The organism is Archangium violaceum Cb vi76, from assembly GCF_000733295.1.
GTDB classification, from domain to species: domain Bacteria; phylum Myxococcota; class Myxococcia; order Myxococcales; family Myxococcaceae; genus Archangium; species Archangium violaceum.
This window is the reverse complement of record NZ_JPMI01000011.1, coordinates 55062-100556: the sequence shown is the minus strand read 5'-3', so window position 1 is coordinate 100556 and position 45495 is coordinate 55062. Positions and strand designations below refer to the sequence as shown.

The following is a 45495-nucleotide window of genomic DNA, read 5'->3' as shown; positions in this document are numbered from 1 at the left end:
GGCGTCCGCCTCGCGCCCCATCTCCTGGAGCAGGTCCGCCGCCTGGCGGGTGATGCCCAGGTCATCCGGCACCGCGGCACGCGCGGCGAGCAGCGCGACGATGGCGGCCTCCGGACGGCCCGCGCGCTCCCGGTACAGGGTGGCGGCGCGCAGCAGCAGCAGCGCACGGCGGTCGGCGTCCTGCTCGAAGGAGGAGGACTCCTCGAACCAGGCGGCCAGCTCGGCCACGCGGCCCTCGCGCTCCAGCAGCTCGCACAGGAGCGACTCGGCCTCCTGGAGGGAGCGGTCCAGCAGGAGCGCCTCGCGCAGGAAGCCCTCGGCCTTCCCGGAGTCACCCAGGACGCCGAGGTACAGCTTCGCCAGCCGCAGCAGCCACGGGGCCTTCTCCCCCTGCGCACGCGTGCCGGACAGCAGCGGCAGGGCGCGCTCCAGCCAGCGGGCCTCGGCGGCGGTGTCGTCCCGGCGCACGGCCAGCTCGATGCCCATGCGCGCCGTGTCCAGCTGCTCGGACAGCGTGAAGGCCCGCTCCAGCGCCACCTCGGCGGCGGGCAGGTCCAGCTTCGCGTCGCGCAGCATCTCCGCGCGGTGACGCTCGCAGTCGGCGGCCTCGTCCCTCCGGTCCTCCTTCTCCAGGAGGAAGCGCAGCGCCTCCAGCGAGCGCAGGGACTCGTCCACCCGGCCCGCCTCCTCGGCCAGGAGCGCGTGCTCCGAGCAGGCCGAGATGGCACCGTCCAGGTCTCCCTCTTCCTGGCTGAGCGAGGCCACCAACTGGAGCTGGGCCATCAGCTCGGGGACGCGGCCCGCGTTGCGGTAGAGGGTGGAGAGCGACTGGTGCAGCGGCAGCGGCTCCTCCGCCATCTCCGCCGCGCGCACCAGCAGCGAGGCGGCGAGGGTGGAGTCGGCCAGCGAGTCCCGGGCGCGCTCGGACAGCGACACGAGGCGCTGCGCGGTCTCCTCGGAAGGAGGCAGGGCACGCGCGTGGGCGACGAGCACGTCGAAGGCGGCGCGGGGCTCGTCCTTCTCCAGCAGCGCGGCGAGCCGGTGCACCGCCACTTCATTCAGCGGAATCTCGGCGAGCAGGCGCTTGTACGCGGACGCCGCGCGCCGCGAATCCCCGAGCTTCTCGGCGAGCGCGCCCAGGCGCAGCCAGGCCTTCTCGGCACGCTCGGGCTCGGCGGAGAAGTCCGCGGCGGCGGCGAGCTGCTCCTGCAGGGGCAGCGCTTCCTTCACATCGCCTTGCAGGAAGAGGAGCTCGGCCAGCTCGGCGAGCTGCGCGTCGCGCGCGGGCACGAGCGCATGGGCACGGCGGGCGAAGTCCAGGGCCCGGGCCATGTCCCCCGCGGTACGCGCATGCGCGGCGCCCTCGCGCAGGAGGTCGGCGGCCTCGGCCGCGGGCAGGTGGCTGGTGCCGACATCGAGCAGCTTCGCGGCCTCGGCGGAGTCACCCCGGCCGGCGACGAGGGCCACCAACCGGCGGCGCACGTCGATGTTCTCGGGAGCCAGGCGCACCGCCTGCCGCAGCGCGGCCTCGGCGGCCTCGGGCTGCTCCAGGCGCTCCAGGTGGAGGGAGCCCAGCTCGGCGTAGAGGGCGGCGGCATCCGCGGGAGGCGCGTGCGAGGCCTCGGCGGCGAGCAGGCCCGCGAGGCGCTCCCAGTCCTCCTGGTCCCGCAGCACGCGCCGGAGCGCGGAGGTGGCACCGGCATGGCGCGGGGCGAGGGCGAGCGCCGCCTCCAGGCTGTCCGCGGCCTCGGCCAGCTTGCCCGTCTTCTCCAGCAGGCTCGCGCGCGCCAGCTGCGCCTCCACGCGGCGAGGCAGGGGACCCTGGCGCGCGGCCTCGGCGAGCGCTTCCGCCTCGGCGTCCGGCATCCCATCGCGGCGCGCGAGCGTGGCGAGGGCGAAGAAGGCATCACTGCGCTCGGCCGGAGGCAGCGGCAGCGCCACGGCGGCGAGCAGGGCCTCGCGGGCCGGGGCGCGCGCGTCCTTCTCCACCAGCACGGAGGCGATGGAGAGCAGCCGCGTGCGGGCGCGCTCGGCGAGCTCCGGCTCGGAGGCCACCACCTGACGCCAGGCCTCCAGCTCGTCCACGTCGTCACCGGCCTCACGGGCGAGCGCGGCGATGGCGAGCCACAGGGGCGCGGGCCGGTGGGAGAGCTTCGTGGCGGCGAGGAAGTCGTCGCGCGCGGACTGGGAGCGGCCGGCGTTGCGGTGGAGGGCGGCGCGGCGGGCGAGCAGCTCGGCGCGGGCATCCCCCGAGGCGGAAGTAATGAGGGTGCCCAGCAGGGCGAGGCGCTCGGCCTCCTCCTGGGCGGTGCCGGCACCCGGCGGGGGCAGCAGCTCCAGCAGGGACTGCGTGGCCCAGGTGTCGTGGGGCTCCTCGGCGAGCAGGCTGCGCAGGGCGTCGGCGGCCTCGGCGGGGCGGCCCAGGGCGAGGCACAGCTCGGCCAGCTCGCGGCGCGCGGAGCGGCGGGCGTCTCCGGAGAGGCGCGGCCACAACGTGGCGAGCAGGTCCGCGAGCGCCTCGCGCGCACCGGCCTTGCGGTGCAGGCCGGCGAGCTCCACCTGGGCCTCGAGGTCCTCGGGGGCCAGGGTGCAGTACTGCGCGAGCAGGCGGCGGGCGGAGTCCGGGCGGCCCGCGCGCACGGCGGCGGCGGAGGCACGGCGGGTGAGCTCCAGCAGCTCCTCCTCGCGGGGCGCGTCCGGGTCCACCGCGGGCACGGCCAGCACCACCTCGAAGTCCTCCAGGGCGGCGCGGGGGTCGGCCTGCATGCGCAGCTCGCCCCGGCGGATGCGCGCGGGAGCGAAGGAGGCCTCGCGCTCCAGGGCCTCGGCGAGGAAGGCCTCCTCGCGGCTGGTGCCCATGGCGAGCACGGAGGCGCGGTAGAGGAGCTTCGCGCCGGCACGGGCGTCCGTGACGAGCGCGGCCTTGCGAGCGAAGAGGCGGGCGGCCTCCAGCTTCTCACCGCGCTCCAGCTCCAACTCGGCGAGGGCGTCCAGGGCCTCGGCGGCCAGCGGGCCGGAGGGGCTCGCGTCGAGGGCCGCGGACAGGCGCAGGAGGGCGGGGCCCTTCTCCCCGCGCTCCAGGAGGACGCGGGCGCTCTGAAGGAAGAGCGGAGCGGCCTCGGCGGAGCGCTCGGCGGCGACGAGGGACTGGGCACGCGTGGCCCACAGCTCGGCCAGCTCACGCGTCTCCCCGGCCTCGGTGTAGAGGGCCTCCAGCCGCGAGGCGAGCGCGTCATCCAGGCGGCGCAGCGGGAAGGCCTGGGCGTAGGCGGCGATGGCGGCCTCGCGGTCTCCCATCAGCTCGCACGCACGGCCCAGGCGCGCGCGGACGTCCGCGAGGCGCTCGGGGGCGGTGGTGCGCGGCAGCGTGGACAGCAGCGTCTCCAGCGCGCGCCGGGCGTGCTCGGGGCGCTCGCAGCGCAGCGAGAGGTCCGCCAGCTCCAGCAGCACGGACTGTTCCGGAGACAGGCGCGCGGCCTTCTCCAGGGCCACCAGCGCTTCGCCGAGCCGGCCCAGCCGGGCCTCCAGCACGTTGGCCAGCTCGCGCAGCGCCGCCGCGGCGAGCCGCTTGTCACCCTGCGCCTCGGCCACGCGCGCCCGCTCATCCAGGGCGGTGGCCAGGCCCGCCATGTCCGAGCGCTTGCGCTGGAGGGCGCACAGCTCGCCCAGGGTGGGCAGGTCATCCGGCTCCGCCTTCAGCACCTCCTGGAGGGCGGTGGCGGCGAGGTCCAGGTCGAAGGCCAGGTCGCGCGCGGCGACGGAGAGGCGGCGGTACTTCTGCGCACGCTCCTTGGGCTCGGGAGTGAGGCGCGCGAGGGCGGAGAGGCAGCGGGTGAGCAGCCCGCCATCGCGGCGCGCCTCGGCGAGCGCCAGCATGGACTCCAGCGCGGGCTTGTGGTCGGGGTCGGCCTCCAGCGCGGAGGTGAGGAGGCGCTCGGCCTTCTCGGGCTGCTGCAGGCGGCCGCGGTACAGCTCTCCGGCCTCGGCCCAGAGGGCGGCGCGGCGGCCGGGTTCCTCGTGGACGGCGGCGGCCTTCTCCAACGCCTCGGCGAGCTCCTGGGTGCGGCCGGTGGCGCGGAAGTAGGGAATCAGCTCGTCGAGCGCGGCGGTGTCGCGCGGGTCCAGCGTGAGCGCGGCCTCCAGGTGCTCGCGGGCGCGGGCGGGGTCGCCGAGCTTCGTGCGGTACAGGCGCGCCAGGGCGTGGTGGCTCTGGTGAGCGGCCTGGCGGATGGACTCGGAGCGCGGCGCGGGGCCGGCCAGCTCCAGCGCCTGCTGGTAACCGGCCAGTGCCTCCTGCAACTTGCCCAGCTTCTCGGCCACGCGGGCGGTGGAGAAGAGGGGCTCGGGCTCGCCGGGCAGCAGCGACGTGGCCTCGCGGAAGCGCAGCAGCGCGTTGTCCGGCTGCTGGAGGCCCTCTTCCCAGATGCGGCCGGCGAGGAGGTTGGCGCGGCCCACGCGGTCCAGCTCGTGGCGGGCCATGGCCACCTCGCGCAGGCGGTCCAGGGCCTTGAGGGCGCGCAGGTGCTCGCCGCCGCGGTGGCACAGCTCGCCGAGCAGCAGCAGGGCATCCGGCTGGTCCGGCGCGAGGCGCAGCGCGGCCTCGCAGTGCAGCCGGGCGCCGGCGATGTCGTCCTCCGTCTGGGCGCACAGCCGCGCGAGGTGCACGTGGGCATCCGCGGCCTCGGCCGGGTCTCTCGCGAGCGCGGCGATGCGGCGGTAGGCGCGCACGGCACCGGCGCGGTCACGGCTCTGGTCCGAGGCGCGCGCGAGGGCCTTGAGGGAAGGCAGGTGGTCCGGCTTGAGGCCGAGCACCTCGTGCAGGGCCTTCACCGCCACCTGGGGCGCGTGGTCCCGGGCGGCGCGGGCGGCGGCCTCGGCGGAGAAGAAGGCGGCGGCCTCCTCGGAGGCGCGGCGCGAGAGGCCGCACAGGGCGAGGTAGCGCTCGGCGGCGCGGGCGTGCTCGTTGCGGCGCTCGCGCACCACGGCCTCGCCCCAGAGGGCGGCGGGGCTCTTCTCGCGGCGGCGCAGCAGCGTGGCGGCCACGTCCAGGGCCAGGTCGTGCGCCTGGGGATCCGCCACGAGGAGCGACAGCAGCCGCTCGGCGGCGAAGGGGTGGGCGTCCTGGGCGTCACCGGCCTGCAGGTACGCGTCGCGGGCCTCGGCGAGCTTGCCCTGGGCGAGCAGGGCCTCGGCGTCGGTGAAGGCGCGGGCGCCCTCGAGGGCCAGCAGCAGCTCCTCGTCGGGCGGGGCCGGAGGCGGCAGGCCGCCGGAGGAGAAGCGCAGACGCAGGCCCGCGCTGCTCACCTCGGCGGAGGACAGGCGCGCGGTGTCCAGCACGGGCATCTTGAAGCCCCGGCTGACGGCGGCCTTCTGGCAGAGCGCGGGCAGCACGCGGGTGGAGAAGCCGGTGGCGCCGCGCACCTCCACCTCGGGCAGCAGGCCCAGCCCGGCCACGGTGGCGGCGATGAGGCCGGGCACCTGCACCGACGGCGTGGAGGCGAAGCCGTACAGGCGCACATCGTAGAGGTAGAGGGCGAGCCGCTCGCCGTCCGCGTCGAAGGCCACCTTGAAGGTGAGCGGGGTGCGCTCCGGGGCCTGGAGGAAGGCCTGGCCCTCGAGGTAGCCGGGGCGGAAGTGCAGCTTGAGGCCCTCGAGGCCGGCCACGCGTCCGGCCAGCTCCGTCACCTTGCGCGCCACCAGCTCCGCGTCGACGTGCAGCTCCAGGAAGCCGAAGAGGAGCTTCTTGCGCTGGTAGCGCGAGGGGCCCGCGCTGACGTTGAAGGGGAAGGTGACGTCGGGAATCTGCAGCGCGAAGTCCGCGATGGACAGGCCGGGCGCCAGCTCGAGGGGCGGAAACCCCACGAAGGCGCGCCTGTCCAACAGGCGCAGCTCGGGAGCGGCGGCTTGCGCTTCGGACGCGGGCTTGGGGGAGTCGCTGTCGGTGGCCATCGGGGGGCTGCTGTCGAGCCCGGGAAGGTACCACGTGGTCCAACCCCCCGGAATTTTTGCTGATCCCCCGGCCGGAGGGCAGGCGGGGGGCCCCTCCCGGTCCACTCGCGAGCTGTGTCAGAGTCCCGCCTCCTCAGGAGGCCGTTCCCATGGAGTCGCTGTCCCCCGCCCAGCCGCCCGCCGCCAGCGAGGCCCGCTGCCCCGCCCACCCCCAGAAGCCCGTGCTCGGCGCCTGTGCCCGCTGCGGCACCTTCTTCTGCGAGTACGACCGGGAGACCGTCAACGGCAAGGACTACTGCGACACCTGCGCCGAGCATCCCGACGTGGACTACCTGGAGGCCTTCCGCCTCAAGTACTGGGGCAAGCGCGACGCGTGGACGTGGCTGGTGGGCTTCGGCGCCGTCTTCAATTTCTTCGCTGGGGCCATCATCCTGGCGAATGAACTGGTGAACAAGGACACGGGCAACACCGGGTTGCTGCTCGGGTTGATCGCCCTCGTGGGGAGTGGCGTGGGCGTGTGCTTCTGGATGGGAATGCCGTTCGCCCGTCTGGCGCTGTGCTTCGTGCCCATCGCCTCCCTGTTCGTCTCGGGCTTCGTCGCGGGAGCGGAGGCCGTGGGCCGTGGCATCTGGCCCGTCATCATCACCTTCGTCATGTACAACAACACGCGCAACAAGCTCTTCTTCAAGGAGGAGGTGTCGCGCGAGGCGCTCCAGAAGGCGTGGCACCTCTACTCCAACAACACGGTGGCGCGTGCCGGCTTCATGCTCAGCTTCCTCTCGCTGCTCATCGGTGTGTTGGCGCCCATCTCGCTGCTGTGCTCCATCATCGGCCTGCGGCGCGTGAACCCCACGGCGACCCCGCCCGTCGGGCGCAAGGGACAGGCCATCGCCGGCATCGTGATCAGCTCGGTGAGCCTCGTGGGATGGGGCACCTTCTTTGGGGCCACCCTGCTCAAAATGCTCCTCCGCTGAACCCACCCGCCCCAACCCACTCGCAAGGAGTCTCCACACGATGAGCTCGACTGTTTCGACGTTCCTGATGTTCGAGGGCAAGAAGGCGGAGGAGGCGATGACGTTCTACGTGTCGCTCTTCAAGGACGCGAGCGTCACCCACATCCAGCGCTATGGCCCGGGCGAGCCCGGCGCCGAGGGCTCGGTGATGCAGGCGGCGTTCACGCTCAACGGCCAGCGCTTCATGTGCATCGACAGCAGCGTGAAGCACGGATTCACCTTCACGCCCGCCACGTCCATCTTCGTCACGAGTGATTCGGAGGCGGAGATCGACATGCTGGCCGCGAAGCTGGGCGAGGGAGGACAGGTGATGATGCCGCTGGGCGAGTACCCGTTCAGCCGGAAGTTCACCTGGCTCGCCGACCGGTACGGCGTGTCGTGGCAGCTCAGCCTGAAGACGGCGTGAGCGGACCCGGCTTCAGCCCTGGCCCGGCCTGGTGGGGCCGCGGGTAGGTGGAGACGCGGCCTCTCGGCCGCCCCGCCGCGCATGCAGCGACACATAGTGGCGGGTCAGGAAATCGTAGAGCACCAGTTCCTGGGCTCGCTGGCTGGCATGGAGCAACCGGTTGATGTGCATGTGCGCGAAGCTCCAGGCCATGTCCCGGATTCGCAGGGTCAGCAAGCCCGAGCGCTCACGCGCGGCCAATTCGGCCACCACGGGGCGCAGTCGCTGAGAGCGCCTCTCCAGCGCGTCCAGTCCCGGCGCCAGCGCGTGGACCCGTCCTGGCGGGAATTGCCGTGTGAGCAATCCAGAAAGCGCCTGTCGCTCGAGCCGGAAGCGGGCGCCCACCTGCTCATACATGGCTGTGTTCGCATGAAACTCGCGGCGCAGGCCGTCACGCGCCTGTAGCGCCACGGCGGCACGCGCCTGCTCATCCAGACCGAGGTCGGCGAACAGCATGTCCGCGCCCAGGAGCGCCAGGCGCCAGCGCGCATCCGCGCCCCAGTCGCCCTGGAGCCACTGGACGATGTCGAGCACGGCCTCACTGTCGTGGAAGAAGAGCTCCTCGGCGAGCTCGATGCCGCGCGGCCCCCCATAGCGCTCGACCTCACGCTCATAGGTGCCCAGATTCATGCGCCAGATGCTGCCCTCCGCGAGAAGCGGCGCGGCGGCCGCGTGCAACGAGGGCAGCACCTCGCGCAGCAGACGCTCCGGCTCACCGGAGAACCTCACGCGAACATGGTCCGCGGAGTCGCGGTAGCGCACGAAGAACCATCGCGTCGCGGCACCAGAAGCCAGCGCGTGTGCGCGCACCGGCGCGATGACCTGGCGCAACACCTCATCGGCGGTGGAGGGCCCGGTGTACAGACTGGCGTATAGCCAGCCACTCCCAGGCGAGAATCGGCGGTGGACGAGGGCCATCCCGGCCGGCCGCTCCGACCGGACCGGGTCGCCCTTGCGCGTCATGCACAGCACCAACTGATGCACGAAGCGTCCCTCGGGCGCTCGCGCCGGCAGCCGCTCCGGCTCGGGGTAGAGCTCGCACAGAACGGCGGCCTTGCGCTGATACAGCAACCATGCGGCGGCATCCACCGAGAGGGGGTTGTCGAGGTCGACGGGAAGCTCGTTGTCTCCATCCGCCACGACGACGTAGCGAGGCAGGCCCAGCCGGTGGCGAAGCGCCTGCATGCACGCGTAGACGTCCGCTCTCCGGGCGCGGATGGCCTGGGGCGTCCCCTCCCCCCCGGCCGCATTCACCGCCTGGGCGAGGGGCTCGAGCTCCTGCTCTTCCAGCAGCCACCGGGCGCGAGCCAGAACCAGCTTCCCATAGCGGACCCGGGGAAGGAAACGCGCCGCCTCCATGGCCCCGAAGCTCCACTGGAAGCTCATGCCATCCTGCCACTGAAGCGCACAGAGGAACCGGTACACCACCATGCTCTGCTGGCGGAAGTTGTGCGCGGTACTCATGCGCGGGATGACCTCGCGGCCCAGGCGCCGGGAGCGCAGCACCACCCGCTCACCGCGAACCGACACGAGGAGATCCTGAACGGCGACCCGCTGCTCTTCCGGCGCACCGGAGACGCCCAGGAAGGGAATCTCGTACTCCCGCAGCACCGGGCGGCACAGGATGTTGCCGGCCCGTCCCTGGTTGAGGTGTACGATTTCGGCGAAGACCGCATCGGGCCTGAGCGCCTCCTCGGCGCGCAGGTGGGCCCTGAGCAGGTCATGCACCTCGCTCGAGGCATGGCAGAAACGCCCGAGCATCTGTGCGCCCGAGGGTCCCCCCGCGTTGGAGAGAAACACCTCGAAGTCACCTCGCGACACGGCCTCGGAGGACTCCGCGGCAAGCGTGGCCAGCACGGCGAGCGCATCCGGCATCGGGGGCGGAGGGTCGCGCAGCAGGGGCGCGAGCTCCGCATCCGAAATGACGAGCTCATGCGAACCGCGCGCCCACGTCTCCTGGAGCTTGCGCAGGATGAATCGCTCCAGCGCTCCCCAATGGGTCTTCGTGGACGTCTGTTGGGAGGGGAAGGCGATGTTCGCCAGCAGGGGTGCCCCCACAGCGGCCGGAGCCCCACTGCTCTCGAAGCCAAGACCCGACTCTTCGTCCAGGACCTCGAGGAGCGGCACCTCCCGGTCCTCGTACCGTTCCACGAAGGAGCGCGCGAACTGCCTCAAGGACTCCTGCTGCTCCGATGGAGGCGACAGGTGGCGCAGCAGTTGGAGCCCACGCTCGACCTCGGCCAGCACCTCGGGCCCGAGCAGGGCTGTAGGGGCGGGCTTGACCAGATCCACCTGGAACAAGCGCGCCAGGTCCACCCCGGTGGGGAGCGCACGGAGGCTCTCGGCGAGCTCGTGGTACACGCGCTCCGGCTGACCGAGACCTCGTGCGTCCACGCCTGCCAGCGCCGTCACGGCCGCGCCGATGCGCGCCGCGGCCTCTGACCCGGGTGCGGCCGCGTCCAGGAGCGAGATGACGTGCTGGACAGGCTCGAGGCCCGTCACGGCGGGCTCCAGTGCGCTGCTCAGCACCTGGCTGTCGATGAGCTCGTTGACAAACCCCTCCGCCTCCTCGGCCTGGAGCTCGGCATCCATGTCGAGGAGTGCCCTGGTCAGCTCCTCGATGGTCGCGCCGCCCTCGGCTCGCAGAAGGACGGCCTCGACGTGGGGGCCGGTGTCCACCGCCACCAGATGATAGGAGCGCCGCCTGCCCTGAAGGCGTGCCTCGGCATAACGCCACTGCCCGGCGAACCGGTAGCCGCTCGAGTTCGGCCACCACCGAAGCGCCCGGCGAATGGTGGGCTCCTCGCGAAGCACATGGGTGAGCGCGAACAGATAGTCATTGTCCAGGCGGGTCCTGCGCGCATATCCCTCCTGGGCCACGGTCTCCAGGACGGTGCGCTCGCCCAGCCGCCCGACGGAGATGCCCGAGAAGAGGCCGAAGGGCGTGGCCCTTCCCGTCATGCGCGAGAAGTAACGGACCAGTGCGCGCTCGACCTTCAACCCGCCCTCGGTGTCCGGCTGGCTCAGCCAGTGGCCCAGCCTTTCATGAAGGCCGGGCGAGGCCAGGAACAGCGCCTCACGCACCATGGGCCGTTCGAACGCGCGGACCAACCGTGCACGCGCCTGGGAGTACGCTTCGTCCGAGGCCTCATGGAGGTCCTTCCCCCAGGCGATGAACTCGTCGAAGGGGAGCAGCGGTGTCCGCAAGACGAACCGAGCGGACGGGTTCAGCTCGGACCGCGATGGCAGTTTCTTCATGAGAGGAGAAACACCCTGTCCCAGCGGGGCGCCACATCACTCACGGTGGCGAGAAGGGCCAGGGCCACGCCCGCCGCACCGCCCAGGAGCCCACGATCGGCGAGCCAGACGGGTTGACCGCCCTCGTAGTTGAGCGCTTGAAAACCGGCCACACTGTTCTCATGGCCGTGCACGCGGGAGGCCAGCGTCCAGGAAATCCAGTCATGGACCGCCTCGCGCAATGCCGGCTCTCCCGTGGCCTGATAGAGACGATTGAGGATCTGAATCAAGCCCGCGCTGCCGTGGCAGATTCCGACGTCCTTGACCCCCGTCTCGCCTCGAGGCCGCCGCGCGACCCCGAGAGCCAATGCACGCGCGTGCTCGGCCCAGACAGGGTTGTGGGTACATGCGGCCGCATGCTGGAGCGCCGCCGCGATGCCAGCATCCCCATAACACCAGGCGGCCCGCGCGGGATGAGGCTCGAATCCCGGGGCGTGGGCCCAGGGAAAACCGCCATGGCCCCCTGGCCCCAGGGAGTGGGCGAGCAGCCAGGACACCGCCCCCTCGAGCAGACCTGAGGCCTGCTCCCGGGCGACTCCCGCCGCGTGGGTCCCGGCCAACAAGGCGATGACACCCGCGAGCCCATGGGCCATGCCCAGATCGTAGATGCCCTCGGGCCCGGCCTCCTGCCGCCGGCCCACGAGCCGTGCCGCGGAGGTATGCCAGGCCACGCCGTTCGCGTCATGCTGAGCGAGCTCCCCCAGGCGGCCAATCACCTCGCGCAGACACCGCTCGGCCACGGGCTCGGGCATGCGCTCCAACGCATACACGCCAATGCCCACGAGGCCGGAGATCAAATCGAAGTCACCCCGCCAGGGGCGCTTGAGCACCACCTCGAGGAGGACCTCGTCGATTTCGCCGGTGGTGTCTGGCTCCGTGTCGAGCATGCGCCCCACATGCACCACCGCCCACCCCACCCCGGGAAAACCGCCGAAGAGGCCAGCCGACATGGAGACGTCGGCAACACCCTGGCAAGCATGGTCCAGATGGCTCAGGGCCACCTGGCGCCAGTCGTCGGGATGACCCAACACAGGCTCCCGGAGAGCAGCCCGCGCCAGATAGGCGAAGAGAAGCGCTGTTCCCGCACTGCCGTCGGGAAGATTGAATGCCTGGAACGGCGCGTGACCGGGTCCGCTCTGATTGACTGGCACCCTCAAGCACCGTGCAATGGCGAGGATTGCCTCGACAGACCTCGTACGCAGAGTGAGGAGCTCACCTGTACCGCGGCTGTCGACGATGGGTTGCCATCGGGAGTCTGTCATTGGCATCGGGAGTTGCTCGGCCCAACCCGCCACCCATGGTTTGTCCGGTGCTGGGGCCACATGAACCTGGACACCAGACCCAGCACCGGACAGACCCCACCTCTCAGCAGAAGCAGGTGGGACCAGTACCGCTCATATCCGCCGACTTCCGGCACTTCGCCGACCACGTGAGGTGGGGAAGCTCCAGCGCGAGGCCACCATTCACCTCGGTGAGCTCATCATCGGCGAGCACGCGAAGCGTCTGCTTGTTGAGGCTCAACTTCTTCCGGTTCGGCTTGTCGTGATTGTCCATGGTGTCACGCACTGTACGTGAACATCATTGGAGCGTCAACGACGTCTGTCTGATTTCAGAGGACACGATGTGCGACGGATTGAGCCTGTCTTTGTTTGTATTCATGGAAAGACCCTCGATTCGAGACAGAATCCCGCTCCTGCCTCGGCCCTGGCCCAGCCAGGGGTGCGGCGGGGAATCGGCCCGTGCCCTGTCGGTGAACAGCGGCGCCAGCCCCACCACCTCCTCCCAGCCCGCCTGGGGCGGAAACACCTGGACCATGCTCAGCGACAAACACACCTCCCCATCCTGAGTGACGGCGGCCGACGGTAGAAACCCGATGACTCCGGAGGTGTTCGGATGGACGGATGAGGACGACGGATGCCCAGGTGAGGAAGCTGATGGAAGAGATGGCGAAGCAGGGGTTCAGCTTCACGCCCGCCACGTCCATCTTCGCCACGAGTGATTCGGAGGCGGAACTCGACATGCTGGCCGCGAAGCTGGGCGAGAGAGGACAGGTGATGATGCCGCTGGGCGAGCACCCGTTCAGCCGGAAGTTCACCTGGCTCGCCGACCGGTACGGCGTGTCGTGGCAGCTCAGCCTGAAGACGGCGTGAGCGGCTCTCCTGCCTTTCATGGTATTTCGCGCATTTCGTGGGAAAACATGATAGGGGTAGATGATGAGCCTCCGGCCCCCGCCGAGGCCCATCCCCCCGCTTGGAGGTCCCCGTGATGCCGCGTCATCTCTCCCCGATCTGTGTCCTGTTGTCCGGCCTGCTGCTGACAGCGTGCGGCGGTGTCGTCGATGCTCCCGAGGAGATGGAGCTGACAGGCACCACCGGGTTGGCCCTGTGCTCCAACGCGGCCGTCACCAGCCTGACCATCAACGGCATCAGCACCTACCAGGGAGAGATGGCGGGCAGTGGAAACTGGGCGGTGTCCTACCCGGCCAACGCGGTGCGGCTGGAGTTCCGCATCAACAACGTCCTGCAGTCGTCCTCCGAGCTCTCCGGCACCTCGGGCGGCTGGTACTTCAGCAGGGCGGGCCTGTCCTGTGGCTCGTACCTCTTCAACGTGAAGGCCGTGCCCATGGTCATCGACAGCGGCGGGGGGCGCACCACCTGCTGGGCCAACACCTCCAGGTCGGCCTCGAGCTACGCCGATGAGCCCTGCCCGAACTACTGCGGTGACGGCGAGTGCTCGCTGAACGAAGACGCCTTCAGCTGCGCCATCGATTGCTGCCAGGGCCGTTGCAACAATGGCGCGTGCTGCTCGTCGTCGAACTACTGCTCCGACGGCAGCTACTGCATACTCTACTGAGGCGCGTATTCCGGCGAAGTGGAACACTCGTTCCGGGCGAAGTGGAACACCCGTTCCGGCCATGTGGAACAGTCGGAGCGTCAGCGACGCTGGGGTGGTCACGTCGCCCGCGTGCGGCCCTTGTTCAAATCCACGCCCACCTTGCGGATGGAGCCGCCCGCCAGCTTCACCCGAAAGTGTTTGCCAACGGGCCCACTACACCACTGCTTGCCGATTGGCGCGCGCGAGGTGCTCCTCCCCGTTTCCAGCGAAGCGCTGCGCCAGTTCGGCCGCGCCCTGCGTGCCACGCTTCGAGGCGTACTCCAACTCGGCGGGCAGCAGGGCCTTGACGGTGACGAGCCGCACGTCGCCGAAGGGCGAGGGGAACAGCCGGGGCAGTGAGCGCGACTCCTGGCCGAGCAGCACCCCCACGCGTCCCTCAGCGCTCACGAGGGTGGCGGGCAGGCCCATTGCCCGCCACCTCCAGCACGAGCAGGCCCGCCTTGGCCCGCTCTCTCTCGTGCTCCTGGGCCACCACCTCCTTTGAGACTCGCTCGAGCAGCACGTAGGGCCAGCTTCCCTCGATGGCATCGAGGGGCAGCTCCGCCAGTTCCGTCTCCAGGGCGAGCTCCAAGCCGAAACCCACGGAGGGCTCCAAGCGAGCGATGAACGGGTCCGAGAGGCCCTCGGAGACGAGGAGGATGCGCCCTGGCTCCCGATGGATGATGGCCCAGTCTTGCCGGTGGCCCGGCCATTCGTAGCAGATGGCCCGAGGAGCAACGGCCATCTCGTCCAGCCTGCCGAGCGACTTCCACGCGGCACGTCTGGCGGCAGGGGGAGGCTCCAGCAGCTCACGACACCTGCGCTTGTAGACGCGCTCCTCCTCGCTGATGGGGCTGGGGCCAGTGACTTCTCTGAACTCCATGCCCGAGGCTCCGGTGCGCTCCAGGGCCTCCTTCACGTCTTCAGAAATGAGGAGGGCTTTTGGATAGCCCCGGGGCCGAAAGACCTTGGCATCACCCACTTTCGAGGGGTCGATACGCATGCCGCCCACGGACCGATACTGGCCGAGCAGGTCAGGTCGGTTGTCTTCCGGTTTCCAGTAGAGCACTTCCTCGGAGGTCTCGTCGTCGATGCACTTCACCTGGCGCGCGACGTTGACGAGGACGTAGGGCTCTGGCCGCGAGTCCACCACGGCGGGGTAGAGCTGCACATCGCCAGGGGCCAGTTCGGCGAGGGTGCTGGCGACCTTTTCGGTGACCACGGGAAAATCCCCCGAGTCTGCGAACGAGAAATCCAGTGGGCTGCCTGGATGGAGGATGGGAACGCGAAGGCGACCGTCAAAACGAACAGGCATCAGCCTGAAGTATTTCTTCGGCATGCCATTCTCCTGAGCTCACTGCGTGCGGGTGACGCGCTTGTTGAGTCTGGAGCCTACCGTTCGGATCTGCTCAGCAAGCAGCTTCAATTCCTGGGTGAGGGCCTCCTGACATTGAACCGTGGTTTCGCAGTTCCTGACTGCCTTCCCGAGCCGCTCGAAGACCTCCTCGTGGTACTCCCTGGGGTGAGGTCCCTTGTGGCCCGGGATGCGGACCTTGTTGGCTGGGTCCTCCGCCGTGAGCAGCCAGTAGAGGATGACGCCCAGCGCCCACAGCTCGTCCCCCGCGTCCGCCACGTAGCGCGCCTGCCCGCCGGTGTGCGCGCGCGCGAAGCGCAGCGCCTCGGGGCTGCGGTACTCGGCGGTGCACGGCGGCAGCGGGCCATGGGTGAGCGGGGGCTCTTCCGCCAGCCAGCCGATTCCGAAGTCCACCAGCACCGGCACCCCGTCCGAGGCGCGCAGCAGGTGTTCTCCAGCTTGAGGTCGCGGTGCAGCACGCCCCGGGCGTGGATGTGCGCCAGCGCCCGCGCCAGCTCCAGCAGCACGCGCGCCACGCAGCGCGCGCACGGGTTGTCCTCCAGGGCCCACTGTTCCGGCGTCCGGCCCTCCACGAAGTCCATGACGAAGTAGAGCGGGCCGTGCACCGGGTGCGGCCACCTGCCACAGCCGTGGAAGCCCACCACGTTGGGGTGCTCGAGGCGCCGCAGGATGTTGATTTCCCGCTGCCCCCGGGCCTCCAGGCTCCGGCCGCGCAGCAGCTTGAGGGCGAAGGGCAACCCGGCGCGCCGCACCTTGAAGACGAGGCCATGGCCCCCCCCCGGAGCCCAGCGGGGCCTCCACCTCGTACTCCCCCCCGTGTCTCCGCGGGCGAGGGGCTGGAAGGACACTGTCTCCGTGAGTCGGGCCGACTTCATGACCTCCAAGGTCTAGCACGGCTTTCGCCGCCACGGCGCCCGTGGGCCCGCGGCACGTGTTTCACAATCGGAGCGCCAGGCGGGTGCTGCCTCGGCCCAGGTGTAGATATCTACACCTGAAGCCCGCTTGGACCTGTCTTGGAGGATATTGGCCGCGAAGGCAGACATGTTCGAAGCAGTCACTCGCCCCGGCCGCCTCACGTGTGGCCCAACCAGGGGCGCAACAGGGACTCGGCCCGCGTCCTGTCGGTGAACAGCAGCGCCAGCCCCACCACCGCCCCCGAGCCCTCCTGGGGCGGAAACACCTGGACCACCTGCGCCTCCAGCTCCACCACCTGCCCGGAGAACTCCAGCACCAGGCTCAGCACGACCTGCGCGTCCCGGGGCGAGAGCAGACACACCCCGAAGCCACCCCGCTCGAGGGTGCGCAGCTCGGCGGGCACCCGCTTGTGCTGGCGCACCTCGCCCTCGAAGAACACGCAGCGCTCCGGCTCCACGAAGAGCTCCTACCACGGCCCCCGCCGCGCCCCCGGACCGTGGGAGAGGCGCTCGCCCGCCTGGACCCCACCGCCCGCCCCACCGCACCGCGGCATGCGATGTTCACCGGAAGTCCACCACAGGACCTTCCAGGACAGGTCCACGCGAGTTTTCCTGTTCCGCTGCTCGGGGGGCAGGTAGATGAGCGTGCTCGCTTCACGCGAAGCCACTGCCCGCGACACCCGTTTCCGGCGAAGATGCAGCGCCCGTGATCGATACCGGTACCCTTGTCCTCGATGGCCGCTTCCGTGTGCTCCAGCTCCTCGGCGCAGGCGGCATGGGCGAGGTGTATCTCGGTGAGCAGGTGTCGCTGGGGCGCAAGGTGGCCATCAAGATCCTGCACGCGGATCTGATGGTGCACCCGAGCATGATCGAGCGCTTCAAGCGCGAGGCGCGCCTGCTGTCCGCGGTGGAGCACCCGGCCGTGGTGCACGTCATCGACTATGGCCAGGCGGAAGTGGGCGCGTGCCTGGTGATGGAGTACGTGGAGGGCGAGAACCTCTATGACGTGCTGCAGCTGGGGGCCATGGCGCCGTCGCGCGCGCTGCCCCTGCTGTACCAGCTCGCCGAGGGCCTGGCGGCCATCCACGACAAGGGCATCATCCACCGCGACCTCAAGCCGGAGAACGTGCTGCTCACCAAGGGGCTGCGCGGGGAGCAGGCGCGGTTGCTGGACTTCGGCATCGCCCGGTTGGTGGAGCCGGACGCCTCCAGCAGCAACCTCAGCCAGGTGGGGCTGGTGGTGGGCACGCCGGAGTACCTCTCGCCGGAGCAGGCGGTGGGAGCGCCGGTGGACCCGCGCAGCGACCTCTACTCCTTCGGGGTGCTCGCCTACCGGATGCTGTCGGGCCAGCTGCCCTTCCCCGGGCCCGGGCCCACGCAGTACGTGGCCCAGCACGCCGCCGCGACGCCCATGCCCCTCCTCGAGGCGGCGCCCACGCTCGCCGGGCACCCCGCGCTCGTCGCGTTGGTGATGCAGTTGCTGCAGAAGGCGCCCGCCCACCGCATGCCACACGCCAACGCGCTGGTGGACGCGCTGGGCGCCCTGGCCGCGGCCGGAGCCCAGCTCGCGGTGGGCATGCCCCTGGCGATGGCGGCGGGCACGGCCTCGCCGAGCATCTCCGCCTTCCTCGTCCCCGACGCCTCCGCCGCGGGTGGCACCGGAACGGCCGCCTTCGCCGCGCCCCCGCCCGTGTCCCCGTCCCCGGCTCCGGAGAAGCCCGCCGGGTCCCCGGCCTCGGGCACCGCCGCCTTCGGCCCTTCCGCACCGGTGGCCGCGCCCGCGAGCAGTGGCCGCTCGCCCTCCCAGGCGCCCACCCGCGCCGATCGGAGCATGCCGCTGCCCGAGGGGGCGTCCTCGCCCTCGCGCGCCCCCACCCGCCCCTCCCAGTCCGCCCTGGCGGCCGTGGTGTACGAGAAGCACGTGGTGCGCGCCGGCACCGTCGTCCCCGCCCCGAAGCCCGCGGGCCCGGTGGCCCCCATTGGCAGCGGCACCCTCTCGGGGAGCAAGCCGCAGAACCTCACGGTGATGCTCACCGACCTGGAGGGCTTCACCGAGCGCACCTCGCGGCAGACGCACGAGCAGAACGCGCGGATGCTGGAGACGCACGACGGGCTGCTGCTGCCGCTGGTGCGCCAGTACGGCGGGCGCCTGGTGCAGAAGCGGGGAGACTCGCTGCTGGTCACCTTCTCCTCGCCCACCCACGCGGTGCTGTGCGGCATGGCCATGCAGGACCGGCTGTGGCGGCACAACCAGACGTGCGGCCCGGACGAGCACCTGCCCGTGCGCATCTGCCTCCACACGGGCGAGGTGCTCGTCACGCGTGACGCGGTGCTCGGCGAGCCGGCGGAGGTGGTGAAGGCCGTGGAGCAGGTGGCCCAGGCCGGCGAGGTCATCTTCACCGAGTCGGTGAACCTGGCGCGCAACCGGGTGGAGGGAGACGCCGAGCCCTGTGGCAGCGTGCCCATGCCGGGCAATGGCGAGCCGCTGCGCATCCACCGCTGCCGCCGCGCTCCGGAGGGCCTGCCCTTCGGTGGCCAGGACGAGGTGTCCCTCTCCCCGCCCATCGAGGAGCAGCTCGGCCCGGTGATGAAGCCGGTGCGGGCGGTGGTGGAGCTGGCGCGCACGGCGGCCGAGCGCACGGTGGCGCTCGTTCGGGCCTGGCCGCTCCATGCGGCGGGCGTGGGCCTGGGGCTCGTGCTGGGACTGGGCCTGGGCGCGTACGAGGTGTCGCGCCGCAATGATCCGGTGTACCAGGCCCGCGAGCTGATGGAGGCGGGCCAACTGGAGGACGCGCTCGAGCGCCTGACGGACCTGCCGGCGGAGACGAAGAAGGACGCGGGGGTGCTTCAAATGCGCGCGCGGGCGCTGCACGGCCTGGAGCGGCACGAGGAGGAGCACTCGGTGCTCGCCGGCCTGGAAGCCCCGGCGCGTGAGGCCCTCGAGACGGCGGTGCTGGACGGGCTGGCCGAGGACTTCGGCGCGGACGAGGCGGACAAGGGGCTGCTCACGCTGATGCGCACGCTCTCCGAGGAGCAGGTGAAGAAGCACTTCGAGGAGCTGGCGGACGAGGAGCCCACCTCGCCGAGGCAGTGGGGCGCGCTGCGCTACCTGGAGGCGGTGCACTCCACCGACGCGCTGGACCTGGTGAAGCTGTACACGCGCTCGCTCGAGTCGAAGAACTGCGGCGTGCGCGCGCGCTCGGCGCGGCGGCTGGCGGGCCTGGGAGATCCAAAGGCCGTGCCCGCCCTGGAGGAGCTGAGCAAGCTGCCCAGGGAGAAGGCCGTGACCGGCCCGAAGAACTGCGGCCAGCAAGAGGCGAAGGACGCCCTCGTGACGCTCTCGAAGAAGTGAGCGGGCCTACAGCGTCGTGGGCGAGGCGAAGCCGACGAAGAGCTCTCCCGTGAGCCAGGCACGCTGTCCCTTGGACGCGGCGCGCAGGAAGTCATTGAGGACGGCCCCGCTCTGGCCGGCGCGATGGGTGCGCGGGAAGAGGAGGTTCATGCGCGAGCGGGCGATGCCCTTGCTGCCCCGGTGGATGAAGGTGACGGTGCCGTCCAGCTCGACGGTCTCCACGACGGCGATGTGGGTCATCCCATCGTTGCGCTTGCCGTCGCGGTTGCGGTCGTAGGTCTCCTGGAAGAAGACGAGGTCCCCGGGACGGGGACGGCGCTGGTGGAGGGCACCCCGCTCCTTCGCGCGGCGGTAGATGGCGGAGACGGCGTTCTCGCCGTTGAGGAAGCCATGGTTGACCAGGTCGATGCCGCCCTTCATGTAGGCGAGCCGCACCAGGCCGGAGCAGTCGTCCGGGACGCCGCGGTCCACGCGGCCGAGCTGCTTCACCCCCACGAGCTGCACCGCGCGCTCGACGATGAGGGCCGCGGCACGCGAGGGCGCCCCGAGGAAACCCAGGTGCGAAGCGCGCAGGCTGGAGCCTCCGGACACGAGCCGGGCGACCTCCACCGTGGTGCTCAGCGCCCGCGCCACCTCTTCCGCCGACGCGGCCCCGGAGGACTCCACCGCTTCGCCCCGGGAAACCTGCTCGGGGACTCCCGGCGCGGAGGGAGCCGGAGCCGGAGCGGCCGGGCGGAGCGCGGGCACGGAGCCGGCGCAGGCGGCGAGGAGACACACCGGAACGAGGAGCACACAGCGCATACGGAGTTCCCTGGCTGACGAAGGGGGGGCGACATTATCCACCTCCGCCCCCGCCTGCATCCTCTCCGTCCAGGCGTGTGTGCCTCCCGGCCGGCCCTCAGCCAGGCTGGAGCCGCGAGGGCAGCCGGAAGGTGAAAGCACTTCCCTTCCCCCACTCACTCTCCACCGAGAGGTCTCCTCCGGCCTCCTGGAGGATGTTGCGCACCACCGGCAGGCCCAGGCCCGTTCCCCGGCCCGGAGGCTTGGTGGTGAACCACGGCTCGAAGATGGCGGCGAGCTTCTCCGGGGGAATGCCCACCCCGGTGTCCTCCACGCGGCAACAGACGAAGCCCGCCGCGCGGTCCTCGAAGAGCCGCACCCGCACCTCCGAGGGCCGATCGCGCACCGCCTCCACCGCGTCGGCGGCGTTGCTCACCAGGTTGAGCAACACCTGCTCCACCCGCGTCCGGCTCGCGTCGATCCACAGGGGGCCCTCGGGCACCGCCGCCGATACCTTCACGTGCTTGGTGATGCCCGCCGTGCGCAGCATGGCCAGCGTGCCCGCCACCAGCTCCCGCAAATCCATCCGCTCCACCGTCGAGCGCCCCGGCCGGCCCAGGTCCATCAGGTGCCGTCCATGCGTGGCCACGTGCTCGCACGCCCAGCCCAGCTCCTCGAGCTCCTCGGCATCGGGCGCCTGGCCCCGCTGTGCCAGGTCGCGAAAGGAGCTCCTCAGGCTGTTGAGCACGGTGGAGATGTTCCGCAGCTCGTGCCCCACCCCGGCCGCCAGCGTGCCCAGCGTCGCCAGCCGCTCCACCTGCAACAACTGCTTGCGCGTCCGCTCCAGCTCCGCTTCCAGCATCTCGTGGTAGCGCACACGCTCGGTCACATCCAGCGCCAGGCCGGTGACGCCCGTGAGCGCGCCCGTCTCGTCGAACATCGGCGCGTAGCGCGTCTCGTAGTGGATGCCCTCGACCGTGATGTAGCCGGTGAAGGACTCACCCGCCAGCGCCCGCCGGGCCTGCGCGAGGATTTCCCGGTGGCCGGCGTAGACGTCGAAGACGGAGTGACCCACCAGCCACCCCGGCTCGAGGCCCAGCGTGACCAGCGCCCCACCATCCGAGAAGGTGAAGACGCCCTTCGCATCCCACCCCCAGATGGTCATCTGCGCGCCACGGACGGCCGTGCGCAGCCGCATCTCGCTGAGCTCCAGGGCGCGCTGCATGAGCTCGCGCTCGGCCACCTGCGCCTTCAGCATGCGATTGGCCGCCTCGCCCGCGGTGAGCGCCACCTGGAGGCGATCCTGCGCCTCGTGCCGCTCGGTGACGTCGACGAGGATGCCGAGCACGCCGAAGACGAAGCCCCGCTCGTCCCTCAGGGGCACCTTGCTCGTCTGCGTCCACCGCGCCACCCCATCACAGCCCCGCACCGTCTCCTCGCAATCGGACAACGGCTGTCCCGACTCCATCACCTGCTGGTCGCAGGCGCGGTAGAGGTCCGCGTCCTCCTTCCGCCAGGGCAGCTCGTGGTCGGAGAGCCCCACCACCGCGTCGGGGTCCACGCGCCCGGTGATCCTCGCGAACGCGGCGTTGCACCCGAGGTAGCGCAGGTCTCGCCCCTTCCAGAAAATGGGGTACGGCAGTGCGTCGAGGATGTTCCGGAACAGCTCGGCATCCTGCTGCACGGGTGCATGGATGATGGCTTCGAGCGCCCGCATGGGTCCTCCCCCCTGTGCCCACGAAGAGCAGGGTCTTCTCGAAGATACCGCTCCGCTGGAAATCGTCGGCGGGACGCGAGCAGAGGTGTTCGCCGCTGGACGTCCGGGAGCTGAACCATGCAAGAACCCTGAACGGGTCCAGCGTCCCCGGGTAGGACTCACGGGGCCTGCTGCGGTGGCACGCCATGGGCGCGCAGCACGCGCACCACCTCGTCGGACATGACGCCATGGCCGGCCGCGCTCGGGTGGATGCCGTCCACGTCCAGCCCGTCGAGGAAGTGGTGCACGTTGTCCGGCGCGTGCGTCACCGCCTCGAAGTCGATGACGTCTGGCCACCGGTGCTCGCGAATCCAGGCATTCATCACCAGACGGCTCGCCTTCACCTGCTCGTACTTGCCGTTGTTGGCGTGCTCCTTGGGCAGCAGGGTGCCCGTCCAGGTGCGGCAGAAGGGCTTCAGCCGCTCCGTGAGCCGCTCCATGTCCGCCAGCAGTTTGCTGTCCGGGACGCCACTCAGGTCATTGGTGCCCAACAGGACGATGCAGTCGGTGATGCCCGACAGGACGAGCGCCTCCCCGTCCAGCAGCCGCAGCCCATCGTAGAAGCCCTGGCCGGAGACTCCGGCGTTGACGATGGGCACACCCAGTTGGGCGCCGGCCCGGAAGGCCCAGGTGTCACGGATGTCGTCGTGGCCGTCGATGTAGCCCTCGGTGATGCTGTCCCCCAGGGCGACGAAGGCCCGCGCGGGAGGGCCCTCGACCTCCACGGTGGCCAGCCCCACGGGAATGGCCCAGGCCGTGCCCCCCAGCGGACCTTCCACGTTGGCCCAGGCGCCCGAGCGCATGGCGCTGCCGGGGAGCAGCTCGATGGCACTCGCCGCCAACGAGCCCTCCACCTCGAAGGACACGGCCAGCTCGTCACCGAAGTGGATGGGAAGGGACACAGCATCGGACACCACGCGCGTCCGCGTCGCCACGGAGAGGCCGGGCGCGCCAGAGAACGTCACGGGCACCGGCGCGGAGGCCAGGGAGCCCTCGTCGCCAACATGGGCGACGGTGACCCGCCGCAACACGAGGGGCCCGTCTCCCGAGCGGAAGGCGAGCCGCAACCGCTGCCCCGCCCGATTCACCGGCACGCGAAGCCGGAACGTGGTGAGGCCGCCCACGGAGTGGGACCAGCGCAAGGCCAGATGGAAGCCGGGTTGGAACATGGGAGGCAGCGGCCGGGGCTGGCCCGGGTCGTGCCCGCCGCGCACGGGAGCCACCTCGAGCCCACCGGACGGCAAGGCCTCGCAGGAGGACGCCGGAGCGGAGTCCTCTGGTGGGAAGAAGGTTTCCTCCTCGTACCCGGAGGGTCCACACCGGAGCAGCAGAAGTGCTCCCAGACCCACCCGCAGTGCCACGCCTCGCCCGCTTCCCATCACTCCTCCCCCTCTCGGGGGAGGTATTGCACCTCACGGACCAGCGCACCGCGCGGGCCGGGCGCTACGGGATGATGACGCGGATGGCGTGGTTGAACGAATCGCTCACGTAGATGTTCCCATGAACATCGGTGGCGAGCCCCGTGGGAGCGACGATGTCCGCCACGTCTCCAGAGCCAAGATTCGTCCCGAGCTTCCCCGAGCCCGCCACGGTGACGACCCGCGAGGACGTGGCATCGGCGCCGGGCTGCACCTTGCGGATGCGGAAGTTGCCCGTGTCGGCGATGACCAACCTGCCATCCACGGCCACCGACATGCCCATCTGGCCGCGGAACCGCGCGACGGTCCCATCTCCATCCGCGAAGCCGAACACATACCCATCCCGCCGGCCGGCGACGGTCTCCACCTTGTACGGAGCCGAGAGTGAAACGCGGCGCACGAGCTGGTTGCCCGCCTCGAACACATACAAGGCCCCGTCCTGGCCCATCACGAGCGCGGTGGGATTGTTGAAGCTGGCCTTGATGCCGTTCTCGTCCACCCGGCCGCCCGCGCCACTGCCGGCGATCGTCACGACCTCCGACCGGTCGGCGCGCAGCATGCGGATGCGATTGCCCACCTGGTCGGCGATATAGAGGTTGCCGGCGGAGTCCACGGCGATCGACATGGGCCGGTTGAAACGCGCCTTGGCCGGCACACCATCGGCGAAGCCCGAGCGGGAGACGCTCCCCGCCACCGTCCTCACCTTCCAGCCCTCCGCGTCCTTCTCGAGGACACGGATGACGTGGTTCTCGGAGTCCGCCACGTAGATTTCACCGGCCAGCCCCACCGCCACCGCCGTGGGATGGCGGAACATGGCCTGCGCGCCCGCGCCGTCCCGGTAGCCGAGCTCACCATTGCCCGCCAGGGTGATGACGGTGGGCGTGGGCCCCGGCTGGATGAGCCGGATGCGGTTGTTCCCGGTATCGGCCACCACCACCTCCCCATGGGGCGTGACGGCCAGACCGGTGGGCGCCTTGAACAGGGCCTCCGCCGCGGAACCATCCTGGAAGCCGGAGCGCCCGGCCCGCCCCGCGAAGGCCTCCACGCGCCGCACCCACTGCCCCTCCGGCGGGGACTGCACGGGCCCCGGAGCCGTCACGGGCTCGCGCGCCGGCGGACGCACCCGGTGCGTCAACGCCCGGTCCAGCACGTTGAGCGTCATGCGCGCCACGCGCGGATCCCTCAGCTCCGGATCCGTGCCCAGCCCGAGCCCCCAGCAGATGGAGCCCGCGGAGAACACCAGCCGGCCCGAGGGCAGCGTCCGATCCACCGCGGTGGCATGGGACGGAATGCCCTCGCCGCTCACCACCGGACTGATCATGCTGACGTGGAGTCCCTCGGGAGCGCCCGGCAGCTCCGGGAAGTTCTTGTCGTACTCATAGCCCAGCAGGCCTTGCAGCAGGGTGCCCTGGGTCAGCCCGGTGCCCTCGAAGAGCCAATGCGAGGCATCGCTCACCACCATGGGGAACATGACGAGCTGCCAACCCTCGTACATCGCTCCGAAGAGGTTGCTCTCCGGACGGGGGTTGGGCAGGTCCCGGAAGCGCACCGTCGAGCCCCGCTGGGGATCCAGGTCCGACTCGTTCTTGTAGCAGACCATGTTGCGCAAATTGCCCCGCGCGTCCTTCTCGAAGCGGACGCGCCAGTAGCCCCCGTTCCCGCCGAAGTAGACCAGGCTCGTCTTCCCATCGGGGCGCTGGAGCGCCGCCTCCAACTGGTCGCGCTCCTGCTCCGGCCAGTACTCGTCCTGCGCGGCACCGACGAAGGCGCCAATTCCCTCGACGAAGTCCGGGAAGCGCACGAAGTCCAGCTGCGTGCCGTAGGTGACGTCGTAGCCGTGCTTCTCCATCAGCTGGATGAAGTTGATGTCGAGGAAGAACGTCTTCCCGGCCCCGTTGGAGTCCTTGTACGGACGGTTGAAGGACACCTCGCGCGCGCGGCCGAACGGCGTCGCCCACGCGGCGTCGAAGTAGAGGCTCGTGCCGCCCCAGGTGTTGTAGGCCTGATAGGTGGTGAAGTTGGGCGTGTAGAGGATGTCCGCCGCGCGCCGGTCCCGGATGACGAAGGGAACGAAGCGCATCGTCCCATCGGCCCGGGTGAGCTTCACCACGTAGAGCCCCGAGCGCCACGCGGGGTCGATGGGGATGGAGAAGGTGTCGGTCCAGTCGCACTCGATGCGCGCCGTCGTCACGTGGCGCTCACACGTGGCCTGCTCGCGCGTCCGCCAGGGACCACCGCTCCACAGCTTGCGAGCCCCCGCACCACCGTAATAGCCCATGCGGAACAGCTCGGCGGTGACGGTGGTCTCCGTGCGGGTGGAGACCTTCACCCCCACGCTCTCGCCCGCCTCGGCGGACTCGGTGGAGGTATAGGCCTCGAGCTGCCCTTCGGGAGCCGCCGCGCCACCGCGCCAGCGCGGATCTCCCGGCCGGCTGTTCTCCTCGGGAATGGGATTGGGCGAGGGCTCGCGCTGGAGCAGCACGGGGCCCGGGGGCTCGCAGTCGGAGCCGCATCCACCGCCGGGGTCTCCACCACCGGTGTCTCCACCGCCGGTGTCTCCGCCGCCGGGGTCTCCGCCGCTGGTGTCACCACCACCATTGTGGCCGGGCTTGGGATCCTCGATCGGATCCAGGGAGGTGTCATGGCATCCGCCCCAGAGCACACCCGCCAACACCAGGGTGCCCACCCACAAGCCCCATCCACGCCCCGCGCGCATAACCCGCCCCCACGGCAGTCAACAGTCCACTCCGGCCCACGGGCAACCCATGCAAGGGAAGCACCGTGCCCCGGGAGAGCCCGTGCTGTCATGGAATGCGAAGACGGCGTGAGAATCGAAGACGCCCGCTACCCGGGAATGGGCAGCGGGCGTCTCACACTGGGAAAGCGATTACCCTCGTTGGGAAGAAGCTAGCACCCGGACTCGACGGCGCCGATGTCCGGAGCGGCCCCGCAGAACGGGAGGCCCACGTTCTCGCCCCGATCGATGGCAGCCGACGCGGGAGCCAGGGTGGTGCTGTTGAGCAGCGTACTGGACTCGAGGGAATTGGCATCGAAGCCCCGGGCCTTCCACTGCGACAGGGTCGAGCCATTGAAGGAGGCGCCGGGCCGGTAGAGGTTGTTGCCCATCTTCAGCCCCGGCGCCTGGGAGCCCAGCTTCAGGACGTAGGCGGCATCGATGATGTTGTTCTTCATCACCAGGTTCTCGGTGGGGCCGCCGTCCCCCATGCCCACGGTGAGCGCCGGGCCCTGCAGCCGGGTGAAGGTATTGTTGTACACCTTCGTCCCCGTGGAGACCGCCAGTTGCAGGCCTCCGCCCGTCATCCCGCCCAGGGTGATCATGTCCCGGATGCGGTTGCGGCGGATGACGATGCCCGAGGGGTACGGGCCCACGCGGTTGCCACCCACGCCGATGGCCAGGCCCGCGTCGTAGAAGTCATTGTCCTCGATGAGGACGTTCTTCGCCGACATGTGCACCACCATGGCGCCATTGCCACCCAGGGTCGGGTGGCGCCGGGCGAGGTGCATCTTGTTGCGGCGGACGGTGACGTTGTAGCAGGTCTTGATGTCCAACGACTGCTCGATGTTGCCGTACAGGTCGTTGCCCTCGATGAGGACGCCATCGGCCGGGGCGGCGGAGCTGGAGCCATCCTCGCTGTAGCACTGGATGGAGTCGCCCGAGTTGTCGTGGATGACATTGCCGCGCAGGGTGATGTTGCGCGCCGTGGGCTGGATGATCACCCCGTGCGCGTCCTTCCCAGTGATGAAGATGTGGTGGATGTGATTGTTCTCGAGCGTGGCCCCGTTGGCGCTGTAGTGGAAGCTCACGCCGGCCCCGTACTGGCCGTGGTGGATCTCCGAGTTGGAGAGCTTCGTCCCCTGCAGGTTGCTGGTGAAGGCCACGCCCAGGGCCTTGCGGTTCTGGATGTCGATGTTGAAGCCGCTGATGAGCCAGTACGGCTTCTCCACCACCATCAGCGCGCCCGTCACCGAGCCCAGGACGATGCGGGGATTGCCCTCCCCCTGGAGCGTGATGGGTGCGTCAGCGGTGCCACTGCGCACGGAGCCGGAGATGAGCACGCGCTCGGTATAGGTGCCGGAGCGCACGCGGATGAGCTCGCCCGGGCCGGCCAGGGTGATGGCGCGGCTGATGGTGCGCAGGGGCGCCGTCTCCGAGCCGCTGGCCGTGTCACTGCCCGTGGTGCTCACCACCCATACGCGCTTGTACGTGGGGGTGGTGACGGGCGACTCCGTGGTGGTGGAGCCGCCCGGCTGCTGGGCCGGCGCGGGAGGACCCGTGTCCTCGTCCGGGACGGGAGTGGCCGGCACCTCCGCGGCGGGCGTCCGCGGTCCACCCTGCTCGGGCTGGGAGGTGCCCGGAATCTGGGGCGCGGGCGTCACCTCGGTGGGAGTTCCGGGCTCGCTCTCCTGGGCTCCACCCCTGTGGCCAGGGGAACCACAGGCAGTCACCACACAGGCCAACAGGGATGAAAAAAATGCGGAGCGCTTGTTGAATGTTCTCACCGTGAACACCCTCCTGGGTTTGGGGTGTTCTCGACAGTGATTGGCGCTCCACTATTCCTGGATGATGCCTGCCTGCTCCCCGTGTGCCCGCTCGCCCGGCTGCTGCTTCAGGAGGCGTGCGGCCCGGCCTGACGCGAGGCCTGAGGCTCGGGCTCTACCTCGGGAAGAGGCGGAGCGGTGGTGAGCTGGACGGGAGCCTGCGAGACGTAGCCGGCGGCTTCCTCGCACCAGTCCACGTGGCGTCGGACGGTGTTGGAGAGCTCGAAGAACTCGCAGGCCCGCTGGCGTGCCGAATCACCGAGCTGGCGCATCGATACCGGGTCGTCCAGCAGGCGTTCGAGCGCGGTGGCGAGACCGGGCTCGTCTCCGGGCTCCACCAGCAGACCGGTCCGTCCGTGCTGGATGAGCTCGGGGATGCCGCCGACCCGGGAGGCCACCACCGCGCAGCCGCAGGCCATGGCTTCCGCCACGGTGAGCCCGAAGGCCTCCGCCAGCGCGGGCTGGATGCAGATGTCCGACGTGCCGAGCAGTTCCTGCACGTCGTTGCGCAGCCCCAGGAACTCCGTCTGGTGCTCCAGGCCGAGCCGCGCCGCGAGCGCGCGCAGGGCCGGCTGGGCCGGACCATCTCCGACGACGCGCAGGTGCACCCGGGGCGAGCGCAGGCGCCCGAGTGCCCCCAGCAGGTGGTGCACGCCCTTGTTCTCCACGAGGTTGGCGACGGTGATGAGCTCCACCGGCCCCCCGGGCTGCGGGCGCGCTCGGGGATGGAAGCGCCGGGTGTCCACGCCATTGAAGATGGTGCGCGAGCGGTGGGGATGGAGTCCGAAGCGCCGGCCCTCCTTGACGCGCACGTGCTCGGAGACACCCGCGAGGCTGTGCACCCGGAGCATGGTGGCCTGATTCACCGCCCAGCGCAGGCTCCGGCGCGCCACGTCCTCTTCCTCGTCGATGTGATCCGAGTGGGCCGTGTACAGCACCTGGGTGGGCCACGCCGCGTAGGCCGCCATCGCGATGCGGCTGCGAGGGGCCAGGAAGTTGAGGTGGATGATGTCATGACCGGCCAGCCGGCGGGTCATCGCGGCCAGGCCCGAGCGCTCGAACTCCAAGAGGTCGTCCACCCGGGCGCCACAGTCCTTCAGCTCCGTGACGAAGGACGGGAGCATGGGCTCGCGCAGCCAGGCATCCACCTGGTGACCGCGCCGCGCGGCCTCCCGGCAAAAGGCGAGAATCCAGTCCTCCAACGAGCCCTGCTTGCGTGGAGCCAGGCTCATCAGCAGTGCGATGCGAAGCCCCTTCATCGACTCCCCCTGCGACCACACCCTCTGGACCTCACACCTCTTGCGGCCTCACCGGCAGCGGACAGCCCACTCCCCATTCCCTTGTGATGAGGTCAGAGCCGGCGCTTCGCAAGGGCTACAGGCAAAAGGAGTGCATCAACAGCCGGACTCCACCGCACCAATGTCCGGTCCCGCACCACAAGATGGGTCCAGTTCCAGCCGCTCGCCACGGTCGACGGCGGCGGGCCCGGGCGCCAGGGTTTCCGGGTCGAGCGGAGCCGCGTCTTCGAGCGAGTTGCTGTCCTGCCCACGTGCCTGCCATTGCGAGAGCTCGAGGGCCGAGCCCTCCTTGAGGAGGAAGGTGGCACCGGGCCGGTAGAGATTGCTGCCCGTCGTCAGCCCGGGCGCATGGAGCCCCACCTCCATCGCCTGGTCCGCGTCGATGATGTTGTTCTTCAGCACCAGCCCCTGCGTGGGCCCGCCATCTCCACGGCCGAGGATGAGCGCCGGACCCGGCAGCCGCGTGAAGGTGTTGTTCACCACCTGTGTTCCCGTGGAGACCGCCAATTGCAGACCTCCGCCCGTCATGCCGCCCTCGGTGAGCATGTCGCGGATGAGGTTGCGCCGGATGACGATGCCCGAGGGCATGGGGCCATAGCGGTTTCCCCCGATGCCGATGGCCAGACCCGCGTCATAGATGTCGTTCTCCTCGATGAGGACATCGCGGGCCGACATGTGCACCACCAGGGCCCCATTGCCTCCGAGCGTCGGGTGGCGGCGGGCCTTGTGCATCTTGTTGCGGCGGATGGTGACGTCGTAACAGGTCTTGATGTCGATGGACTGCTCGATGTTGCCGTAGAGGTCGTTGCCCTCGATGAGCAGCCCCTGCGCGGGAGCCGCGGGCATGGTGCCATCCGGGCTGTAGCACTGGATGGAGTCGCCCGAATTGTCATGAATGACATTGTCGCGCACGGTGATGTTGCGCGCCGTGGGTTGGATGAGCACCCCATGACCATCCTTGTTCGGCACGGAGATGTGGTGGATGTGGTTGTTCTCGAGGGTGGCCCCGTGAGCTCCATCGTGGAAACTGATACCGGCGCCGTACCGGGCGTGGTGGATCTCCGAGCCGGAGAGCACGGTGCCCTCGGTGTTCCCGCTGAAGACCACGGCGAAGGCGGGGCGGTTGCGCGCGTCGATGTCGAAGCCGCGGATGCGCCAGTGGGGCCGCTCCACGACGACGAGCGCGCCCTGCCGCGAGCCCGGGATGATGTGCGGCGTGTCCACGCCCTCGAGCGTGATGGGCGCCTCGGCGGTGCCGGCGCGGACGGAACCGGTGATGAGGACCCGCTCGGCGTAGGAGCCGGCGAGCACGCGGATGCGATCACCCGGCCCGGCGAGGGAGAGGGCCTTGGTGAGGGTCCGCACGGGGGCCGACTCCGTGCCAGCCGCCGAGTCGTTGCCCGTGGGGCTCACCACCCACTCATGCGCGTAGGCGGGCGGTTCTGGCGTCCGGGGCGTTCCCTGCTCGGGAGACGAGGGGGCGGCCGGCCGCTCTTCCGGCGCGGTGACCTCCGGAGCGGCCGTGCCCACGGCGCCAGGCGGGCTCTGGGGTCCCGGCGAAGTCCCGCCACCACACGCGGAAGCCAACAGGACCGAGGTGAGCAGCGGGAAGGTAGTCAATCGGACACGCATGCAGGCAACCCCGTGGGAAAACGGAAGCGGAGTGACTAGGGACACCAGGGCCGCGCGGATGATTCCGGCGGAGGACGGAGGCCCGGGGGAGTGCCGGGAGGCCGTCAGCCGGCATGCCTCGCATTGGGAATAAAGGCGCCGGAGGAGAAATCGCCTTTCGGACGGAATGTCCGGAGGTGATGGTGCTCGCCGCGCGGAGTGCACAACGTGGGCGCGGGTGCCAGCGAGTCGGCTCCGAGGGGGAAGGTCCGGGGATGGGAATGGGAAGCAATGCGGTGCGGAGCCAGGATCGCTGGGCCTTCGGCTTCCTGCTCGCGTTCCTGGCCGCCATCTACATCAGCCCTGGTGAGTGGATACCGGGGCTGGCCCGGTTCCGCCCGGCCCTGCTGCTGTCGGCGTTGTCCACTGGCCTGATGGTGCTCGGGCGCATGGGCCGCCGGGAGAAGCTATGGGTGGATGGACAGCGCGGGGCGCTGCTCCTCACCTTCTGTGGCCTGGTGTTCGCCTCGCTGAGCTGGTCGCTCTACCCGGACGCCACGGAGTTCGCCGCGGTGGAGCTCCTCAAGTGGGTGCTCGTCTACCTGACGCTGGTGAACCTGGTGACGACGGAGCGGCGGCTGCTGTGGGCCTGCCTCGCGCTCATCGTGGGCTCGCTCTTCACCTCGCGCGGAGTCATCGCGTGGCACCAGGCGGGGGTGGACATGGTGGAGGGCTACCGCGCGCGCTGGGTGGGCGTGTACGCGGACCCCAACCGCATGGCCATGAGCGTGGGCATCATCGTGCCCCTGGCGGTGGCCGTCCTCGTGCGCAAGCAGAGCCCCTGGCTGGTGCGGCTGACGTGCGGCCTCGCGGCGGCGCTGGCCGTCACCGCCATGGTGCTGAGCTACTCGCGCGGCGGCTTCCTCGGGCTGGTGGCCGCCACGGGCACGTGGGTGCTGCTGGAGCGGAACCTCACCCGCACGCTGGTGGTGGTAGTGGCGGCCGGGGCCATGCTGATGCTCTCTCCGCAGAGCTTCTGGAACCGCACGCGCACGGTGGGCACCTATGAGGCGGATGCCTCGGCGATGAGCCGCGTGGAGGCATGGACGGTGGCCTCGCGGGTGAGCGTGGAGCACCCGCTGCTGGGCGTGGGCGCGGGCACCTTCCCCTATGCCTGGCGGCTGTATGGCCCCGTGGGCTCAACGCGGGTGTACGCCGCGCACAACGTCTTCCTCCAGGTCATCTCCGACCTGGGCTTCGTGGGGCTGGGGCTCTTCCTGGCCTTCATCGGGGCGGCGCTCGGGCCACTGTGGACGCTCGCGCGGGACAAGGAGCGCGGCTGGCTGGTGCGGGCGCTCGCGGCGGCGGTGGTGGGACACCTGGTGTCCTGCCTCTTCGCGGGCTTCCTCGTGGCCGTGCACTTCTATGTGCTGTTCGGGCTCGCGGCCTGCGCGGACCGGCTGGCCCGTGCCGCCCGGCAGGTGCCCGAGGAGGGGACGTCCGGACTGGCCCCGGTGCCGCCGTCCGCCGAGCTGCCTCCGGACTGGGCGCCCGGCGCGGAGACGGCGCCTGGAAGGATCTCCGGCCGTCACCGATGAGGTCTGGCATCCTCCTTCTGTCGACCCATCTGGAGGAGAGCGCCCGATGATCGCCACCCCACCCGGGACACATGCCGTGGAGCTGCCCGGCCCGCGCACGACGCCGCTGCTCGGGGTCACCGGCAACTACATCCGCTTCATCGCCGACCAGGTGCACTGGCTCGAGAAGCTGAGCAGCTACGGCCCGCTGGTGGCGCTGTCGCGGGACAGCATTCAACACGTCTTCATCTTCCACCCCGACTACAACATGCAGGTGCTGAGCAACCCGGCGCTCTTCCGCTCCCTGGAGCTCTGGCGCACGGGGCCCGAGGACTCGTCGCTGCGCAGGTTGTGGACGGGGCTGGTCTCCATCAACGGCGAGATGCACCGGCAGCACCGGCGGATGATGATGCCCTCCTTCCATCGGAAGAAGGTGGAGAGCTACCGCGACGCCATGGTGGCGTGCATCGATCGGATGCTGAGCGGCTGGAAGCCGGGCGAGGTGCGGGATGTCTTCCTGGAGATGCGGCAGGTGACGCTGCTCATCGTCACCCAGGTGCTCTTCGGGCTGGAGGATGATCGGGAGACGCTGCGGATGGGACTGCTGATGGCGGAGTGGCTGAAGCGCTACACCTCGCCGGCCGTCCACCTCGTGCCCTGGAACAAGCCGGGGCTCCCCTTCCGCCGCCTGCTCGAGGTCTCCGAGCGGGGCGAGGCCGCCATCCGGGGACTGATCGCCCGGAAGCGCGCGCAGGGAGCGGACGGCGACGACGTGCTCTCCATGCTGCTGCACGCGCGGGACGAGGAAGGGGGCTCGATGTCCGACGCGGAGCTGGTCGGCCAGACGAACATCCTCTTCGTCGCCGGCCACGAGACGACCACCAACAGCCTCACCTGGACGCTCTTCCTGCTGGACCAGCACCCGGAGGTGCACGCGGCGCTGCTGGAGGAGCTGGAGGGAGAGCTGAAGGGCGCGCCCCCCACCATCGAGCAGCTCGAGCGGCTTCCCCTGTTGGACCGGGTGGTGAAGGAGAGCCTGCGCATCCTGCCGCCCGTGACGACGGCCTTCCGCACCAGCACCGCGCCCTTCGAGATGGGGGGCCTCCACTTCGAGGCGGAGACACATCTGTATTACAGCCCGTACATCACCCACCGGCTGCCGGACCTCTATCCCGAGCCGAAGCGGTTCCTCCCGGAGCGTTGGTTGAAGGCCGAGCCGCCGGTGTACGGTTACATCCCCTTCAGCAACGGGCCGCGCCGGTGCATCGGCGCCACCCTGGCCCTGCTGGAGATCAAGCTGATGCTCTCCATGTTGCTGCCGCGCTTCCGGCTCTCCCTGCCGCCGGGCGCACGCGTGGACCCGATGGTGCGGGCCACGCTGCATCCCAATGGAGGACTGCCCATGCGCGTCCACGCGCGGGACGAGCGCGTCGAGCGTCCGGAGGTACGCGGCCGGATTCGCGACCTCGTGGCCCTGTCGTGAGCCCGCGCCTCATCCCTCCCAGGTATCCATCATCGTGCGCACCCGCTCGTAGCGCTCCAGCAGCTCGGCGCGCCTGGCGGTGAAGAGCACCATGAAGCCCACCACGCCCACGCCGAGCAGCGAGAGGAAGGCGGCGCCCATGCGATGGTCCCGGATGCCGAAGCGCGCGAGGTTGGCGAGCACGCACGTCACCAGGAAGGCACTGCCCAGGTACACGTAGGAGCGGATGCGCAGCGCCATGCCGGCCGCCACGCCCACCAGGCACAGCAGGACGCACAGCAACATGGCCCGGCCATCCTGGAACATGAGCGGCTTCCACGCCCCGGCCACGTAGACGAGCGTGATGGCCATGGCGCGCAGCTTCGCCCGCGTGTCCGGCTCCATCGCCTCGTGGAAGACGCGCAGCAGCACCAGCAGCGAGAGGCCCGCGGGGATGACGTAGTACTGCGGCTCTCCGGCGCCGGTGCCCATCCAGACGAGGAAGAGCGCGGCGTTGAAGGCGCCCGCCGAGACGAGCGAGGACATCCCGCGCTGCGAGGGGTGCGCGGCGAGCGCGGCGAAATGGGCGGCGTAGCCCACCAGCAGGGCCGCCACGTATAGAGGTTGCTCCCACGGCGCGGTGAGCAGGCCCGCCATGGGGAAGAGGTAGGCCGCCCACAACGCCGGCCTGCGGAAGGCGGGCAGCCCCGAGCCCTCGCGCATGACGAAGACGTAGAGGCCGGAGAAGATGGCCCCCCCCACCAGCGCCACGAGGCTGTCCGCCGTGCCCAGCCCCGAGGCCAGCGCGTGCAGGCGCACCGACAGGTAGCCGAGCACCACCGTCCACACGGCGAGGAAGGCGGACGTCTCGTCCTCCTCGCGCACGGCCCGGCGCACCAGCGCGAAGCAGAGCACCGCCAGGCACGCGCAGTCGACGATCGCCGCCAGCACCACCCCGGCCGCCCCGGGCACCAGCACCAGGCCGCCGAGCACCTCCACCAGGGCCACCACCGCGAAGGAGTGCCCCACGCTCCGGCGGATGCGCTCGCTCGCGAGGAACAGGGCCGCCGTGGCCAGCAACGCGCTGAGCGCCCCGAAGAACGGGAGGATGAACTCCGCACCCCTGCCGGTGGAGAGCAGCGCCCCCACGTGCGCGAGCAACGCGTGCAGCCCCAGCAACGAGGCCACCCAGCCCACCACGGCGCGCTCGGGACGCCGGTACACCACCGCCCAGGCCGTGGTGATGCCGGAGAGGAAGCACACCGCCGTGCCCGGGTGCTTCAGGTCCCTGAGGCCGAAGACGGACAGCAGCGCCAGCACCCAGCCCGCGTGGTGCAACGCGGCGCCCACGGCCACTTCCCGCTCATCCAGCCAGGTGCCCGCCATGCACAGCAGGAGGCCCGTGACGCTCATCACCGCGGGCGACCAGAGCGGAGGCACCGCCGCGACGACCACGCCCGCCAGCAGCGCGGCGGCCACGTTGGCCATCTCCCGCTCGCGCGTCACCATCAACACCAGCGAGGCGAGCCCGGCCAGCAGCGCCACCGGAAGCGGCAGCGCGCCCGGCCCAAGGTCCACCAGGTGCACCACCACGGGCACCGCCGTGGTGAGGGCTCCGGCCACCCACAGCGGCTCGCTCCACGTGCCCGGGAGCCCCGGCGACAGACGCCCGGCCAGCCGCGTCAGCGCGCGTTGGATGCCTCCCACCTGGCACAGGGCGGACAACAGGGCCGCACCGAGCGCGACCGCGGCGAAGGACAGCGCCGCCTCCGGGCGCCACTCGAGGAAGACATGCTCCGCCGTCCTGCCCAGCGAAGCCCCGGCGAGCACGAGCACCGAGGCCGTCAGCATCCAGTTCCGCGAGAGGAGGAAGGCCCCCACCAGCAGCACCCCGGCCAGCAGGGCGATGGCTCCCGGCGACGCCGCGTTCAGCACCAACCGCCAGCCGCAGAGCGCGAGCGCCCCCAGCACGGTGACGGGCCGCAGCGAGGTGTCCGGCGGCGTGCGGAAGAAGGCCCACAGCGCGCCGGGGGTGTGGTGCGTGAGGAAGCCGAGCGCCAGCAACAGGACGATGACGCCCAGGTGGATGGGGAAGCAGAAGAGCAGCAGACCCACCCCGAGCCCCACGCGCACCGAGGGCCTCGGCCCGGGCAGCAGCACGAGGGAGGCCGCGAGTGGCGCGAGCACCCAGGGCTCGGCCCGCGTCTCGGGCACCAGCACCACCCCCACCAGCGTCAGCGCGCCCTGCATCCACATGGACAGGTCGCGCGCCGGCTTCTCCTCGGACGAGCCGAGCAGGAGGTACCGGGTGGCCGGCAGGTGCTCCGCGGCGCGCACCACCCCGAGCGCGAGCAGCGGCAGCGCGGCGGCCCAGGGCATGGACAGGTTCGTTTCGAGGACGAGGAGAAGCGAGAGCAGTGGCGCGAGGCCCGCGAAGAAGGGCTGGCGGTTGGCGCGCGTCCACGCCAGGGGCAGCAGCACCGTGCCCGCGAGCACCGCCAGGGACGTACCCCCGCGAGCATCCACGCACGCGATGAGCAGGAAGCCCAGGGCGCAGAGCGTCGCCGCGAGCGAGAAGCGGCGCTCCCCGGCCAGGAGACGGTGGGCCGCGCGGTGCGACTCGAGCAGGGCCAGGAGGCTCAGCAGCGTGGCCAGCACCAGCGAATGCCAGGCCAGGGTGGACCGGAAGACGAAGACGGCGGCCCACAGGGAAGCGGCGACGACACTGACGGACGGGTGCAGTGCACGCGCGGTGAGGAGGGCCGCGAGCGCGGCACCGAGCGCGAGCGGATACGGCTGCTCTCCGCGCGCCGCCGCCACCGCCACCACGGGATAGAGGAGCGCGACGAGGCCCGCTGTGAAGGTGCTGGCACTGCGCCCCCAGCGCGCGGCGGCCACGGAGGCCCCGAGGGACCAGGGGACGAAGAGGGCCACGGACAGGGCCGGCGTCATCCACGGCCAGACGGAGAAGGCGCCCACCTTCGGCAGCAGGGCGAAGCCGGCGAGGATGACGGCGAGGGGACGGACCTCGGGCAGGGTGCGCGAGGCCACGGCCACGGCGGCGGCGACCAGGAGCACGGTGACACCGAACCAGGGCACCTGGAGGGTGATGCCCCAGAGGAAGGCCAGGAGGGCATAGGCGACACCGGGCCAGCCCAGCAGGCGCGCACGGCCGCCGAGGCCCCCCAGGGCGGAGAGCCCCAGCGCCGAGACGGCGAGGGCCAGGGGCACCCACGACGGACCGGCGAGGCTGGCGAGCTTGGGCACCACGGCGGCGGCGCCGAAGGCCGCGACGGCGAGCAGGTAGGGGTTGGCGAGGTTCCACGCCACGAGGAGCGCGGCGGAGCCACAGAGCACCATGCCCGTCAGCGCGGAGGCACGGGCGTCCGCTCCGAGGCTGAACACGAAACCGATGGCGGAGAGCCACGCCACGGCGGCGCTGAAGGCGTGGCACGTGCGGCGGGTGCAGACGAGCGACAGCGCGGCGAACGCGAGCGCCACCGCACCACACACGAGCGAGCCTCCCGCGGCGCCGAAGAGAGCGTAAGCGGAGAGTGGGAGGAAGAAGGTGAGCGCGGCGCCGGTGATGGACAGGTAGAGACGCTCGAGGAGCAGACCGGAGACCACGCAGATGCAGCTGAGTCCGAGCACGGTCCAGAGGGACGGACGCAGATCGGAGCCCATGTGGCCGAGGAGGACGAAGAGCGAGCTGGCGACGGCGGTGGCGCGCAGGAGGACCTCGGAGCACTCCGCGTCACGCGCCGAGGAGGTGCGCTCGGCCCGGGAGCGCAACCACGCGGCGAGGACGACGCCCGCGAGGACGTATGGCACGGCCGAGAGCGCTCCGTAGTGGAACGGGAGCTTGCCGGCCACGGGGTAGCCGAGCGAGGCCTTGAGCGAGTCGATCAGCGCCTTCACGGCGCCGGGGACGAGCTGGCCGGCGGAGGCATACGAGAAGTACGCACCGGCGTAGGCGAGGTACACCCAGCGCACGCGGGGCAGCTCGCCGCGGGAGAGCCCGAACACGGTCCAGGTGAAGACGGCGGCGGTGAGGAAGAAGGCGGGGGGCGAGCCCGTGGCGGCGAGCGCGAGGCAGCCCACCTGGAGCGAGGCGATGCCCACGGAGAGCGAGTCCGCGGCCTCCTGAGGAGGCAGGCGGCGGAAGCCGAGCCAGGTGGCGAACAGGAAGGCGAGGAACGGAGCGTAGCTGCCAAAGGAGGGGGCCACACCGGAGGCGGCGAGAGCCAGGTGCAGGCGGATGGCGTAGAGCAGCAGCAGGTAGAAGGGCGCGGCGAGGACGAAGGCGAGGGCCTTGTTGCTCCGGGGCTCGGGGACGGGCCTGCGCGAGAGGACGAAGAAGAAGGCGCAGGGCAACACGTCCAACCAGAACGCGAGAGCGCTCCGGGCGAAGAGGGGGGCGAGCCCCATCATCAACGTGGTGCCGAGCAGCGCGAGCTGGATGAGGGGTCGCGAAGGGGCATCGAAGAACTCGGCGGGCCTGCGAACGAGGGCGGCGGCGGCGACGGACCAACCGAGGAGCAACGGCAACAGCAGCACGAGCGGGACGCCATCGAGATGGAGACCGCCGAGAGGCCCGAGGGCGATACCGGCGAGAGGAGCGACAGCGGCGCCGATGAGGCCGAGGATGCGGCCGGCGTCGGCGAGGGCCTCACGGCGGGCGAGGAGGGAGCCGCAGATGGAGAAGGCGGCGGAGTAGCCCGCGGTCATGCCGAAGACGACGAGCGAGCGGGTGAAGGAGGTGAGGCCGGCCCAACTATCGAAGGCGAGGTAGAGGGAGCCGGCGACGATGAGGAAGGCACCGATGAACCAGCCGATGCTCTCATAGAGGAAGGGGCGCCAGACGGTGTCCCAGGTCGAGGTCTCCTCGACGATGCGAGCGGTGACGGTGCGAACGGGAGGAGGATCGAAGAGAGGCTCGGTGACAACGGGAGGAAGCGGCGTCTCCTCTCCCTCGCCCTCCGGGAGAGGGTCGGGGTGAGGGTGCCGGTCAACTCCCTCTCCCTCTGGGAGAGGGTTGGGGTGAGGGTCTACCTGGGGCTTCTCCCAGGCCACCTCGAGAGCAGAGGAGGACGAAACCGGCTCCACGGCAGGCGAGACCCGCCCCACCTCCGGGGCCGCCGCCACCGCTGGAGCCGCCACGCCCTCGCCCACCGGCTGAGCGGAAACAACCTCCGGGGCGGAGACAGAAGAAGCAGCGGGAGCATCGGCGAGGACGGAGAGGAGGATGCGAACCTGGCGCTCGTATCTCTGGGTGAGATAGCTGCGAGCGCCCTTGGGGACATAGGAGGAGTCCCAGAGTTGCAACTCCGCGAGGAGGAACTGGACGTGGGCGAGCTCCTGCTCCAGGGCCTCGCGAGGGCGCGGAGCCATGGAGTTGCCGCACGCGGCGCAGCGCAGGCCGCCGAGGCGTTCCTGGCGGCAGGACGAGCAGTACATGGTGGGTAGATCCCCCTACAACGACCATGCCGGGCACGAAGCCCAGGGAAATGAGGAACTTGAGGCATGGGGTGCCACCCATCTGACGCAGTGCGCCCGAGCCCATGTGCAGCGTACTGCACAAAGGGACGGGAGCGCACGGGGGGCCGCGAGGGCCCTCAGTCCCGCCAGGGCTCGGACTGAAGGACGCACAGTGGACCATTGCCGCACTGCAGAGAGGGGTGGACGTTCAGGTGCCCAGAGGGGGCACGGAGAACGCCTCGGGAGGGATGCGCCAGGGGAAGAAGAAGCTGAGGACGAAATCCGGACGCACCGCCGCGAGCAGGGACGCGAGGTGGGCGGGCTGACTGGCGATGAGCACGTCGGTGCCAGGAGGAGCCGCGCGAACGAGCTGATGCATGACGGACCAGCCCTGCTCGTCCTGGGGCCGGGGACCGCCCTGCCCAGCGGGGAGCACCAGCGCCACCAGCTCATGTCCCCGGGCACGCAGCAGGTCTCCGAAGTACGTCACCACGTCCGCGGAGACGGTGAGCAGCGCGATGCGCCACCCGTGGTAGCTGACGGGGTAGCTGACGGGCGAAGAGGAGCTGAGCGACATGACATGAGCCTATCCCACGCTTGCGCGGGAACGAGGTTGTCGCCTGGATCGCGCCACGGTTGACTCAGGCAGGCAGGTGTCCTTAGTCAGGAGGACTGCCCCACTCCATGAAACTGGCCCACAGACACATCAGCATCCACGCGCCATGGAGCGCTGCCAGATGACCACGCTCCAGCTGCCGTCCTTCCTTCATGGCTCCATGAGCACAATCAGACGCAAGGCGAAGGAGGAAGGGCGCCGGTACGGAAAGCAGTACCAACTCAACGGCCCCTAACCGCCTCCACATGGATTGCGCACGGTGGCCCCCGATGAAGTCGTGTTCACCCACGAAGTCGTCGACTTTCAGCAGGAGCGCCCAGCCTGGCGGCTTCACGACTACTGGGAGACGCTCAGCGGCCTGTCCGACACCTTGGGGAAGAGCTACCGCCACATCAACGCATCGCATGAGCCGGTCGTACGTGAAACGGCCTGGGGCGCGCTGTTCTTCGCGATTTGTGGACCCGCGCCCGACAGTGCGGAGCGCACCGCGCCACGCATCAAGGCAGTACTGCACTCCTGGGACTCACTCCAACACGGGCGTTACCTCCATAAGAAGCTGAATACGTTCCTGGACCTGGAGGAGCTCATGACCGCCGCATGTGGTTGGGCCATGGATGCCTGGTGCCCCGAGGGAGGAGACTCCGTCCGTTCACGTCTCGAAGTCGCTTCGGAGCGAATGGCTCGGGCGACGAGAGAGAACTGTGTCGAGGCCATCCTCCGCCAATTGCCCCAGATTCTTCCGTTCACGGACAGGAAGCTACTGAGCCACCCGGAAGTCGTGATGGATCTCGCCTTATGGCGCGAGCACCTCGACACGATGGATGCATCGAAGTTCGAGCGCATCTCTGGAGTACGACCAGGATGGGTGCTTGAAGCGCTGTATCGTTGGGACAGACTGCTCGACTTGCATTAGGCGTGTACGCCGGCAGGGTCCCGAAGCGGACCCTATTTCCCGAGTCACCCGCTACGACGTGACCGCAACCGTCGAGCAATCCTTGCCCGAGGCTGGCTGGGTCCTTTAGCGTGCCGCCTCCTTTTGGAGGCTTCGTGCGTCCTCGTTCCTGGCTCCTCCTGTTCTGGGCCCTCATCGTCTTCACGACAGCGACGAAGGCGCATGCCTCCTCGCGGGAGTTGCGGCGGGGCACCCTCCTCGTCGAGGGAGGGCCGGAGGCACCTGCCCTGCTGTACGTGGCCGCGGGCACGGTGACGCGCGTGCGCTTCCTGGACTTCCTGGAACCGCATGCGCGCCCAGGGTCCGAACTCCAGGGGCGCGTCGAGGTAGCCCCACTGGGAGAGGGCTCCCTGGTCATCTCCCCTGTGAAGGACCTGGCCCAGGGGGAACGGCTCCTGCTGCCGGTAACGGGACGTACGAAGGCCGGAGAGCCTCTCACCCTGACACTGGCACTCGTCACCCGCGAGGACACGGTGGACGCCGAAGCGTGGGTATCCAGGGCGCGGATGCAGCCCCTGCGAACGGATGCGGCGAACACGGATGAGGCAGGCGCGATCGCCAGGGGCCTACTCGTGAGCCACGAGCCAGGAACGGTCCGTCCCAGGCTGGCCCTCGCGCTTCCGGACAGTGAGCAGGTCACCACGTACTCCAGGCGCATTCGGGCCTCGGCGGGCTCCGTCCTCCGGATGGACGGGCTTCTCTTCGTGACGGTGCTCATCCAGGCCCGGCACGTCCCCACGCCCTGGAGACTCATCCGGGCCCGGCTGGAGACGGGGTGCCGCCGGGATTCAGGAAAAAAAATCGGGGACGAGAGCCTGCCCACGCGTGTGACCTCGGGTGAGTCCGGGCACTACCAGTTCCACACCTTCGCCGTCCCCCTACCAGAGGGGAGCGGCTGCATCTCTCTGACCCTGGAGGAAGACGGACCCCGAACGCTGCGGCTTGAGGAACTGAAGGTGTCACCATGACGAGCCCCTTGCATCCGGACCTGCTCCAGCCAGGAGATGCCGTGAGGCACTACCGGGTGGTGCGCCGTCTGGGCGCTGGAGGATTCTCCACCGTCCTGCTCGTGGAGCATGAGAGCCGTGAATACTCCATGAAGGTGGCCACGCGGCCAGCGAACAGAGAGGACGAGACGCGTACGGATGAGCGGGCCTTCCGGGAGGCCGTCGCGCTGGGACATTTCCGCCACCCCCACCTGCCCGAGGTGCGCGAGCTGGGACGCTGGCCGGACCTGGAATCGGGCTTCTTCTTCGTCGTGACCGAACACATCCCCGGCTGCACCTTCAACGCCTGGCGTTGGAAGACGCAGGCGTCGCTGTCCCGCTTCGTGGGCGAGCTGGCCGAGGTGGCTCGGGTCCTGGCGGAGCTACACGAGCGAGGCTTGGTGCACCGGGACCTCAAAGCCGACAACATCCTCATCAGGGACGGCGACGAGAGGCCCTTCCTCATCGACTTCGGCTCGGTGTACCTGCCGGGGGCATACACGCTGACGGAGGTGTTGCCCCCAAGCACGTTCCACAACCTGCCTCCCGAGTGCGCGGCCTTCCTGCTTGGTGGCGCGTGGGAGACCGGAGCACGCCTCCCCGCCACTCCAGCCATGGACCTCTACGCCTTCGGAGCCCTGCTCTACGAGACTCTCACGGACTGCCACCCCTTCAATCCCCGGATGCCCCGGGCGGAGCTCGCGCTCGCCATCGAACTGCTGCCTCCCACTCCTCCGATCCGACTCGATCCGCGAGTACCTCCGGACCTGAACGACCTGACGCTGCGGCTGCTCGCAAAGAAGCCGGAGCAGCGCCCTCCGAACGCCCGGGCTGTTCACGAGGAACTGATGCGGATGTTGGAGGCGGAGGGGAAGGCGGAGCACTGGAGTGTGCCCTATGCCTTCGAGGTGGGGCGGCCTGAGACAGCCCTGGGGGCAAGAGGAGAACCAGCCCAGCAGTCAGAGGAACCCACACCTCGACCCGATGAGGACCCCGAGCCGCCTCGCGAAGAGACAAAGGCGCAGGCACCTTCACCAGCCGGACAGACAACGAACGCGCGAAAGTCTCCGGGATGGTGGGCGTATGGCGGGCTGGCGCTCCTGGTGGTCGTCCTCGCCTGGGTGCTACTCGGAATAGGGGGAAAGGCCGTTCGCGCCGGGTGCGTATCCGCGGTGGAGATGGTGTGCTCTGGCGCGGTTACTCCCGAGAAAGGACCCCACCCTATGGTTCACTCCAGCCGAGCCGATGACACCTCCGTCCAGCCCATGCCATCCCGGCCTCTCAGCGGCCTGTGCGCGCTACTCTGCACCTGCGCCGCCTCGGCACACCTCGCAGCCTGCGCGACCACGCCAGTACGCCCGGACATGGGCCTCATCCTCGAGCAGTGTCCTCCCGAGGCCCGCGCTACGGCCAAGCGCCTGGGTCTCCATCCCGTCATGCAGGTCGAACTGGAGACCTTCACCTGTGCGGGCTCGGAGGATTCGGTGCAGGAGTGTGCCAATGCCATCAACGTCAGGACGGGGCCCGTGGTGGGCATAATGCTCCTAAACGATAAGGAGGTCTTGAAGGTGACCGGCGAGGCGAAGGTCTTCCCGGATCGGGTCTACATCTCCTTCGATCGGGTGTACCCGACGCCCGAGGGCCCACCTGTCCCCTTCTGCGGCGTGGCCCTGAATGACAACAGGGAGCGCTTTGGCGTGACGACGCACGCGGCCCTGCCACCGGCACTGGGCCTCGACATTGTTCCGGCCAAGGTGGACCGGAGCCCCGACGCCGCCGTTCTCCGCTTCCCCATCGTGTACACCTACGTCCAGAGCCCCGAGGGCACGTTCCAGCCTCGGCGCTGAGCCCACAGCGAACTCACGGAAGCATTGCGGCATGAAGCCGTGCCCCACTCAACCAGCCCCCATGAAGCGTCTGCGTTAACTGTTCACCGCGTTGGCCTAGTTGAAGAGGAGCCGGGCACGACGTGACCGGAACCGTGGTGCTGGACAGGAGGACGTCTGACGTGGTGTAGCCAGGGCATGATGGAGGTGGATGCCCGAGACGCACGGATAGCGCAGCTAGATAGAAGGCTGGGTAGCCGTTCACGGGATGTGCCTGTTTTGGGGTTGCCTGACTTCGGATTGGGCGCCCCGGTTTAAGGCATCAGTACGAGGCATACCAAGCGCTGTCGGCAGAGCGGCTTCAGAGAGGAGTCCCCTCGAGGGGCGGCAACTTCTTGCCGAGAGGCATTGCTCGACAACTCCACCCGGCAACTTCTTGCCGGAGAACCTGGAACCAGCAGCGCCCTACCCCTCTGCGCTCGAGAGCCATCAGCTACGCCAACCCCGTTCTCCTGCCGCCATACTTGGCCCAGACGAAGACGTCCAGCGTGAGCGCCCTGCGCAGCAGCCCGGCCCAAGTCAGCCGCGGCGTGCGCTCCTTCTTCGGTTCCGCCTTCGCCGCTGCCTCAGGCGCTGGGCTCGGAACGATCATCTGGTGCAGGCGTTGAATTTTTTGGGCACTGCTCAGGGCCTGTCCACTTGAGCCTCTCCCACGTATCCGGAATCCCGGAGGCGAGGAAGAAGAACCGTTGGTTGGTTCGGGCTGTGCCTTGCAGGTTGGGATGGCCAGCCTCGTGATACGCCGTGCCTCTGGGAAGCCGTTTGGCGAACCGCCCCACAGCAGCACTCCCCCACAGGAACCAGAGCGCATGAGGCCACGTCTCGGTAATGTGCTTCACGATTAGGGGGCGCACCGTCGTCCATGCCTGCCTGTGCGCATGCGGTATGCCGATACGCGTCGACAGCGACGCATTCAAAGGCAGAATGCCGACCTGCTGCCAGTGGTTGAACAATTCGTTGGGCGGCAGCAGATAGAATCCGCCTGCGTCAGCGGCCGCAGCCGCTTCCTTGTAAGACGGCCGATCTGCATGCTTTGTGCTCCAATCGGTAGCCGTCATGTAAAACAAACGCACCAGCGAGCGCACCGCCGCAGCTTCGTTGACGGAGCCATCGTCGTCATCGGAGTAGCGCTTCGTAAGTTCCGTCCATGACGTCAGGTTCCCTACTTCCAGAGCAAACCCGGTAGCCAAGTCGGCCTGCGAATACGGGTCCTGACCAACGACCACGGCATGCACCTGCGGCACCTGCAGGAACCGAAGGATGCGGTCCCGTGGCGGTGTACAGGTACCCGCAGCGACATCCGCCTCAATCCGTGCTTCGGCCCTCTTGAGGGCAGCCCGGAATTTGGGATTGTCGGTGAGCAGCTTCCATGCCGGGGCATAAGGCACCTCAATGTCGCAGAATCGAAGCGGCCCCTGCGGCGATGCGCGTTTCTTGGCCATGATTCGGCCTCCTTGGTTGTTTGCGATTAAACGCCTATGGGCAAGGCTATCCGCAGGGGGGGTACCCTCAAAAGACCATCGCGCCCCCTCAACCGTCCCGGAAAAGGCGTCACCCGAAGAGCCATCCGAGTTCTCGCGCCGCGCGAACAGTGCGGTTCTTCGGCTTGCTGGCCATTGCATTGATCAGCATGGAGCGAACGTCTTCGACGGGCGGCAAGGGGGCAGCCCATTCGAGCGCCTCGTACTCCTCCGGCCGTTCCGGTGGTATGTGCCCCGACGGGACCCACTGGTACAGATGGTAGCTACGATACCTGAGCAGCCGACACACCTGTTCATTGGTATCGGTCAGCTTGGCGATGAAAGCCGGGGTCATGCAGATGTTGGGCAGTGCTGTGTAAGCGTCTGCGTCCAGGCTGATGTCATAGACATGATTGAACTGCGTGTCTCGCCCGCG

Annotated in this window: 27 protein-coding genes and 3 pseudogenes (1 of these 30 cut by a window edge); 10 read left to right on the top strand and 20 right to left on the bottom strand. The window is 69.8% G+C overall.

All coding sequences use genetic code 11. The features are described from left to right. Positions 1–5949, bottom strand: a pseudogene (locus Q664_RS02900) (tetratricopeptide repeat protein); the annotation flags it as partial. Between the two features lie 149 nt (positions 5950–6098). Between Q664_RS02900 and Q664_RS02895 the strand changes: the two are divergent. Together Q664_RS02895 and Q664_RS02890 are read left to right on the top strand one after the other, a co-directional pair. Further along, entirely contained in the window at positions 6099–6923 is an 825-nt protein-coding gene (locus Q664_RS02895) for a DUF4190 domain-containing protein (RefSeq protein WP_043389600.1), read from the top strand. A gap of 40 nt (positions 6924–6963) precedes the next feature. Further along, on the top strand, positions 6964–7368 hold the full coding sequence (locus Q664_RS02890) for a VOC family protein (RefSeq protein WP_043389599.1): 405 nt from the start codon (positions 6964–6966) through the stop codon (positions 7366–7368). 12 nt (positions 7369–7380) lie between these two features. Here the strand turns inward: Q664_RS02890 and Q664_RS02885 are convergent, their stop codons facing one another. The 3 genes from Q664_RS02885 to Q664_RS02875 all read right to left on the bottom strand — a co-directional run bounded on the left by Q664_RS02885 (position 7381) and on the right by Q664_RS02875 (position 12258). After that, complete coding sequence (locus Q664_RS02885) at positions 7381–10665, bottom strand: lantibiotic dehydratase (protein ID WP_052517596.1); 3285 nt, start codon at positions 10663–10665, stop codon at positions 7381–7383. Beyond that, entirely contained in the window at positions 10662–11966 is a 1305-nt protein-coding gene (locus Q664_RS02880; RefSeq protein ID WP_235216526.1) for a lanthionine synthetase C family protein, read from the bottom strand. Before Q664_RS02880 ends, Q664_RS02885 begins: the two co-directional genes overlap by 4 nt. Positions 11967–12069: 103 nt before the next feature. After that, positions 12070–12258: a class I lanthipeptide gene (locus Q664_RS02875; RefSeq protein WP_160174316.1), complete on the bottom strand. Its 189-nt coding sequence runs from the start codon at positions 12256–12258 to the stop codon at positions 12070–12072. 347 nt (positions 12259–12605) lie between these two features. On the opposite strand from Q664_RS02875, the gene Q664_RS02865 reads away from it, so the two are divergent. Together Q664_RS02865 and Q664_RS02860 are read left to right on the top strand one after the other, a co-directional pair. Then, a complete protein-coding gene (locus Q664_RS02865; protein ID WP_052517595.1) occupies positions 12606–12854 on the top strand; it encodes a VOC family protein in 249 nt (82 codons plus the stop codon). Positions 12855–12966: 112 nt separating this feature from the next. Further along, entirely contained in the window at positions 12967–13557 is a 591-nt protein-coding gene (locus tag Q664_RS02860) for an LPS-assembly lipoprotein LptE (RefSeq protein WP_152621875.1), read from the top strand. A gap of 195 nt (positions 13558–13752) precedes the next feature. Here the strand turns inward: Q664_RS02860 and Q664_RS60470 are convergent, their stop codons facing one another. The 5 genes and pseudogenes from Q664_RS60470 to Q664_RS59880 form a co-directional block, all read right to left on the bottom strand. Beyond that, positions 13753–13986: a hypothetical protein gene (locus Q664_RS60470; RefSeq protein ID WP_235216525.1), complete on the bottom strand. Its 234-nt coding sequence runs from the start codon at positions 13984–13986 to the stop codon at positions 13753–13755. After that, a complete protein-coding gene (locus Q664_RS60465) occupies positions 13976–14800 on the bottom strand; it encodes an imm11 family protein (RefSeq protein WP_235216524.1) in 825 nt (274 codons plus the stop codon). Before Q664_RS60465 ends, Q664_RS60470 begins: the two co-directional genes overlap by 11 nt. A 132-nt stretch (positions 14801–14932) precedes the next feature. Next, positions 14933–15157 (bottom strand): annotated as a pseudogene (locus Q664_RS62850) (AHH domain-containing protein); the annotation flags it as partial. Between the two features lie 281 nt (positions 15158–15438). Next, a pseudogene (locus tag Q664_RS62845) lies at positions 15439–15828 on the bottom strand (hypothetical protein); the annotation flags it as partial. Between the two features lie 197 nt (positions 15829–16025). Beyond that, positions 16026–16325, bottom strand: coding sequence for a hypothetical protein (locus Q664_RS59880; protein ID WP_043389593.1), 300 nt, complete (start codon positions 16323–16325; stop codon positions 16026–16028). Positions 16326–16573: 248 nt separating this feature from the next. Here Q664_RS59880 and Q664_RS51495 point away from each other — a divergent pair, with 248 nt between their 5' ends. Beyond that, positions 16574–19219 carry a protein kinase domain-containing protein gene (locus tag Q664_RS51495; RefSeq protein WP_075207308.1) on the top strand — a complete coding sequence of 882 codons (2646 nt, stop codon included), beginning with the start codon at positions 16574–16576 and terminating at the stop codon, positions 19217–19219. A 6-nt stretch (positions 19220–19225) separates the two neighbouring features. Here Q664_RS51495 and Q664_RS02830 read toward each other — a convergent pair whose 3' ends face one another. The 7 genes from Q664_RS02830 to Q664_RS02795 all read right to left on the bottom strand — a co-directional run bounded on the left by Q664_RS02830 (position 19226) and on the right by Q664_RS02795 (position 30663). Continuing rightward, a complete protein-coding gene (locus Q664_RS02830) occupies positions 19226–20020 on the bottom strand; it encodes an NlpC/P60 family protein (RefSeq protein WP_043389591.1) in 795 nt (264 codons plus the stop codon). 97 nt (positions 20021–20117) lie between these two features. Beyond that, a complete protein-coding gene (locus Q664_RS51490) occupies positions 20118–21716 on the bottom strand; it encodes a PAS domain-containing sensor histidine kinase (RefSeq protein ID WP_052517592.1) in 1599 nt (532 codons plus the stop codon). 158 nt (positions 21717–21874) lie between these two features. Next, positions 21875–23134, bottom strand: coding sequence for an SGNH/GDSL hydrolase family protein (locus Q664_RS02820; RefSeq protein WP_043389590.1), 1260 nt, complete (start codon positions 23132–23134; stop codon positions 21875–21877). Between the two features lie 64 nt (positions 23135–23198). Further along, positions 23199–25889, bottom strand: coding sequence for a N,N-dimethylformamidase beta subunit family domain-containing protein (locus Q664_RS02815; RefSeq protein ID WP_052517591.1), 2691 nt, complete (start codon positions 25887–25889; stop codon positions 23199–23201). A gap of 191 nt (positions 25890–26080) precedes the next feature. After that, positions 26081–27571 carry a right-handed parallel beta-helix repeat-containing protein gene (locus Q664_RS02805; RefSeq protein WP_052517590.1) on the bottom strand — a complete coding sequence of 497 codons (1491 nt, stop codon included), beginning with the start codon at positions 27569–27571 and terminating at the stop codon, positions 26081–26083. 230 nt (positions 27572–27801) lie between these two features. Further along, positions 27802–28992 (bottom strand): glycosyltransferase family 4 protein, encoded by a 1191-nt coding sequence (locus tag Q664_RS51485; RefSeq protein ID WP_052517589.1) that lies wholly within the window; start codon positions 28990–28992, stop codon positions 27802–27804. Positions 28993–29127: 135 nt separating this feature from the next. Beyond that, positions 29128–30663, bottom strand: a complete 1536-nt coding sequence (locus Q664_RS02795; RefSeq protein ID WP_043389586.1) for a right-handed parallel beta-helix repeat-containing protein — start codon at positions 30661–30663, stop codon at positions 29128–29130. 260 nt (positions 30664–30923) lie between these two features. On the opposite strand from Q664_RS02795, the gene Q664_RS02790 reads away from it, so the two are divergent. Both Q664_RS02790 and Q664_RS02785 read left to right on the top strand, forming a co-directional pair. Then, positions 30924–32240, top strand: a complete 1317-nt coding sequence (locus tag Q664_RS02790; protein WP_160174315.1) for an O-antigen ligase family protein — start codon at positions 30924–30926, stop codon at positions 32238–32240. 46 nt (positions 32241–32286) lie between these two features. Further along, positions 32287–33702, top strand: coding sequence for a cytochrome P450 (locus tag Q664_RS02785; protein ID WP_043389585.1), 1416 nt, complete (start codon positions 32287–32289; stop codon positions 33700–33702). Positions 33703–33711: 9 nt separating this feature from the next. On the opposite strand, the gene Q664_RS02780 is transcribed toward Q664_RS02785, so the two are convergent. Next, positions 33712–39138 (bottom strand): hypothetical protein, encoded by a 5427-nt coding sequence (locus Q664_RS02780; protein WP_043389583.1) that lies wholly within the window; start codon positions 39136–39138, stop codon positions 33712–33714. Positions 39139–39367: 229 nt separating this feature from the next. Further along, the gene (locus tag Q664_RS02775; RefSeq protein ID WP_052517586.1) at positions 39368–39736 is read right to left on the bottom strand and encodes a hypothetical protein; all 369 of its coding nucleotides are present in this window, start codon (positions 39734–39736) and stop codon (positions 39368–39370) included. A 298-nt stretch (positions 39737–40034) separates the two neighbouring features. Between Q664_RS02775 and Q664_RS02770 the strand changes: the two genes are divergently transcribed. The 3 genes from Q664_RS02770 (at position 40035) to Q664_RS51480 (ending at position 43560) form a co-directional block, all read left to right on the top strand. Further along, positions 40035–40688, top strand: a complete 654-nt coding sequence (locus tag Q664_RS02770) for a hypothetical protein (protein WP_043389581.1) — start codon at positions 40035–40037, stop codon at positions 40686–40688. 134 nt (positions 40689–40822) lie between these two features. Continuing rightward, complete coding sequence (locus Q664_RS02765; RefSeq protein WP_043389580.1) at positions 40823–41695, top strand: DUF2381 family protein; 873 nt, start codon at positions 40823–40825, stop codon at positions 41693–41695. Beyond that, the gene (locus Q664_RS51480) at positions 41692–43560 is read left to right on the top strand and encodes a serine/threonine protein kinase (RefSeq protein WP_052517585.1); all 1869 of its coding nucleotides are present in this window, start codon (positions 41692–41694) and stop codon (positions 43558–43560) included. The genes Q664_RS02765 and Q664_RS51480 overlap by 4 nt, the downstream gene beginning before the upstream one ends. Before the next feature lie 605 nt (positions 43561–44165). Here the strand turns inward: Q664_RS51480 and Q664_RS57265 are convergent. Then, positions 44166–45041 carry a uracil-DNA glycosylase family protein gene (locus Q664_RS57265; RefSeq protein ID WP_152621871.1) on the bottom strand — a complete coding sequence of 292 codons (876 nt, stop codon included), beginning with the start codon at positions 45039–45041 and terminating at the stop codon, positions 44166–44168. 109 nt (positions 45042–45150) lie between these two features. Beyond that, positions 45151–45495: the end of a hypothetical protein gene (locus Q664_RS51475; RefSeq protein ID WP_052517584.1), read on the bottom strand. 684 nt of this gene lie beyond the right edge of the window; 345 of the gene's 1029 nt are visible here — the last part of the coding sequence; its start codon lies beyond the right edge, outside the window; its stop codon occupies positions 45151–45153.

Bases quoted from the DNA above. Each gene is read 5' to 3' on its own strand.
- Q664_RS02775 (WP_052517586.1), bottom strand. From the start codon at position 39,736: ATGTCGCTCAGCTCCTCTTCGCCCGTCAGCTACCCCGTCAGCTACCAC.
- Q664_RS02885 (WP_052517596.1), bottom strand. From the start codon at position 10,665: ATGAAGAAACTGCCATCGCGGTCCGAGCTGAACCCGTCCGCTCGGTTC.
- Q664_RS02820 (WP_043389590.1), bottom strand. From the start codon at position 23,134: ATGGGAAGCGGGCGAGGCGTGGCACTGCGGGTGGGTCTGGGAGCACTT.
- Q664_RS51490 (WP_052517592.1), bottom strand. From the start codon at position 21,716: ATGCGGGCGCTCGAAGCCATCATCCATGCACCCGTGCAGCAGGATGCC.
- Q664_RS51485 (WP_052517589.1), bottom strand. From the start codon at position 28,992: ATGAAGGGGCTTCGCATCGCACTGCTGATGAGCCTGGCTCCACGCAAG.
- Q664_RS02875 (WP_160174316.1), bottom strand. From the start codon at position 12,258: ATGGACAATCACGACAAGCCGAACCGGAAGAAGTTGAGCCTCAACAAG.
- Q664_RS02880 (WP_235216526.1), bottom strand. From the start codon at position 11,966: ATGACAGACTCCCGATGGCAACCCATCGTCGACAGCCGCGGTACAGGT.
- Q664_RS02790 (WP_160174315.1), top strand. From the start codon at position 30,924: ATGGGAAGCAATGCGGTGCGGAGCCAGGATCGCTGGGCCTTCGGCTTC.
- Q664_RS02895 (WP_043389600.1), top strand. From the start codon at position 6,099: ATGGAGTCGCTGTCCCCCGCCCAGCCGCCCGCCGCCAGCGAGGCCCGC.
- Q664_RS02795 (WP_043389586.1), bottom strand. From the start codon at position 30,663: ATGCGTGTCCGATTGACTACCTTCCCGCTGCTCACCTCGGTCCTGTTG.
- Q664_RS51480 (WP_052517585.1), top strand. From the start codon at position 41,692: ATGACGAGCCCCTTGCATCCGGACCTGCTCCAGCCAGGAGATGCCGTG.
- Q664_RS02865 (WP_052517595.1), top strand. From the start codon at position 12,606: ATGAGGACGACGGATGCCCAGGTGAGGAAGCTGATGGAAGAGATGGCG.
- Q664_RS02780 (WP_043389583.1), bottom strand. From the start codon at position 39,138: ATGTACTGCTCGTCCTGCCGCCAGGAACGCCTCGGCGGCCTGCGCTGC.
- Q664_RS02785 (WP_043389585.1), top strand. From the start codon at position 32,287: ATGATCGCCACCCCACCCGGGACACATGCCGTGGAGCTGCCCGGCCCG.
- Q664_RS02890 (WP_043389599.1), top strand. From the start codon at position 6,964: ATGAGCTCGACTGTTTCGACGTTCCTGATGTTCGAGGGCAAGAAGGCG.
- Q664_RS02815 (WP_052517591.1), bottom strand. From the start codon at position 25,889: ATGCGCGCGGGGCGTGGATGGGGCTTGTGGGTGGGCACCCTGGTGTTG.
- Q664_RS57265 (WP_152621871.1), bottom strand. From the start codon at position 45,041: ATGGCCAAGAAACGCGCATCGCCGCAGGGGCCGCTTCGATTCTGCGAC.
- Q664_RS02830 (WP_043389591.1), bottom strand. From the start codon at position 20,020: ATGCGCTGTGTGCTCCTCGTTCCGGTGTGTCTCCTCGCCGCCTGCGCC.